The organism is Caulobacter sp. FV1ye6ST, assembly GCF_058681225.1.
In genome coordinates, this window is the sequence record NZ_CM178733.1 from 4889382 (window position 1) to 4944065 (window position 54684).

Consider the following 54684-nt stretch of genomic DNA (forward strand, 5'->3'; position numbering starts at 1 on the left):
ACCCGCGCCGGCCGCCTGGTGCTGGATCGGCTGACAGGCGCGCTCGCGACCTGATATGGGTTCATTCCGCCAACCGAAGGACACTGAGTGTTGAGCCGTCAGCTACCCCCGCCAGCCCTGTCCGACGCGCCCCTGGCGCCCGGCCTCTATCTGGTGGCGACGCCGATCGGCAACCTGCGCGACATCACCCTGCGTGCGCTGGACGTGCTGGCCGCCTGCGACGTGCTGCTGGCCGAGGACACCCGCGTCACCGGCAAGCTGCTGGCGGCCTATGCCATCAAGACCAAGCTGGAACGCCATGACGAGCACGTGGCCGAGCGGGCCATACCGCGCATCCTGGAACGACTCGAGGCCGGCGAGCGCGTGGCCCTGGTCTCGGACGCCGGCACGCCGATGGTCTCCGACCCCGGCTATCGCCTGGCCAAGGAAGCGATCGCCGCCGGCCATCCAGTGATCCCGATTCCCGGCGCTTCCGCCGCCCTGGCGGCGCTCACCTTGGCCGGCCTGCCCACCGACCGCTTCCTGTTCGCCGGCTTCCCGCCGCCCAAGAGCGCCGCGCGGCGGACCTTCTTCGAGGAATTCGCCAATACCCGCGCCACCCTGATCTTCTACGAAGGCGCCTCGCGGGTGGACGACTGCCTGGCCGACATGGCCGCCGTGTTCGGCGCGACGCGCCCAGCGGCCGTGTGCCGCGAACTGACCAAGCTCTACGAGACCTGCATTCGCGGGCCGCTCGCCGAACTGGCCGCCGACCCGCGCTTCACCGCGCCCAAGGGCGAGATCGTCATCCTGGTCGGTCCCGGCGCCGAGGAACTGGCCACCGCCGACGACGCCGAGGCCGCCCTGCGCGAGGCCATGGCCCGCCTGCCCCTGGGCGAGGCCGCCTCGGAAGTCGCCAAGGCGCTTGGCCTCTCCCGCAAAGATCTCTACCGCCAGGCGCTGGCCCTAAAAGACCAAGATTTGAAGGAGCAGGCCTGATGGTCGCCGGCGTCCGCCAGGCCAAGGCGCGCCAAGAGAGGGGCGCGGCGGCGCGCAAGCTGGGCCGTCGGGCCGAGGTGGTCGCGGCCCTGTGGCTGATGGCCAAGGGCTACCGCATCCTGGGCTTCCGCCTGGCCACGCCGCTGGGCGAAATCGACCTGCTGGCGCAACGCGGCAAGGTGCTGGCCGTTGTGGAGGTCAAGCAGAGGAAGACCATCGAGGACGCCCTGGACGCCGTGACGCCGACCCAGCGCGACCGCCTGCGCCGCGCCGCCGCCCATCTCAGCGCGCACCGTATGGCGCTGAGCGATCTGTCCGTGCGCCTCGACCTGATCGCTTTGGCGCCGGGCCGGCCGCCGCGCCACCTGCCCAATGCCTGGCCCGATGGCTTTGGGGCGGGGGCGTGACATGACCCGCGACGAGGCCGAAGAGATCCTGACCAAGGCCGGCGAAGGACCCGACGCGGGCTTCCCGCTGTTCGAGGCGGCCCTGGCCTGCGCGGTTCACGACGACCCCAGCCGCGACACAGGCCCGGCCCTCGACCTGGCCCGGAACGCCGCCGAACGCCTGCGCCGCCGGGCCGAGGCCGAGTCGCCCGAAGAGGCCGTGGCCGAGACCCTGGCCGGCGACCTGCGCCTGACCGGCGACGTCCTGACCTACGACCACCCCGACAACGCCGACGTCATCGCCATCGCCGAGCGCCGCAAGGGCCTGCCGGTGGCGCTGGGCGTCTTCTACCTGCACGCCGCCCGCCAGGTCGGGTTGGAGCTTCACGGCGTCGACTTCCCCGGCCACTTCCTGCTGCGCATCGAGACCGAGGAAGGGCCGCTGGCGCTGGACCCGTTCAGCGAAGGCCGGGTGGTGCTGCCGTCGGAGCTGTCGCGCCGGGCCCTGCGCACGGGCCTGATGCCCGACGTGGCCTCGCGGCTGGAACTGCTGATGGCGCCGATCTCGGACCGCGCCGTGCTGATCCGCCTGCAGAACAACATCTTCGCCCGCGCCCAGCAGGCCCGCGACTGGCCCCGCGCCGAACGCTCGGCCCTTCGCCGCGCCCTTTTGAACCCGAACGACCACCGCCCCTGGCTGGACGTCGCCGCCGCCCGCGAGGGCCAGGGCGCGCTGGCCGGGGCGCTGCAAGCCCTCTCCCGCGCCCAGACTTTGGACGGCGGCGCGGCCATCGCCGCCCGGGCAGCGCGAGAGCGGGTGAGGTTAAGGTTGAATTAGAGGGGCCTGAATTGACGACGAAACACTGGCGCGCGGGCTGCGCCCTCGTGAGCACCTTGCTGCTGCTTGCGGCCTGCAAGGACCCGGCTTCGAAGCCGGCCACACCTCCACCCGCGCCCGCAGCGCCGACGGCGCCGGAAGCGGCCAATCGCGCCATCATTGAAGCGCTCCGCCAACGGGACGGCGTCCCCGGCGAAATCATCGAGGTCACCCACGAGCAGCGTGATGGGCACGCGGTGAGCTGCGGCCTCTACCGCGCCGCCCCACCCGCCACCGACAAGATGGGCTTCGCCTTCGGATACGTGGACGGACATCTGGTCACCGCAGAGGGGCCGGAGACACAGGCCGCGGTGGCCTGTCTCACCGAGCACGACCACATGCCGGCGCAGTAAGCGACCGCGACAAGCCCTCGCAATCCCGCGAAATCGGCTTAACTACACAGCCACGCCATTTCGCCCGCCTGATATTCCGGAGCCCCCATGTCGCTGCGAGTCGCCGTCCAGATGGATCCCGTCCTGGGGATCAATATCGACACCGACACGACCTTCCTGATGATGATGGAAGCCCAGGAACGCGGTCACAGGCTGTGGGTCTACACGCCCGACAAGCTGTCACAGGAAGACGGCCGGGTGTTCGCCCGCGCCCAGTCCCTGGAGCTGTCGGCCGTCCACGGCGCGCACGCCAAGCTGGGCGAGAGCGTGATCCTCGACATGAAGGACGACATCGACGTCGTGCTGATGCGCCAGGATCCGCCGTTCGACATGGCCTACATCACGGCCACCCACTTCCTGGACAAGATCCACCCCCACACCCTGGTGGTGAACAACCCGACCGAGGTGCGCAACGCGCCCGAGAAGCTGTTCGTCACCGACTTCCCGGGCGTGCAGCCGCCGACCCTGATCACCAGCGACCACGAGGCGATCTACGACTTCCGCGCCCGCCACGGCGACATCGTCCTGAAGCCCCTCTACGGCGGCGGCGGCTCGGGCGTGGCTCGTCTGCTGGCGGACGATCCCAATCTCGACGCCCTGCTGGAACTGCACGCCATGATCGGCCGCGAGCAGGTCATCGCCCAGAAGTTCGTGCCCGCCGTCAGCAAGGGCGACAAGCGCGTCCTGCTGGTCGACGGCGAGCCGGTCGGCGCGATCAATCGCGTGCCCGCGAAGGGCCAGGTCCGTTCCAATCTCCGCGTCGGCGGCCGCGCCGAGGCGGTGGAGCTGACAGCCCGCGACCTGGAGCTCTGCAAGATCATCGGCCCGGAGCTGAAGCGCCGTGGACTGATCTTTGTCGGCATCGACGTCATCGGCGAGTACCTGACGGAAATCAACGTCACGTCACCCACCGGCGCCCAACAACTCAAGCGGTTTACCGGCATCAACGCCGCCGCCCTACTCTGGGACCGCATTGAGGACATTCGCCGCGTCGGTGGGTAACTCTACGGAAGCGCGTTCTTTTCCCGAAACGTTCGTTTTTCGTTCTTGCTCCATTTCAGCGGCTATGCTGTGACTTGTGGATAAATCGAATATCCGCAAGGGGTTAGGATGGCGGCCAGGGTGGTCACCGTCGCGTTCGAGGGCGTGGAGGCCCGGCGCGTCGATGTCGAGGTGCAGCTGACGACAGGACAGCAGGTCTTCGTCATTGTCGGCCTGGCCGACAAGGCCGTCGCCGAGAGCCGCGAGCGGGTGCGCGGGGCCTTCGCGGGCCTTGGCCTTTCGTTGCCGGGCAAGCGCATCGTCGCCAACCTGGCGCCGGCCGACATGCCCAAGGAAGGCACGCACTTCGACCTGCCGATCGCCCTGGCGGTCATGTCCGCCATCGGCGTGATCCCGATGGACGCCCTCGACGGCTGGGCGGCGATGGGCGAGCTCTCGCTGGATGGCCGCATCGTGCCGGCGGCGGGCGCTCTGCCGGCGGCGATGGCGGCGGGCGCCATGGGCCTGGGCCTGATCTGTCCGGAAGCCTCCGGCCCCGAGGCCGCCTGGGCGGGCGAGACGCGGATCCTGGCCCCGCGCTCTCTGGTGTCGCTGATCAACCACTTCCGGGGCAGCCAGATCCTGTCCGCCCCGGCGCCGGGTCCGATCGTCGAGGGCGAACGCCCCAAGGACCTGCGCGACGTCAAGGGTCAGGAACAGGCCAAGCGGGCCCTGGAAATCGCCGCGGCTGGCGGTCACAACCTGCTGTTCGTCGGCCCGCCCGGCTCGGGCAAGTCGATGCTGGCCCAGCGCCTGCCGGGCCTGCTGCCGCCGCTGAGTTCCAAGGAGCTGCTGGAGACCTCGATGGTCCATTCCGTGGCGGGCCTGATCGCGCGCGGCGCCCTGACCCGCGATCGGCCGTTCCGAAGCCCGCATCACAGCGCCAGCATGGCCGCCCTGACCGGCGGCGGGCTGAAGGCCAAGCCGGGCGAGGTGTCGCTGGCCCACAACGGCGTGCTGTTCCTCGATGAACTGCCCGAGTTCGGCGTCCAGGCCCTGGACAGCCTGCGCGCGCCTCTGGAGACCGGCGAGGTGATGGTGGCTCGCGCCAACGCCCACATCCGCTATCCGGCCCGGGTGCAGCTGGTGGCGGCCATGAACCCCTGCCGCTGCGGTCACGGCGGGGCCGGGCGTGGCGCTTGCGGCAAGGCGCCCCGGTGCCAGCGCGACTATCAGGGCCGGGTTTCGGGTCCGCTGATGGATCGCATCGACCTGGCCGTCGACATGCCCGCCGTCACCGCCGCCGACCTGTCCCTGCCGCCGCCCGCCGAAGGCTCGGCCGAAGCCGCCGCGCGGGTGGCGCGGGCGCGGGCGCTGCAGCAGGACCGCGCCGACGCGCTCGAGGTCGCCGACGGCCTGAACGGCCGGGCCGAAGGCGCCTTCCTGGAGAAGATCACCGCCCTCGACACGCCCGGTCGCGCCCTGCTGGCCCAGGCCGCCGAAGCCGGCCGGATCAGCGCCCGTGGCTGGACCCGGACCCTGCGCCTGGCCCGCACCATCGCCGACCTGGAAGGCGCCGACACTGTCCGCCGCGTCCATGTCGCCGAGGCCCTGGCCTATCGGCGGACCACGACACCCGGGGAGGAAAGCTTCACGCCGATGACGCGCGTTTGACTGCCCGTTAAGCCGCGCCGGGTAACCTTGATGCCCATGAGCGATCCCAAACCTGGCGTCACGCCCGAGCAGCTGGCCACCCTGAGCCACGAGTTCCGCACCCCGCTGAACGGCGTGCTGGGCATGGCGCGCCTGCTGGAAAACACCAAGCTGACGGCCGAGCAGCGGTCCTATGTCACCGCCCTGCGCGAGAGCGGCGACCATCTGCTGTCGCTGGTCAATGACGTGCTGCACTTCGCCCGCCTGGGCGCGGCCTCGATCGAGCTCAGCCTGACCCCGGTCGATATCGAGGGCCTGCTGCGCCAGGTCGCCGAGTTGATGAGCCCGCGCGCCCACGAGAAGGGCATCGAGATCGCCTGGGCCGTGCCGACGCCCCTGCCGACGATCCAGGCCGACGAAGGCCGGCTGCGCCAGATCCTGCTGAACTTCGCCGGCAACGCCGTGAAGTTCACCGAGGCCGGCGGCGTGCTGCTGACGGCGGCGGCCACGGCGGAGGGTAACATCCGCTTCTCGGTCGCCGACACCGGCCCCGGGGTCGCGCCCGAGGCCCGCCGGCGGATCTTCGACGCCTTCGTCCAGACCGACATCACCCACGCCACCCAGCTGGGCGGCGCGGGCCTGGGCCTGGCCATCGTGGCGACGCTGACCAAGGCCATGAACGGCGAGGTCGGGGTCGGCGGCGAACTGGGCCAGGGCGCGGAATTCTGGTTCGAGGCGCCCTTTGAGCTGGCCGCTCCCGCCCTCCGGTCGGCGCCGCTGGACGGCCGCGCCGTCGCCATCGCCTCGCCCAACGCCATCGTCCGCGCCGCCACCGCCCGCCAGATCGAAGCCGCAGGCGGCCGCGCCTTCGCCGCCGTCGACATCGCCTCGGCCCTGTCGGGCGCGCCGGCCGACGCCGTGCTGCTGATCGACGCGGCGCTGTCGGGGCCGCGCGGCGCCCTGAAGCCGCCAGCCGGCCGCAAGGCCGTGGTGCTGCTGACGCCCGAGCAGCGCGGCCGCATCGAGCCCCTCAAGACCGCCGGCTTCTCCGGCTATCTGATCAAGCCGCTGCGCGCCGCCTCGCTGGTCGCCCAGGTGCTGCAGGCGGGAACCACCGAAACGGCCGCGACCGAAGAGCCCGCCCACGACGACCGCATCGCCGGGGCCGTGGCTCACGGCGTGCGCGTGCTGTTGGCCGAGGACAATCCTATCAACGCCCTGCTGGCCCGCACCCTGCTGGAGCGCGAAGGCTGCAAGGTCGACCGAGTCGCCGACGGCGAGCAGGCCGTGGCCGCCGCCTCGGCCGGGGCCTATGACCTGATCCTGATGGACCTGCGGATGCCCGGCCTGTCCGGCGTCGAGGCCGCCAAGGCCCTGCGCGCCAAGGGCGTGGCCTCGCCGATCGCCGCCCTGACCGCCGACGCCTTCGACGAGGACAAGCGCGCCTGCCTGGCCGCCGGCATGGACGACTTCCTGGTCAAGCCCCTGACGCAAGAGGCCCTGCGCGATGCGCTCAAGCGCTGGACGACTTCGGGCGTCGCCTCTGGCTGGACGAAAACCGCGACGCGGGCCAAGGTCGCCCTCTGATTTCGGAGGGGGACCGCGCCTTGGCGCGGTGAAGGCGTATGGCCGGAGCGGCTGGAACGGCCACGGCGCGCAAGAAGCGCGGCTTCATGGAAGTGCTGCGCGCGCTTGGCAAACCGCGCGTCGGCGTCATGCTCGCCCTGGGCTTCTCGTCCGGTCTGCCGTTCATGCTCATCGGCAACACGCTGGGCTTCTGGCTCAGCGAGAATGACATCAAGCTGAAGGCCATCGGCTATCTGTCCTGGGCGGGCCTTGCCTATCTCTGGAAGTTCATCTGGGGCGCGATGGTCGACCATCTGCCCGCGCCTTTCATGGCTTCGATCCTTGGACGCCGGCGCGGCTGGATGATCGTGACCCAGGTCGGCATCGGAGTCGGGCTGATCGGGATGGCCGTGGCTGGGCCGCACAACCTGCCCTTGCTGGGCGCCTTCGCGGTTCTGACCGGGATCATGGCCGCCATGCAGGACACGGTGATCGACGCTTGGCGCATCGAGATCGCCGAGGATCCGGACGAACTGGGCCTGCTGACCGCCGCCTACAGCCTGGGCTTTCGCGTCGCCATGTTCGCCACCGAAGCCCTTATCCTGCTGGTGGCCACCGCCATCGGCTGGAGCCTGTCCTACGGGATCTTCGGCGCGCTGGTCGTTGTAGGCATCGGCGCCTCGATCCTCGCCAAAGAGCCGGCTCTCGCCGACCGGCGCATGGAGAACCTGGCCGAAAAGAAGCCGCCGTTCTCGTTCAAGGGCGCCTGGGACGCGGTCGCCGGACCGTTCGTCGCCTTCTTCCAGGCCCACGGCATCGGCATCGCGGTGCTGATGCTGCTGATGATCACGACCTACCATCTGTGCGACTACATGCGCGGGCCGATGAGCAATCCTTACTACCTGGCGTTGGGCCTGGATAAGCCGACCATCGCTGTTGTGCGCGGCGCGATCGGCGTACCCGCCACCATCGCTGGCATCGCCGTGGGCGGCCTGCTGTCTGTGCGCCTCGGCGTGATCCGCACGCTGCTGTTGGGCGCGGTGCTACAGCCAATCGCGGTGGCGGCCTTCGCCCTGCTGGGGATGCACGGCGGCGACTATCCGTTAATCAGCCTGGGCAGCCTGCACTGGACCGCTTTCGAGACGATCATGGCCTTCGACAGCTTTGCCATGTCGATCTCGGGCATCGCTCTAATCGGCTACATGTCCAGCCTGACAAGCCTCGGCTACACCGCCACCCAATACGCCCTGATGACGTCGGCCATGGCCTGGAGTGGCAAGATCCTAAAGGGCTTCTCGGGAGAGATCGTCGAGAACCTGCAGGCCGGCGGACGCACCCTGCTGGGAGCCTATTCGACCTTCTACCTGGGCTCGGCGGCGATCGGCATACCGGCGATCATCCTGTGCCTGATTCTGGCCCAGCGGCAGGCCAAGGCAATCGAGGCCGTCAACGCTCAGGGCGTGGCGACGACGGCGGAAGGCTAGATGACAGAATGTGATCCTTCGACAAGCTCAGGAAGAGGATCATGGCCGGCTTCTGTCCCGCCTAAACCTTCAGGCACACCACCTGGGCCACCCTCAGATCGCGGCGCAGACCGTCGGCGACACGGCCGTAGTTTTCGGTGGTGATCGGCTCGCTCGGCGCGAATTCGGACGGGCTGGGCCGGCGATGCGGGCCCAGCAGGGTCTTCAAGGTCTCGGGCGCGGTCGTGTAGATGCGGCCGCGACGCGGAGCCTCGGCCACCGTCACGCCCAGCACCCGCCCGGCGCTGTCGAGGGCCGGCGAGCCCGAGAGGCCGGCCAGGGTGCCCTTCAGCGTGTCGGTGCGACCGACCTCGGCCCAGACCAGCACGGGCTCGGTGCGGGCCCCCCGACCGTGGACGACCAGATTCTCACGGCCCAGCAGGCGCGAGGCGGCCTCTCCCGGATGGCCCTGCGGGAAGCCCGGATGATAGGCCCGCGCGCCCCGGCGCAGCGGGACGTCCAGGCCCAGCGGCACGGACGGCGCCCCGCCCTCGGTGGTCAGGATGGCGGCGTCGGCCTTGGGGTCGACATGGATCTTGGCCGCCACGCCGCGACCGTCGGCCACGACAATGGCCGCCTGCTTGCAGCCGTCGACCACGTGGCGGGCGGTCAGCCACGTGCCGTCGTCGCCGACCGAGAAGGCCGTGCCCGAGCCCGGCTCGGGCTTTTCGGGCACCTGGACCACGATCGACGGATCGAACGGCGAGGACGGTCCCAGGGGCAGGCCCTCCTCGCCCGGCACGGGCGGCGGGGGCGGCGGCGCGTCCGAGCGCTCCTGCCGGCCGACGGCGACGATCAGCAGGGCGCTGACCGCCGCGGCATAGACCAGCCAATCGGGAAGCTTCGGGAAATGCACTGGGAGGTCCCCCGACCGCGCCGGCTCAGCCGGCCACGGCGGCGGCCAGGATCAGGGCGGTGGCCAGCTTGGCGCCGACCAGCAGGGCGGCGGCGGCGACCTCGCCCTCGTGGATCCGCTCCGGCAGACCCTGCAGCACCATGTCGGTGACGCGGAACACCAGCAGCTGCACGGCGATCGTCGCCGCGCCCCAGATAAGGATCTCGATCACCGAGGTCGAGGCGGTCAGCGAGATGGCCAGCGGAATGGCCAGGCCGACCATCACCCCGCCCAGCGACAGGGCGGCGGCCGAATTGCCTTCGCGGATCAGGGTGATTTCCTTGTGCGGGGTCAGCATGGCGTAGAGCGCCGTCCCCAGGATCAGCATGACCAGGGTCACGCTGGCATGCAGCAGGGTGACCGGAAAGCCGGTGGCGAAGGCCTGGACCTCGGGCGACTGGAGCTGGGACGGCATGGACGCGAACTACCCCGATGAACTTGCGGCCCACTGACTAACACGGGTCGACAAGTTTTGCGTAGGGGGCGCCCGCGTCGGGGGAGTCCCAGAGGAAGGCGAGCCTACTTGTAGAACCCCCGCCGCAAGTTGAGGCCGTGCTCGACGAAGGCCTTCATCGCGCACAGCATGCCCGTCCAGCCCTCGCAATTGCCGAAGGCGGCCTTCTCGCCCGCCGGAGTGTCGCTCCAGCCGGCCTCGTGGATCTTGACGTGCGTACGGCCGTCGCCGGTGTCGGCGAAGGTCATGGTGACCGTGGTCTGGTAGGTCGCGCCCGGCTCGGCCGAGCCCCATCGCAGGACGATCTTCTCGTTTTTGACAACCTCGACCACCTCGACCGGGAAGGCGCCCGGGAAATCGTGGAAGTCCCAGGTCACGGTCGCGCCAGTCTCAAGCCGGCCTTGCGCCCCGCCGGTGGTGAAATAGCCGGAGAGATTCGCCGGATCGACGACGGCCTCGAAGACTTCGGCCACGGGCTTGGCGATGCGGCCGCCGACGGTGAATTCGTGGGACATGGATCATCTCCCTGATTGGGTTTTGGCCTTGATCGTCGCGACGATAGGTTATAGTTTTATAACATGTCAAACGAAGACGAGGCCGACCTGATCTTCAAGGCGCTGGGCCACCGGGTCCGGCGGCGGATCCTGGACCTGCTGAAGGAAGAACCCCGCACCACGGGGACGCTGTGCGCCCTGTTTCCGGAGCTGGATCGCTGCACGGTGATGCAGCACCTGGGCGTGCTGGAAGAGGCCGGCCTGCTGGCGGCCGAACGGCGCGGCCGAGAACGCTGGAATCACCTGGACGCCCTGCCGGTGCACGCGATCCACGAACGCTGGATCGGACCGTACGCGGCCTATGCGGCCGGAATGCTCAGCCGGCTGAAGAAGGCGGTGGAGGAAGAGGCTTAGCGAAACCCCGCCCTTCGACAGGCTCAGGGTGAGGTTTTCCACTGAACGGCCTCAGACGTAGTCCTCATCCTGAGCTTGTCGAAGGACGTGGACGAACCCGCAGGCCTAAGCCGCCTCGTCCTCATCATCATCCGACAGCATGCCGGCCATGGCCGCCATCGACAGCTTGCGCATCGCCGAGGCACGGACCTTCTCGCTCTCGCTTTTCAGCTGGCCGCAGGCGGCGAGGATGTCGCGGCCGCGCGGGGTGCGGATCGGCGAGGAGTAGCCGGCCTTGTTGAGGATCGCGGCGAAGGCCTCGATCGTCGACCAGTCCGAGCACAGATAGTCGCTGCCCGGCCAGGGATTGAACGGGATCAGGTTGATCTTGGCCGGGATGCCCTTGATCAGCTTGACCAGGGCGCGAGCCTCGTCGGGGCTGTCGTTGACGCCCTTCAGCATCACATATTCGAACGTGACGCGGCGGGCGTTGGACAGGCCCGGATAGGCCCGGATGCCGGCCATCAGCTCGGCGATCGGATACTTCTTGTTCAGCGGCACCAGCACATCGCGCAGGGCGTCGTTGGTGGCGTGCAGGCTGATCGCCAGCATGGCCTGGGTCGTATTGCCCAGCTTTTCCAGCATCGGCACGACGCCCGAGGTCGAGACCGTGATCCGGCGACGCGAGATGCCGATGCCCTCGTTGTCGCTGATGATCTCGATGGCGTCGGCCACCTGGCCCAGATTGTACAGCGGCTCGCCCATGCCCATGAACACGATGTTCGAGAGCACGCGGTCTTCCTTGTCCGACGGCCATTCGGCCAGGTCGTCCTTGGCCACCTGCACCTGGGCGACGATCTCGGCGGCGGTCAGGTTGCGGACCAGCGGCTGGGTGCCGGTGTGGCAGAAGCTGCAATTGAGCGTGCAGCCGACCTGGCTGGACACGCACAGGGCGCCGGCGCGGCCCACGCCGGGGATGTAGACGCTCTCGACCTCGATGCCCGGAGCCATGCGGATCAGCCACTTGCGGGTGCCGTCCTTGCTGACCTGGCGCTCGACGATCTCCGGGCGGTTCAGCGTGAAGGCCTCGGCCAGGCGGGCGCGGGTCTCCTTGGCGACGTCGCTCATCAGGGCGAAGTCGGTGACGCCGCGATGGTGCATCCAGCGGAAGATCTGGGTGGCGCGCATCTTGGCCTTGCCGTGCTCGACCACGCCGCTCTCGACCAGGGCGGCGACCAGCTGAGGGCGCGTGAGGCCCGAGAGGTTGACCGGCGGCTTAGTGACGGCGGGGGCGGGCGCGGCGTCGGTGGAGACGCGCGACAGGTCTAGGGTGACGCTCAAGGGGGTGTCCGGATGCTCGGGGGTCGAGGCGGACATATAGCAGGTCCGGAGCTGTTTTCCAAAAACGGCCCTCGGGAGTCTTTTGTAGGCGCGCGACGGGCGCCGAAACCGGCATCCACTTTCGGCTGTCGCGCTTGTCGTCACACCTTCCGGAAGCGGTTTCCCTGGCTGGCCATCAGGGCCAGGGCCCAGTCGTCCGGCACGATCTTGGCGATCGCCGCGATGGCCTTGTTCGGCGCGCCGGGGACGCAGATCGAGCGATTGGCCTCGGCCGCCTCGTAGCCGGCGGCGGCGACCTCGTCGGCGCCCAGCCACATCCATTCGGGCACGCCCTGGCTGACCTGGCCGCGCGTGCCATTGACGTCGTGGAATTCCGAATAGGTGAAGCCTGGACACAGCGCCGAGACATGGACCCCGGTCGCCAGGTTCTCCAGGTGCAGGCTCTGGGAGAACTTGACGAGGAAGCCCTTGGTCGCCGCGTACAGCGTGTGGCCGGCCGCGCCGGGGACAAGGCCCGCCAGCGAGGCGACATTGACGATGCGGCCGAACTTCCGCTCGACCATGCCAGGCAGCACCTTGTGGGTCATGCCGCAGACGCTGGTCAACATCAGCTGCAGGAAGGCCGCCTGGTCGGCCCAGGTGGTGGAGTCGTAGGTCCCCGGCAGGCCGTAGCCGGCGTTGTTGACCAGGGCGTCGACCACCCGGCCCTGCTCGGCGATGGCGGCCAGCACCGTGTCGACGCCGGTCGGCTCGGCCAGGTCGGCGGGGATGGCGTAGGCCTCGACGCCCGAACGCAGCTTGATGTCGGCGGCCAGGCTCTCGAGGCGGTCGGCCCGGCGCGCGGTCAGGGCCACGTCATAGCCGTGGCTGGCGTAGATGCGGGCGGAGGCGGCCCCGATGCCGGCGGAAGCACCGGTGATCAGGGCGAGGCGACGGGCCATGCTGGGGCGATCCGGTAGAAGACAAAACGTCGCCGGAGACGAGCACGGCCCGTGATTTGGTTCAAGCAGCCCCAGAATTTAGGGGGTGGAAGAGGCGCGCCAGCTCGGCTGGGCGGCGCGCCTCTTCCGGGCCGCGGTCGGGGAGGGAGACCACCGCGGCCGGGGGGGGGCCTTTAGGCGGCCCGTTCGAGCTCCGCGGCCTGGGCGCCAACGGTCCAGCGGACGGCGGCCTTGGCCACGCGCTCGCCCAGCAGGCGGGCGGTCTCGCGGTCGCCGGCCGGCGGGGTCACTTCGGTCGAGGCGTTGTCCGACTGAGCGGCCAGGCCGATGAACGAGCCGACGCGGTTCAGGGTGTCCGGGCCACGCTCGGCGGCGGTCACGTTCGGCGGGGCGATGCCCAGGTTGATCCAGTTCATGCCGTGCTGGGCCGCCAGGATGGTCAGGCTGGCCAGGGCATGGGCCTTGTCGCCGGCGAAGCTGTGCGAGTTGGTGAAGCCGGCGGCCAGCTTGTCCTTCCAGGCGCCGGTGAAAAAGGCGCTGGCGGTGGCGTCGGCGAACACTTTGAACACGCCCGAGACGTCGCCCATGTAGGTCGGGGCGCCGAACACGACGGCGTCGGCCTTGGTGATCTCCTCGATCAGCGGGGCGAAGTCCTGGGCGGCGCTTTCGATCTTCAGCAGCACCGGGGTCTGGCCGGCGTCGCGGACGCCCTCGGCGACCTTGTCGGCGAGAACGGCGGTGTGGCCGTAACCGGAATGATAGACGATGGCGACGGTGGTCATGGGAAATCCCCGGATCTGAGGCTGGGCTTGAATGGCGGCCGTTTCGAAACTGAAACGGTAGCGATTACGTAATGCCGCTCAGCGGACTCGCTAGAGGATCAGCAACAACATCGGATGCAATTTTTCACGGGTCGAATTTAGCGCGGCTGATAGCCTGGGCCGGCGACGCTCAGCAGGGCTCGATGGCCGCGTGGGCGCCGTGCAGCAGGTCGGCGACGGTGATCTGGCCCAGGCGGTCGTGCGCCGCGCGGTCGGCGGCGGTGATGGCGGCGCGGACCGCGTCGGGGATCTTCTCGCCGACCGGGCAACCCTTGACGCCCTTGGGCGCCACGCCGAGGTGGGCGCAGCCGTTGACGGCTTTGAGGACGACGTCGAGCGTGATCGTATCCGCCGGCTTCAGCAGCCAGGCGCCGCCATTGGCCCCGGCCCGCGCGCCGATCAGCCCGGCCTTGCCCAGCATGGCCGTCACCCGGCGCACCACGACCGGATTGGTCGGGACCGAGGCGGCCAGTTCGGCGCTGGCCACGGCGCGGTCAGCCGAAAACGCCTGCTTGTGGGCCAAGTAGGCGAGGGCATGCGCCGCGACGGGAAATTTCTGGCTGTCGGACATCTCTACCGGGGAACGTAAGGTGGCCGCCCGCGCGTTCAACTGCAAATCGTTGCGCGCCCGAAGCAAATCTCGCCCAAGGCAGGAACCCGGGGCGACGTCGGGTGATGATTGTACCCGTCGCGGTTTGGGTGTATCGCGCCGCGCTTGATCGCGATATGGGTCGGCTCCAGGCGTTGTGCGTGGGCGCCCGGAGGGATTGAATGGCTTCCGAAGCCCCCGGCGCTTCCACTTCCGCCAACGCATCCGGTTCGGATTGCGCGCCAGCGTCCAACGACATCCCTCATCAGGACGGCGGTCCGCCCGGTCTTGGTTCCGGCCATGACGTGAAGGGGCATGGCTTCTACGCCATGGCGCTGGGCTCGATCGGCGTCGTCTTCGGCGATATCGGCACCAGTCCGCTGTACGCCCTGCGCGAGGCCCTGGCCCATTCGCGCAGCACGACGGCGACCGAGCACGCGGTGCTGGGCGTGGTGTCGCTGGTCCTGTGGACCATGACGCTGTTCGTGACGATCAAGTACGTCATCTTCTTCATGCGCGCCGACAACAAGGGCGAAGGCGGCACCCTGGCCCTGATGGCGCTGGCTCAAAAGGCGCTCGGCAAGACCGGTCGCAAGCGCTCGATGGTGGTCTTCTTCCTCGGCGTGGTCGGGGCGGCGCTGTTCTATGGCGACGGCATCATCACCCCGGCCATTTCGGTTCTGTCGGCGGTGGAAGGCCTCAAGGACGCGCCCGGCGTCGGCCACGCCCTGACGCCCTACATCCTGCCAATCTCGGCTGGGATCCTCATCCTGCTGTTCGCCGTCCAGGCCAAGGGCACCCACCGGATGGCCTCGCTGTTCGGACCGTTCACGGCCGTTTGGTTCCTGATCCTGGGGGCGCTGGGCGCCTATCACCTGGCCGACGACCTTTCGATCCTGCGCGCCTTCAATCCCTGGTACGGCCTGCGCTTCCTGCTGGAGAACGGCTTCCTGGGCTTCGTCATCCTGGGCAGCGTGTTCCTGGTCGTGACCGGAGCCGAGGCGCTCTATGCCGACATGGGCCACTTCGGGAAGAAGCCGATCCAGGCCGCCTGGCTGTGCCTGGTGTTCCCGTGCCTGGCGCTGAACTATCTGGGCCAGGGCTCGCTGGTCCTCGACCACCCCGCCGCTCGCCACAACCCGTTCTGGGAGATGGTGCCCAGCTTCGCCTACTGGCCCGTGCTGCTGATGGCCACCGTCGCCACCGTCATCGCCAGCCAGGCGGTGATCACCGGCGCCTTCTCGATGACCCAGCAGGCCGTGCAGCTGGGCCTGCTGCCGCGCATCGAGATCAAGCGCACGTCCGAGACCCAGGCCGGCCAGATCTTCGTGCCAGCGGTCAATCAGTTCCTGCTGATCGGCGTCCTGGTGCTGCTGTTCGCCTTCCGCAGTTCGCACAAGCTGGCCAGCGCCTACGGCATCGCCGTGACCGGCGCGATGTTCGTCGACACCCTGCTGGCCTATGTCGTCATCCGCCGCGTGTGGAAGTGGCCGCTGTGGCAGACCGGCCTGCTGCTGATCCCGCTGGCGGCGCTGGACTCGGTGTTCATCGCCTCGAACATGCTGAAGATCCCCGACGGCGCCTGGCTGCCGCTGGTGTTCGGCGGAGCGCTGGTGCTGATCATGGCCACCTGGACGCGCGGGGCCAATATTCTCACCGCCAAGACCCGCCGCGACAGCGTTCCCCTGGTCGACCTCATGGAGATTCTGCGCGCCCGCGCCCCGCACCGCGCGCCCGGCACGGCGATCTTCCTGACGTCGGACCCCGACATGACCCCGGTCGCGCTGATGCATAACCTCAAGCACAACAAGGTGCTTCACGAGCGCAACGTCATCCTGACCGTCCGCACCACCGAGACGCCGCGCGTCCGCGAGGAGGACCGGGTGACGATCGAGAAGGTCAACGACGACTTCAAGAAGGTCATCGTCAACTACGGCTTCATGGAAAGCCCCAACATCCCCAAGGCGCTGGCGGTCTGCCGCAAGCAGGGGCTGAAGTTCGACATCATGGCCACCAGCTTCTTCCTCGGGAGACGCTCGATCGTGCCGTCGGCCAACAGCGGCATGCCGCTGTGGCAGGACCGCCTGTTCATCTACCTGATGAAGAACGCCGCCAACCCGACGGACTTCTTCAAAATCCCGCCCGGCCGCGTCGTCGAGCTTGGCGCCCAGGTCACCGTTTAAGAGATACGATCCCGACATGGAAACGACCCTGCGCGTGCTGGGCGACGGTCTGTCGATCGCTGCCCTCGCCATCATCGCCGCCACCGCCCAGGGCGCGTGGAAAAGGATTCCCAAGGACGTCCGCGTTCCCATGCAGTGGGGCTTCGATGGCAAGCCGACCTGGCGCGCGCCCAAGGCCCTGGCCCTGCTGGTCATCCCGATCGCCTCGATCGTCGTCCTGCTGTCGTTCACCCTGACCCAGGCCACCTTCACCGACGATCCGATGCGGGCGACGATCATCTTCCTGGTCCGCGCCACGCTCGCCGCCAGCCTGGCGCTGAGCCAGTTGTTCCACCTGCGCTTCGTCATCAAGACGTTGCAGGACGAAGGTCAGCTGTAGAACCACCCCATTTGGCTCTTGACCGGCTCGCCCTGATCCCGTTGAAGGCGCGCGACTTTGTGTTTCTCCGAAAGGACCCGCCCATGGCCGACAAGTCCGTGAAAAAGGTCGTGCTCGCCTATTCGGGCGGTCTCGACACCTCGATCATCCTGAAGTGGCTGCAGACCGAGTACGGCGCTGAAGTCATCACCTTCACGGCCGACCTGGGCCAGGGCGAAGAGATCGAACCGGCGCGCGCCAAGGCGCTGGCCGCCGGCGTCAAGCCCGAGAACATCTTCATCGAGGACGTGCGCGAAGAGTTCGTCCGCGACTTCGTGTTCCCGATGTTCCGCGCCAACACGGTCTATGAGGGCCAGTACCTGCTGGGCACCTCGATCGCGCGTCCGCTGATCGCCAAGAAGCAGATCGAGATCGCCCGCAAGATGGGCGCCGACGCCGTCAGCCACGGCGCGACCGGCAAGGGCAACGACCAGGTCCGTTTCGAGCTCGGCTATTACGGCCTCGAGCCCGACATCACCGTGATCGCCCCCTGGCGCGAGTGGGACTTCAAGTCCCGCGAAGCCCTGCTGGACTTCGCCGAGAAGCACCAGATCCAGATCACCAAGGACAAGCGCGGCGAAGCCCCGTTCAGCGTCGACGCCAACCTGCTGCACAGCAGCTCGGAAGGTAAGGTCCTGGAAGACCCGGCGGTCGAGGCCCCCGAGTTCGTCCACATGCGCACGATCGCGCCGGAAGACGCGCCGGATAAGGCCACCGTCATCACCATCGACTTCGAGAAGGGCGACCCGGTCGCCATCGACGGCGTCGCCCTAAGCCCGGCTGCGCTGCTCACCAAGCTGAACGAACTGGGCCGCGACAACGGCATCGGTCGCCTGGACCTGGTCGAGAACCGCTTCGTCGGCATGAAGTCGCGCGGCGTCTATGAAACCCCGGGCGGCACCATCCTGCTGGCCGCTCACCGCGGCATCGAGAGCATCACGCTGGACCGCGGCGCCATGCACCTGAAGGACGAACTGATGCCGAAGTACGCCGAGCTGGTGTACAACGGCTTCTGGTTCACGCCGGAGCGCGAGATGCTGCAGGCAGCCATCGACTACAGCCAGCAGAAGGTCGCCGGTCAGGTCCGCGTGAAGCTCTACAAGGGCAATGTCACCGTCATCGGCCGCGGCAGCCCCTACTCGCTGTACGACCAGGACCTGGTCACCTTCGAAGAAGGCAAGGTCGCCTACGACCACCGCGACGCCGGCGGCTTCATCAAGCTGAACGCCCTGCGCCTGCGCGTCCTGGCCAAGCGCGACAAGCGCGGCTAGCGACATGGCGGCGAACCGTTTCGCCGCTGTTCTACCGGCCGCCGCGATCGCCCCTATTTCGATAGGCGTGATCGCGGTGTGCCTGTCGATCGTCGGACACGAGACGATCGGCCATGGCGGCGCCTGCCTCGCGGCGGGCGGTCACGTCACTCTGCTCAATATCGTCGACTTCCGCTGCAGCCTGGCGCGGCCGGGGATCGATCTGGCGGGTACGGTCGGCAACCTCGTGCTAGTTCTCGCCGGCCTGATCCTGGCGCGGCCCCGGTCCGCGAGCGGCGCGCGCCTGCTGGGTCTGGCGCTGTTCGCCTTCAACGCCTTCTGGATCGCCGGCTACCTGATCTATGCTGGCGTGCTGAACGTCGGCGACTGGGTCTATCCGGCCGAAACCTTCGTGCCGGGCCTGCCCTGGCGGCCGATCGCGGTCGTGATCGGGGTCGGACTCTACGCCCTGACCATGAACCGTATCGCGGTCCTCACGCCGCCCTCGGCCGCGCGTCCGCTGAGAACCGCCTATGTCGCTGGAGCGATGGCCACGGTGCTGGCCGCCGCGCTCTACGCCCCGGCGCGCGGTCACGTCATCCAGGCGGCGGCGATCGAGATTGGCCTGGCGTCGCTGGGGCTGTGGTTCGCCGTCGGCCGAGCGCGGGGCGCGGGCGACTGGACGTCGCCGACCTCACGGGTCTGGACCGGGGTCGCGCTGATCCTGTTCATCGCCGTCGCGGCGATCCAGGGACCTGGCCTGCCACGCTAAGCGCGCCGCTTCACACCCGGTTGTACGGATAGCGATCCCGGATGATCCGCTGGAAGAACCGCCCCTTCGACGGCGCCCGCAGGAAGGCCTGGCTGATCCGCTCGGGGACGCCGACATAGACGTATTCGTCGCCGTCGTGGAACGTGACGAACAGCTTGCCGTGTTCGGGGGTGTAGTCGATTTCGGCGATCGCCGTGGAGTCCACACGCATGGCTTCAAGCCTCCGCGAATGAGGATCGTCAGCCTTAGGAGCGAATGAGCGCCGGGAGGGTTCCTAGGGCCGCTCGCCGCGAAGGCCACGACCTGTGCTCTAGCCGTTTGCGGGAAGCGTGCAAACTCAGGACGAATACGGCTAGGGTTTACCCCGAAGCGGCAGGAGTCCGCGGGAGGAACACAAGAGATGCATCAGTCCCACGCGCTCGTGGCCATCGTCACCCTGGTCTCGCTGCTGGTCTATGTCTGGATGATCTTCCGGATCGGCGGGGCGCGTCGCCGCTCGGGCATCGACGCGCCGGCCATGACCGGCCATCCCGAGCTGGAGCGCCATCTGCGCATCCAGGCCAACACCGTCGAATGGCTGGTCATCTACCTGCCCGCGCTGTGGCTGTTCGCGATCTACTGGAACGACCTGATCGCCGCCGCGCTGGGCGTCGTCTGGATCATCGGCCGGATCGTCTACGCCCTCGGCTACGCCGCCGATCCGAAGAAGCGCGAGGTCGGCTTCATGATCCAGGCCCTGGCCACCGGCGTCCTGCTGTTCGGCGCTCTTGGCCGGGCGATCTACGTGCTGGTGGTCATCGGCGCCTAGCTTGAGCTTGGAAGGCCATGGCGCGGCGGACTATACCCGCGCCATGGACCAGCTGCCCGTCGATCCCGCCCGCTACGGCGCCTTCCTGGTCGCCATGTTCGTCATGGCCATCACGCCGGGGCCGGCCAACCTGTTCGCCATAGCCACCGGTATGGAGCGCGGCAAGGGCGCGGCGCTCGTCTCGGTCGTCGGCATGAACACCGCCACCCTGGTCTGGTTCACCGGCTCGGCCCTGGGCCTGGGCGCGCTGATCCTGGCCTTCCCCAAGGCGTTTCACATCCTGGCCTGGGCCGGCGCGGCCTATCTGGTCTGGCTGGGCCTGAAGTCGCTGTGGGCGGGGATCAAGAACCTCGAGAGCCACGCCACGGCCACGGTGCGGGCGGGACGCTCGGCCTTCCTCGACGGATTCATGGTCCAGATCGCCAATCCGAAGATCCTGCTGTTCTTTTCGGGCGTCCTGCCGCCGTTCCTGGACATCAAGCGGCCGCTGGCCCCCCAGCTGATCATGTTCGCCTGCGCCACGATTGGCATGGACCTGATCAGCATGTCGTCCTACGGCTTGGGCGGGGCCGCCTTGTCGACCCGGATGAACGAGCCGGGGTTTCGCCGCGGCTTCGCGATCCTGGTCGGCATCCTTCTGATCACGGCGGCCGTACTTATCTTGTCCAGAGGCTGAAGAGTTTCACCGCCGCATCAAACCGCGCCTTGGCGAAACCACAAAGCCCCGCCAGAGTTGTCCTAAGTACCAAGGACTCCGCTTGAAGGAGCAGCTCATGTCCATGAAGAAGGTCGCTATCGCCGCGGCGCTGGTCATCGCGGCCGGCCTGTCGGCCTGCGCCACGCCGACGCCGTACCAACCCAAGATGTCCGCCAGTTCTTCCGCCGGCGGCTTCTCCGAGCAGAAGCTGGAAGGCGACCGCTACCGCGTGTCGTTCGCCGGCAACAGCCTGACCTCGCGCGACACGGTCGAGCGCTATCTGCTCTATCGGTCGGCCGAGCTGACCGTGCAGCAGGGCTACGACTGGTTCGAGACCGCCGACCACCGCACCGACAAGACCTCGCGCTCATATGTCGAGCCCGATCCGTTCATGCGTCCGGGCTTCGGCTACGGCTATCCGTACGGCTATTGGCGCCCGGCCTGGCGCTACTACGGCGGCGCGTACGGCTGGCGCAGCTGGGACCCCTTCTGGGGTGACCCCTTCTTCGCCGACCGCGCCCAGATCCGCACCGTCGAGCGGTTCGAGGCCGGGGCCGAGATCGTGATGCACAAGGGCAGGAAGCCGGAAGGCGACCCACGCGCCTACGACGCCCGCGAGATCATGAGCAACCTGGCCAACAGCATCCAGCGGCCGGTTCCGGGCAAGTAAGAGAAGCGCCCTTCCCCTTGATGGGGGAAGGGTCGGGGATGGGGGCGATGCGGCGGTTCCGCTTCATCGTCCCTATCCCCCCCACCCAAACCCTCCCCCATCAAGGGGGAGGGCTTTTTGTTGCGCCTACCGCGGCGCCATGCGGATGCCGCCGTCCAGGCGCACGTCCTCGCCGTTGAAGTAGTCGTTGGTGATCATCGTCAGGGCCAGATGGGCGTACTCGGCGGGGTTTCCCAAGCGCTTGGGGAACGGCACCGAGGCGGCGAGACCCGCCTTCACGGCCTCCGGCGCGCCGTTCATCAGCGGGGTGTTGAAGATGCCCGGCAGGATGCAGTTGACGCGGATGCCTTCGCTCATCAGGTCGCGGGCGATCGGCAGGGTCATGCCGACGACGCCGCCCTTGGACGCGGAGTAGGCCGCCTGGCCCATCTGACCGTCCTCGGCCGCGACCGAGGCCGTATTGACGATCGCGCCGCGCAGGCCGTCTTCCAGCGGCTCCAGGTCCAGCATGCCCTTGGCCGACTTGGCAATGCAGCGGAACGTGCCGACCAGGTTGATCTGGATGATGCGGTCGAAGGCGTCGAGCGGGAAGTGCTTGGTCTCGCCGGTGGCCTTGTCGCGGCCGGCGGTCTTGGCCGCGTTGCCGGTGCCGGCGCAGTTGACCAGGATCCGCTCCTGGCCGTGGGCGGCGCGGGCCTTCTCGAAGCCGGCGTCGACATCGGCGTCGGAGGTGACATTGACCTTGCAGAAGACGCCGCCGATGTCCTTGGCGACGGCCTCGCCGGTGGCTTCGTTCATGTCGAAGATGGCGACCTTGACGCCTTGGGCGGCCAGGGCGCGGGCGGTGGCCTCGCCGAGGCCCGAAGCGCCCCCGGTGACGACGGCGGCGACGGTGTTGTCGAGTTTCATGGACGTTTCCTGGAGGTTTGCGTTTAAGCTCGCTGTTGAGCAAGGGTTTAAACCGATGAGCCGCGACGCCAAACCGTCCCCCGACGTAAACGTCAACGAAGTCCTGGATCCGGCCAAGGCGCTGGTTCCCGCCACGGTCCAGTTGAACGAGGAGCGGGTCGAGAAGGGCTTCCTGCCCAAGATCCGCAGGATGGCGACGAAGGTGCCCTTCGCCGCCGACGCCCTGTCGGTCTGGTGGGCGGTCCGCGATCCGGAAACGCCGACGGCGGCCAAGGGCATGATGCTGGCGGCGCTGGCCTATTTTGTGCTGCCGACCGACGCCATTCCCGACATCCTGCCCGTCATCGGCTTCACCGACGACGCGGCCGTGATCGCGGGCGTGATCGCCATCCTCGGCAAGACGCTGAAGCCGCGCCACAAGGAGGCCGCCCAGGCCTTCCTGCACCGCCTGTCCGACGACGCCTGAGCTTAGAGCCGCCATGCCCATGCCGCCCGCCCTGATGCTCGCCGCCGCCCTGGCCCCTATCTTGGCGCAAAGCGCCGCCCCGCCCTCGGCAGACGCCGAGGACAAGGCCGTGCTGGCCACGGCCCAGGCCTTCTTCGACGGCATGGAAGCGGCGAACCCCGACACCCTTCGCCCGCTGGTGCTTCCCAACGCGCAGTTCATCAGCGTGCGCGAGCAGGCCGACGGGACCGTCAAGCTGAGCCGCGTCACCTTCGAGGACAGCTTCGGCAAGTCCATGACCCCCGGCGTCAAGGAATGGATGTGGTCGCCGGTGATCATCCGCCGCGGGGCCTTGGCCACCGTCACCGCCCCCTACGAGGTCAGCAAGGACGGCAAGACCCTGCACTGCGGGATCGACATCTTCACGCTGGTCAAACAGACAGATGGGGCCAAGGCCGACGGCGCCTGGAAGATCGCCAGCATCAGCTGGACGGCCGAACCCAACGCCTGCCCAGAGCTGCGGAAGCTGTAGGCTCCTACCCCACCCGGAAGCGCAGGATCGCGCCGTTCCATAGCGCGTCGTCGTGGTCCTCCTCGGCCACGTCGCGGACGCCGGGATAACTGCTGGCCGCTCGTCGCCAGAAAGCGAGCGCCCCGACATTCCCGCGGACCACCGCAGCCTCCCAGACCCCCCAGGCCGTGCCGAACAGAGCGTGGGCGGCGGCCAGGCCCACCCCGCGCCGGCGGTGCTTGCGGACGACGAAGAACTCGGCCACCGCGCGGTCGACCGGAGTCGCTGAATGGGCGACGTCGTTGACCAGGGCGAAGCCGACCGGCCGGTCCTTGATCCGGAACAGCCAGGCCTGGCGCGTCGGGTCGGTCCAGTAGGTTTCCAAACCGGGATAGTCGGAATAGCGACCGTCCGGCTCCAGTTCGCCCTCGACCTCGCGGTCGAACCACAACTCCGAAAAGTCGTGGATGTAGAACTGCATCAGGTTGGCGACGATCGGCGCTTCCTCGGCGCTGGCGCGCGAGACGACGAGATCGGAGCGGCTCACCAGTATTTCTCCATGATCTCCCGCGCCCAGCCGGGCTCGCGGTGCGCGCCACGCGGCGCGAAGCCGCTCATCACCGGCTTGATGTCCAGCACCGGCGTGCCGTCGACGGCGTCCAGGCCCTTGACCTCCAGCACCCGGCCCTCGACCGCGACGATCTCGCAGACCGTGACGCCGATGCGATTGGGCCGGTTCTTGCCGCGCTGGGCGAAGATGCCGATTCTTGGCCAGTCCTTATTGCCGCGTGGGTGGCGGGCGCCGGTGACGATCTGGTCGTCGGCGACCTTGTCGAACAGATAGATCACCTCGGCATGGCTGAAGGTCTCGAGGCCCATCAACGCCTCGTCGTCGAAGCGCTGGGGGTCGAGCACGATGCAGGCGCGGCTCTCGCCCCAGTCGTCATCCTCCGGCTCGGTCCGGCCGCCCCAGACCTGCCCGATCGGCGTCATCACGATCGACATGGCGTTTCCTCCGTGTGCGACAGGTTGTCGCGGCCGAACTTCAGCTTAAGTTGGGGGGATGATCGAAGCCCTGCTCTCCAGAATGATCAAGACCGGCGATTTCACGGCGCACCTGCCGGGAGGTCGCGTCATCAAGGCCGGAGACGGCACGGGCCCGCCGGTGGCCATCCGGATCAACAGCCGGGGGCTTCGCCGACTGGCCAATCCCAGCCTGGGCCTGGGCGAAGGGTACATGGAAGGCGACATCGTCTTCGAACAGGGCTCGATCTCGGACCTCCTGACCATCGTCGGCGAAAGCGGCGGCCGCAAGCCCAAGCGCGGCTCGGCCTTCACCCGCTTCCGCAAGGCGCTGAAGCGGCGGGTGCAGCAGGTCAACGATCGGGTGGCCTCCCGCAGGAACGTCTCGCACCACTACGACCTGTCGAACGACCTCTATCGCCGGTTCCTCGACGCCGACATGCAGTACAGCTGCGCCTATTTCGAGCGTCCGGACATGACGCTGGAAGAGGCCCAGGCCGCCAAGAAGGCGCTGATCGGCCGCAAGCTGCTGATCAAGCCGGGCATGAGGACGCTCGACATCGGCTCGGGCTGGGGCGGGCTTTCGATGACGCTCGCCAAGGACTTCGGGGCCCAGATGACGGGCGTGACCCTGTCGACCGAACAACTGGCCCTGGCCAAGGAACGGGCCGAGAAGGCGGGCCTGGCCGACAAGACCGACTTCCGCCTGACCGATTATCGCGACCTGGACGAGACATTCGACCGCATCGTCTCGGTCGGCATGCTGGAACACGTCGGCGCGCCGAACTTCCGCACCTATTTCGAGACCATCGCCAAGCTGCTGGACGAGGACGGCGTGGCCCTGGTCCACTCGATCGGCAAGATGCACGGGCCGGGCGCGACCAACGCCTTCACCCAGAAATACATCTTCCCGGGCGGCTACATCCCCGGCCTGTCCGAGATCGTCACGGCCATCGAGCAGGCCGGTCTGTGGATCACCGACGTCGAGATCCTGCGGCTGCACTATGCCGAGACCTGCCGCATCTGGCGCGAGCGGTTCATGGCCGATCCCGACATCCCGACGATGTTCGACGCGCGGTTCCGGCGGATGTGGGAGTTCTATCTGGCGGGCGCCGAGCTGGGCTTCCGGCACGGCGGCCACATGGTCTTCCAGATCCAGCTGGCCAAGAAGCGCGACGCGACGCCCCTGACGCGGGATTACCTGCTGAAGGCCTAACCTCTTCTTGTCATCCCGGAAGCCTCACAGAGGCTGTCCGGGACCCAGGGGCCGGCGCACTGCGGTTGCCCCTGGGTCCCGGCTCTCCGCTTCGCTACGGCCGGGATGACAAGGTTGGGTCGATGAAGCTATAGCGCCGCCTTGTTTTGCAAGGAGCCGCCATGGCCCCGTTCCGCGCGGCCGACCTTCTCCGCCGCAAGCCCGTCGCCCAGGTCCAGGGCGAGCATCCGCCCGAGCACTTGCCGCGCACGATCGGCCTGTTCCAGCTGACCATGCTGGGCGTGGGCGCCACGATCGGCACCGGCATCTTCGTGGCCTTGACCACCGCCGTGCCGGCGGCGGGTCCGGCCGTGATCTTGTCGTTCGTGCTGGCCGGGATCACCGCGGCCCTGACGGCCCTGTGCTATGCCGAGCTGGCCTCGACCATTCCCGTGTCGGGCTCCTCCTACTCCTACGCCTACGCGACCCTGGGCGAGTTCGTGGCCTTCATCGTCGGCGCGTGCCTCTTGCTGGAATACGCCGTCTCGGCCTCGGCCATCGCCGTGGGCTGGGGCCAGTATCTGAACGAGATGCTGGTCGACCTGATCGGCGTGAAGATGCCCGACGCCATCGCCAAGGCGCCGGGCGCGGGCGGGGTGTTCAACCTCCCGGCCGTGGTGCTGGTCGGGGCCTGCATGGTGCTGCTGCTGCGCGGGGTGAAGGAGTCGACCACCATCAACGCCGTGCTGGTGGTGCTGAAGCTGCTCGTCCTGCTGTTCTTCGTGGTCATCGCCTTCAGCGGCTTCCACGCCGGCAACCTGACGCCGTTCATGCCGATGGGCGTGGCCGGCGTGGGCGCGGCGGCCTCGTCGATCTTCTTCTCCTATATCGGCATCGACGCGGTCTCGACGGCGGGGGAAGAGGTCAAGGATCCGCGCAAGACCCTGCCGCTGGGTATCGTGCTGAGCCTGCTGATCGTCACGGCGGTCTACATCCTGGTCGCCCTGGCCGCCGTCGGGGCCCAGCCCTGGACCGAGTTCAAGGGCCAGGAGGCGGGGCTGGCGGTGATCCTGCGCGACCTGACGGGCCAGGCCTGGACCTCGCTGATCCTGTGCGTCGGCGCCATCGTGTCGATCTTCTCGATCACCCTGGTGGTCATGTACGGCCAGACGCGGATTCTCTACGCCATGAGCCGCGATGGTTTGCTGCCCAAGGCGTTTCAGCGCCTGCATCCCAAGACCCGCGCCCCGGACCTCAACACCTATATCGTGGCCATGTTCATCGCCGTGCTGGCGGCGTTCGTGCCGCTGGACGTGCTGGTCAACCTGACCAGCATGGGCACCCTGATCGCCTTCGCCATCGTCTCGCTGGGGGTGATCATCCTGCGGCGGACGCAGCCGGATCTGCCGCGCGGCTACCGCGTACCGCTCTATCCGGTCGTGCCGGTGCTGAGCGTGGCGTTCTGCGGCTATCTGATCATCGGGCTGCCGCTGGATACCTGGGCGCTGTTCGCGGTCTGGGTCGCGGCGGCGTGCGCGGTGTACTTCGGGTATTCGCGGAAGAATTCAGCGCTGAACGGCTAGGGCGCCATAGATCCTCCCCCGCGATGCGGGGGAGGTGGCCCGGAGGGCCGGAGGGGGCCAACTCGGCCCCGACCCAGCTAGCCCCCTCAGCCGCTTCGCGACAGCTCCCCCGCATCGCGGGGGAGCATCTAAGCCGCCCTACTCCACCGTCACCGACTTGGCCAGGTTCCGGGGCTGGTCGACGTCCGCGCCTTTCACCACCGCCACGTGGTAGGCCAAGAGCTGGATCGGGGCCGACATCACCAGGGTCGAGACCAGCGGGTCGCTGGCCGGCGCGGTGACCACCACCTTGGCCCCCGCCGGCGCGTGCTTCACGCCCTCGGTGTCGGTGATGAAGATCACCTGGCCGCCCCGGGCCATGACCTCGCTCATGTTCGAGGCCGACTTCTCGAAATAGCTGTCATGGGGCGCCAGGATGACGATCGGGGTCTGGTCGTCGACCAGGGCGATCGGGCCGTGCTTGAGCTCGCCGGCCGCATAGCCCTCGGCGTGGATATAGCTGATTTCCTTCAGCTTCAGCGCGCCTTCCAGGGCCAGGGCCGACATCGGGCCGCGGCCCAGATAGAGCACGTCGCGGGCCTTGGCGACGTCGACGGCGATCTCCTTGATGGCGTCTTCCAGGCCTATGGCCTCGGCGATCAGGCGGGGGGCCTCCAGCAGCACCCTGACCAGGCGCTGCTCCTCGGCCTCGTCGATCGTCCCGCGCTGCTTGGCGGCGGCGACGGCCAGGGCGATCATCACGCTGACCTGGGCGGTGAAGGCCTTGGTCGAGGCGACGCCGATCTCGGGACCGCAGTGGATGGGCCACACGACGTCGACCTCGCGGGCCATGGTCGATTCCTGGGCGTTGACCACCACCGCGCTCTTCATGCCCTTGGCCTTGCAGTAGCGCAGGGCCGCCAGGGTGTCGGCGGTCTCGCCCGACTGCGACATGGCGATGACCAGCGAACCCGGCCGCAGGGCCGGCTGGCGGTAGCGGAACTCCGAGGCGATCTCGACATCGACCGGCAGATCGGCCAGCTGCTCGATCAGGTACTTGCCGACCATGCCGGCGATGAACGAGGTGCCGCAGGCGACGATCTGGATGCGTTCCAGCTTGGCGAAGTCGATGTCGCCGGGCACGGCGGCCCTGGCGGTGAGGGTGTCGACATAGGCCGCGATCGTGCGTTGGCAGCCCTCCGGCTGGTCATGGATCTCCTTTTCCATGAAGTGCCGGTAGTTGCCCTTCTCCAGCATCACCGACGAGGTCGGCACAACGCGCACGGCGCGGGTCACGGCCGCCCCCGTGGCGTCGAAGATCCGGTAGCTGTCGTGGTCGAGCGCCACATAGTCGCCCTCGTCCAGATAGACGACGCGGTTGGTGAACGGACCGACGGCCAGGGCGTCCGAGCCCAGGAACATCTCGCCCTGACCCTCGCCCACGACCAGCGGGCTGCCGCGACGCGCGCCCAGGATCAGGTCGTTCTCGCCCTCGATCAACACGGCCAGGGCATAGGCGCCGGTCAGGCGGTCCAGGGCGGTCTTGAAGGCCTCCAGCGGGCCCAGGCCCGTGGCCAGTTCGGCGTCGATCAGGTGGGCGATCACCTCGGTGTCGGTGTCGCTGGAGAAGGTGCGGCCGGCGGCGGCCAGCTCGGCCTTCAGCTCGGCGAAGTTCTCGATGATGCCATTGTGGACCAGGGTGACGCGGCCCGCCGTGTGCGGGTGGGCGTTCTGGACGTTGGGCGCGCCGTGGGTCGCCCAGCGGGTGTGGCCGATGCCGGTGGTGGCGACCAGCGGGTCCTCGGCCAGAACGGCTTCCAGCGCCTTGATCTTGCCCTTGGCCCGGCGGCGCTCGACCCTCGTTTCGCCATTGGAGCCGACGACGACGCCCGCGACGCCCGCGGAGTCATAGCCCCGATATTCGAGCCGCTTGAGGCTCTCGATCAGACGCTCGGCGACGGGTTGTTTTCCGACGATGCCGATAATGCCGCACATGGGCCATGATCCCTTGTAGAACGCGACGACAGGATTATCCCTAGCCACGCGAGGATTTCGAAGCCGGCCTTTAGCACTCGCTCAAGGCGGTCTCCCGTAAATCTGCATTTCGGATCGTTTCGCGGTCCGACGATGGCTTCAAAGAGACCAGAAGACGACCATGAGCAAGCGCGCCTATTTCGGCACCGACGGCATCCGGGGCCAGGCCAACAAGCATCCGATGACCGCCGAGGTGGCCCTGCGCGTCGGACTCGCGGCCGGCAAGCTGTTCCGCTCGCAGGACGAGCGGCGGCACCTGGTGGTGATCGGCAAGGACACCCGCCTGTCGGGCTACATGATCGAGCCCGCCCTGGTCGCCGGCCTGGCCAGCGTCGGCATGGACGTGCGGCTGTTTGGCCCCCTGCCGACTCCGGCCGTGGCCATGATGACCCGCTCGATGCGCGCCGACCTCGGGATCATGATCTCGGCCAGCCACAACGACTTCGCCGACAACGGCATCAAGCTGTTCGGTCCCGACGGCTACAAGCTGTCCGACGCCCAGGAGCTGAAGATCGAGGCCCTGATGGACGAGGGTCTGCAGGAAGGCCTGGCCGCCCCGCGCGACCTGGGCCGCGTCAAGCGCATCGACGACGCCCAGGCCCGCTATATCGAGATCGTCAAGGCGACCTTCCCCCGCCACATGAACCTGTCGGGCCTGCGCGTCGTCATCGATTGCGCCAACGGCGCGGCCTACAAGGTCGCGCCCGAGGCCCTGTACGAGCTGGGCGCCGAGGTGTTCCCGGTCGGCGTGACCCCGAACGGCACGAACATCAACGCCGAGTGCGGCTCGACCCATCCGGAGGCCATGGCCAGGATGGTCCGCGAATACCGCGCCGACATCGGCATCGCCCTGGACGGCGACGCCGACCGGCTGGTGATCTGCGACGAGAAGGGCGTGGTCGTCGACGGCGACCAGATCATGGCCATCATCGCCACGGCCCTGGCCAGCGCCGGAAGCCTGAAGGGCGGCGGTGTCGTGGCCACCGTGATGTCGAACCTGGGCCTCGAGCGCCAGCTGAACGGCCTGGGCCTGAGCCTGGAACGCACCGCCGTCGGCGACCGCTACGTCATGCAGCGTATGCGCGAGGGCGGTTTCAACCTCGGCGGCGAGCAGTCGGGCCACGTGATCCTGTCGGACCTGTCGACAACGGGCGACGGCCTGATCGCCGCCCTGCAGGTGCTGGCCGTGATGGTCCAGACCGGCAAGCCGATGAGCGCGCTGGGCCGCCAGTTCGAGCCCGTGCCGCAGTTGCTTGAAAACGTCCGCTTCGCCGGCGGCAAGCCGCTGGAAGCCAAGGCCGTGAAGGAGGCCATCGCCGACGGCGAGAGCCAGCTGAACGGCGCCGGCCGCATCGTCGTGCGCGCCTCCGGCACCGAACCGCTGATCCGCATCATGGCCGAGGGGGACGATCCCGCCCTGGTGAAGAAGGTCGTGAAGTCGATCGTGTCGGCCGTGAAGGCGGCTTAGGCCCCCACCTTCGGGGCCTTCATCCGCCGCTTGTTGACGTGGTGGCTGGGGGCCTCGGCCTGGATCTCTTCCGGGTACTCGCCCTTGAAGTAAAAGCGCTGCCAGGCCTCCTTGGTCGCCTCCGGGTCGCGCTTGAAGATCAGCTTGTTGAACTCGCTGCGCTTCTCGGCCCAGACGTCGTACTGGCGACGCAGGTCGGCGTTGGAGTTCATCGAGCGGATCACCGGCTGGAAGGCCTCCATCGGCTTGTCCTGGATCGGCATGATGAAGCAGAAGGTCTCGCCCTTCTCGAACCGCACCGTGCCCGGCCGCGTGAACATCCAGTTCATCGTGAAGGGAAACGGCAGCCAGTCGGTCTCGATCACGCCGGCCAGCGGCTGGATGCCGTCCTTGATGTGATTGGGCGGTCCCATGGCCATCAGCGACCAGCCCGGCGGCGTGCGGAACAGATAGCCGGTGTGGAAGGTCACAACGCCACGCGTGAAGTGCGACTTCACGAAGTCGGTGAAGCCCGGATACGGATGGTCGGGCTGGAACTTGATGCACTCCTGGTGCGCCCCGCCGTCCCAGCTCATCGAGAAGCCGACCGGACAGAGGATGTCCCAGCCGGTGGTGTTGGCCATGGTCAGCGGCAGGCAGCGATAGGGGTGGCGATCGGCGAAATGATCCATCCACGCCCGCTGCGGGCGGCCCGGAACGATATCCGGCGGACGGTTCTCGGTGGGATAGCACTCCAGTTCCATGCCGGTCCTTTGTCGGTTTTCCTGCCCAGACTCAGGTCTAGGCTGAGGGCTTCGGGCCGTCTAGTAGAGCCGCATGAAGACCCGAACCGACCTCTTCGCCTTCTTCGACGCGCACGGCGTGAAGCACTCGACCCTCGACCACCCGCCGGTGTTCCGCGTCGAGGAGGGGCTGGAGATCAAGAAGGCCCTGCCCGGCGGCCACACCAAGAACCTGTTCCTCAAGGACGCCAAGGGCCAGCTGTGGCTGATCTCGGCCCTGGGCGAGACCACGATCGACCTCAAGCGCCTGCACACGGTGATCGGCTCGGGCCGACTGTCGTTCGGCCCCGAGGCCATGATGGTCGAGACCCTGGGCGTGCGGCCTGGCTCGGTCACCGCCTTCGGCCTGATCAACGACGCCGACCGGCGAGTGCGCTTCGTGCTGGACAAGGCCCTGGCCGACAGCGACCCGGTCAACTTCCACCCCCTAGGCAACGACGCCACCACGGCGGTGTCGCAGGCCGACTTCCGCGAGTTCCTGGCGGCTTTGGGAATCGAGCCGATGATCGTCGATTTCGCGGCCATGCGGGTGGTGGACTAGCCCCATCCGCTCATCCCAGTCGGGGATGAGCGGATTATGGACCGTGCGACCAAGACATTGCGCCTCGCCCCTCGAAGGACCATCTTGCGGCTTCGAGCGTTCCCACCTTGAGTACACGAGAGACCCGATGCTGATCGGCGCAAAAACCGCGACCCCCACCTCCGGGAATGGGGCCAAGAGCGAGCACATCAAGGACGGTACGGACGCCAGCTTCATGGCCGACGTCATCGAGGCCTCCAAGACCCAGCCGGTCATCGTCGACTTCTGGGCCACCTGGTGCGGTCCGTGCCGCCAGCTGACGCCCGCGCTGGAAAAGGTCGTCAACGCCGCCAACGGCGCGGTGAAGCTGGTCAAGATAGACGTCGACGCCAATCCGGGCTTCGCCGGCCAGCTGCGCGTGCAGTCCATCCCCACCGTCTACGCTTTCGTCGATGGGCGTCCCGTGGACGCGTTCCAGGGCGCCCTGCCCGAGAGCCAGGTCAAGGCCTTCGTCGAGAAGCTGGGCGGCGCGGGCGGCCCCAGCGCCATCGACGACCTGATCGCGCTGGGCAAGGAATCGCTGGAGATCGGCGACATCGGCGGCGCGGCCCAGGCCTTCGCCCAGGCCTTGCAAACCGATCCCGAGAACATCAAGGCCCTGGGCGGCATGGCGCGCGCCTATCTGCTGGGCGGCGACATGGAAGGCGCGGCCGAGGTCGTGGCCATGGCCCCCGCCGACGCCAAGGACCCGGACCTGGACGCCGCCCGGGCCGCCCTGGCGCTGGCCCAGGACGCCCCGTCCGAGACCGCCGCCTTCGAAAGGCGGCTGGCCTCCGATCCCGACGATCACGAGGCCCGCCTGGAGCTGGCCAAGGCCCTGGCCGGAACCGGGCGACTGCAGGAGGCGGCGGACCACCTTCTAGCCATCATCGCCCGCGACCGCGCCTGGAACGACGATGCGGCCCGCAAGCAGCTGCTGACGGTGTTCGAGGCCGCCGGACCGACCTCCGAGGTCGCCAAGCAAGGACGGCGGAAGCTGTCCTCGATTCTGTTCAGCTAAAGGTCTGGCGGCCGAGAGTGGCCGCTGGTTTCGGCGTCCGTCAGGCCGAGAAGGAAAGAGGAGCAAAGGGATGCAGGGGAACTACCGAAAGCTCGGTGACCTTCCGCTGGTGATCCCGGTGTTCCCGCTGGACGGGGTCCTGTTGCTGCCCGGCGGCCATTTGCCGCTGAACATCTTCGAGCCGCGCTATCTGAACATGCTGGACGACGCCATGTCGGGCGAGCGGATCATCGGCATGGTCCAGACCCGTCCGCAGGCTCCCGGCAAGGAAGACGATCCGCATCGGCCCATGCTGGCCCCCGTCGGCTGCGCTGGCCGGGTGACCAGCTTCGCCGAGACCAGCGACGGTCGCTACCTGATCACCCTGACCGGCGTCTGCCGCTTCAGGACCGGCGACGAACTGCCGGTGCGCACGCCCTATCGCCAGATCCGCGCCGACTTCGCCCCTTACGAATCCGACCTGCGCGAGGAACAGAGCGGCGCCCGCACCGCCGCCGACATCGATCGACTGCTGGGCGCCCTGCGCCGCTATCTCGACCACCGGGGCCTGGCCATCGACTGGACCGACGCCGAGAGCGCGCCGTCCGACGCCCTGATCAACAGTCTGGCCATGGCCCTGCCCTTCGACCCGATGGAAAAGCAGGCCCTGCTGGAGGCCGAGACCATCTTCGAACGCAAGGCGACCCTGACGACGCTGCTGGAGATCGACGCGGCCTCGGGGGACGATGACGAACCCCATTCGATCCAGTAGACACGGCCCATGACTCAAGACGCCCCTGCTCCGACCATCGATGTCGACCCGCGCCTGCTGGAAGTGCTGGTGTGCCCCGTGACCCGCGGCACGCTGGAATATGACCGCGCCAAGGGCGAGCTGATCAGCCGCTCGGCCAAGCTGGCCTATCCGATCCGCGACGGCGTGCCGATCATGCTGCCGGAAGAGGCGCGCGAACTAGAAGCCTAGCGCCGAGTAGATGCTCCCCCGTAATACGGGGGAGCTGTCGCGAAGCGACTGAGGGGGCTAGTGCGGCATGAGTCCAGCTTGCCCCCTCCGGCCCTCTGGGCCACCTCCCCGCGACGCGGGGGAGGATCTTTAAAGACTCACGCCCCGCAGCAGCTTCGGCAGATCCCCCACCCCGCCGCCGGCCTCGTGCATGAAGAACCGACGCGCCGGCGCGATGCGGTTGACCACGGCCAGCCCCGCCCCGCGCGCGACGCGCAGCAGCGGATTGTCGTTCGAGAAGATCCGCACGAAGGCGTCGAAGGCCAGGGCGTTGGTGACCGTGTCGAACCGCCGCCAGCGGGCGTAGCGCTCCAGCACCGCCTCGGCGCCGATGTCCTCGCCGTTGCGCACGGCTTCGACCAGCACCTCCGCCAACGCCGCGGCGTCCTTCAGGCCCAGGTTCAGGCCCTGCCCCGCGATCGGGTGAACGCCATGGGCGGCGTCGCCGATCAGGGCCAGGCGCGGAGCGGTCACGCGCTCGGCCAGCAGCAGCGACAGCGGATAGACGAAGGTCGGCCCCTCGATCGTCACCGCGCCCAGGAACTCGCCGAACCGGCGCATCAGGTGGGCGTGGAACGCCTCGGGCGAGGCGTTGCGCAGGGCCTCGCCGCGCGCGGTGCTCTCGGTCCAGACCAGGCTGGCCCGGTTGTCGGTCAGCGGCAGGATGGCGAACGGGCCGCTGGGCAGGAAATATTCATGGGCCACGCCCTCGTGCGGACGCTCCATGCGCACGGTGCAGACGACGCCCGACTGGCCGTAGCCCCAGCCGATCTCGCCGATGCCGGCCGCCCGGCGCAGCACCGAGCCGCGCCCCTCGGCGCTGACCGCCAGCGGGGCCGACAGCACGCGGCCGTCCGACAGGGTCAGCTTCGCGCCCCCCGCCTCGACCGCCAGGGCCTTGGCCGCCATCGGGGCGATGACAGGGATGCCCTTGTCGATCACCGCCTGGGACAGGGCCGCGCGGATCTGGCGGTTCTCGATCAGATAGCCCAGCGGCTCGCCATCGATCCGGCCCGAGATCTCGCCGCTGTCGAACCGCAGGAAGGCCGGCGAGGGCTTGCGGGCGGCCGCTCCCGGGGTACGGCCGTCGGTGACCAGGATCTGCTCGATGCGCTGGGCGTGCGGGGCCAGGGCCTCGCCCGCCCCAATCGCGCGCCACTGGCGGAAGCTGGAATAGGCGATCGCCGAGCTGCGCCCGTCGAAGGTCGGGGCCAGCTGGGCCTCGAACGGCTGGGGGTCGACCAGGAGCGGCCGTAGGCCCCCTGACGCTAAAGCAAGCGCCAGGGTGGAGCCGGCCATGCCGGCGCCGGCGATGATGACGTCAGCGTCGTGCCGGGAAGCGTCGGGGACGGAAGCGCGCATGGCGGGGATATGGCCGCGCGCGACCGAGGCTGTCCAGACCGCGCGGCTACTTAGCGGTCGCGTAGGGGGCCTTGGCGTCCTGCCGGACCAGGCCGCGCGTGGCGTCGCCCACGCCGATCAGCACGAACTGCACCGCCAGGGCGCAGAGAATCAAGCCCAGGACCCGCACCACGATGCTCATGCCGATCCGGCCCAGGATCCGGCTGATCAGCGGCGCGGCCCAGAACACCGCCACCATAACCACCGACACCGCCGAGATCACCGCCACGCCCAGACCCAGGCCCGCCCAGCCGAACGGCTTGGCCTCGGCGGCGTAGATGATCACGGTCGAGATCGCGCCCGGACCGATCAGCAGCGGCATGGCGAACGGCACGATCAGCCGCTCGAAGCGCTTCTGGGCGTAAACCCGGGCCGACTGGCCCTCGATGCCCTCGGCCGCGTCGGCGAACATGGTGGTGAAGTCGTCGCGCAGCATGTCCAGGCCCAGAATGAACAGGATGACGCCGCCGGCGATGCGGAAGGCCGGCATCGAGATGCCGAAGAAGGCCAGCAGGCCCACGCCCGTGAAGAAGAAGAAGATCAGGAAGGCCGCGACGAACAGGCCGATATAGACGGCCACCATCCGCCGGCCCGCCGCGGCCGCGCCCAGGGTGGCGGCGGCGAACAGCGGCACGTTGCCGATCGGGTCGATCAGGGCGAACAGCGCGACGAAGAAGTTGACGGCGAGTTTGGCCTCGGTCATTCGACGTCCTTACCTTTCAACGCGCCGGATCCGCGCCCTTCCTAGGGCGGACGATCGCGCGCGCCAACCCCTGGGGGCAAAGACATGACCGCCGATCCGCGCCTGATCGTTCCGCTGGACCTGCCCACCGTCGACGACGCCCGCGACATGGTCCAGCGCCTGGGCGACGCGGTGTCGTTCTACAAGATCGGCCTGGAGCTGCTGGCCAGCGACGGCATGGCCCTGGCCCGCGAACTCAAGGCTTCGGGCAAGTCGATCTTCCTGGATTGGAAGCTGCACGACATCGGCGCGACCGTGGAGCGCTCGGCGCGCGTCCTGGCCCAAAGCGGCTGCGACCTGCTGACCGTCCACGCCGAGCCGCAGGTGATGACCGCCGCCGTCAAGGCGCGGGGCGACTCGAGCCTGAAGATCCTGGCGGTGACCGTGCTGACCAGCCTCAACGACGCCGACCTGATCGAGATGGGCTACGCCTTCGGGGCCCGCGATCTGGTCGAGCGCCGCGTGCGCCAAGCCCTTGAAGCTGGCGTCGATGGTGTCGTCTCCAGCCCGCACGAAGCCGCCCTGGCCCGCGAGATAGCCAACAAGGCCGGGCGCCCGGACTTCCTGATCGTCACCCCCGGCGTGCGCCCCTTCTGGTCGGCCAAGAACGACCAGGCCCGCGCGGCCACCCCCGAGGCCGCCATCCGCGCCGGCGCCAGCCACCTGGTCTGCGGCCGCCCGATCACCGCCGCCAACGACCCGCGCGAGGCGGCGCTGAAGGTGGTCGCGGAGATCAGCGGGCTGTAGGCTCAGCACAGGCCCCCACCTGACCTGCTCGCGCAGGTCTGTCCGCCCCCAAACGGGGCGGAGAAGAAAGCTCCGCCTCGCGGGGGTAATCTCCTCCCCCTCTTGGGGGAGGGGGACCGGCGAAGCCGGTGGAGGGGGCCAGCGCAGGCCTATTTCACCACCAGCGCCACGCCGCGCGCTCGCGGATCCGCCTCCGGCACGGGCGTCTTGCCGACGATCTGAATCGCCTCCATGTCGCCGCTGAAGTCCTCGACCCACTTGTAGCCGCGCGTCTCCAGCGCCCCCTTCAGAGCGGCGGAGGGTGGGGCGGACGGCTCGTAGAAGATCACGTTCTCCGGCAGCAGCTGGTGGTGGAAGCGCGGGGCCTTCTGGGCCGCCTTCAGGGTCAGGTCGTAGTCGTAGACATTGGCCAGCACCTGGAACACCCAGGTGAAGATCCGCGAGCCGCCCGGCGTGCCGATGACCATGGCCGGCTTGCCGTCCTTGACCAGGATGGTCGGGGTCATCGAGGACAAGGGCCGCTTGTGGGGCGCGATGGCGTTGGCGCTGCCGCCGACCACGCCGAACATGTTGGGCGCGCCCGGCTTGGCCGAGAAGTCGTCCATCTCGTCGTTCAGCAGGAAGCCCGCCCCCTCGACCACCACGCCCGAGCCGAACCAGCCGTTCAGCGTATAGGTGTTGGAGACGGCGTTGCCCCACCTATCGACGATCGAGAAGTGGGTGGTCTGCGGCTTCTCCAGGCCCGGAACCACCGCCTTGGTCGGCGACGGCCTGTCCGGATCGACCTCGCGGGCGCGCCGGGCGACATAGGCGGGGTCGATCAGGTTGGACACCGGAACCTTCACGAAGTCCGGATCGCCCAGATATTCCGCGCGGTCGGCGTAGACGCGCTTTTCGATCTCCGCCAGCAGGTGGATGTACTGTGGATCGTTGAGGCCGACGCCTTTGAACTTCGGCGCCAGGTCCTGCTTCATCAGCAGCATCTGCATCAGGGCGACGCCGCCCGAGCTGGGCGGCGGGGCGGTGATGACGTCATAGCCGCGCCACTTGGCGGTGACCGGCGCGCGCCAGACGGCCTTGTAGCCCGCGAGGTCTGCCTTGGTGATCAGCCCCTTCACCGACCCGCGCCCCATCTGGGCGACGATCAGGTCGGCGGTCTCGCCCTCGTAGAACGCCTTGTCGCCGCCCTTGGCGATCCGCTCCAGGGTGGCGGCGAGCTCGGGCTGCTTGAACAGCGTCCCAGCCCTATGGGGACCGAAATAGGCGCGGAAGTTGGTCTTGGCGAACGGCGGCGGGACCTCGCCGGTCAGCATGCCTGCGAACTGGTCGTTCACTTCGAAACCGTCGCGGGCGTGGCGGATGGCCGGGGCCAGGACCCGCGCCCAGGGCAGCTTGCCAAAGCGCTTGTGGGCCATGGCCAGGCCCCGCACCGTGCCCGGCGTGCCAGCCGCCAGATTGCCGAACAGGGACAGGCCCTCCACCGGCTCGCCGTCCTTACCCAGGTACATGTCGGCCGAGGCCGCCGCGGGGGCCGTCTCGCGGTAGTCGAGGAAGTAGGGCTTGCCGCCCACATACAGGGTCATGAATCCGCCGCCGCCCAGGTTGCCGGCCTCGGGATAGGTGACCGCCAGGGCGAAACCCGTCGCCACCGCCGCGTCGACCGCGTTGCCGCCCGCTTTCAGGATCTCCTCCGCCGCCAGCGCCCCGTAGCGGTCCGGCGAGGCCACGGCGCCGGCGGTGAGCACCGGGACGGCTTTGGCCGGCTTGGCGAAGGCGGCCGGGGCGAGGACGGCTGGCGCGAACAGCAGCAGGGCGGTCGCGAGGAACTTGGCGAGCAGGCGCAAGGGATGTCTCCGGCGATGAGGCGGCCACGCTAGCCGATACGGTTCGCGGAACAATGGTTCTTGACGCGCTCCACGCCCTGGTCTTGCTGATGGACGAACTTTCTGGAGGAACGCCGTGAAGAGCACTCGACCCGAGGACGTCGGCGTCCCCGCCTCCATCCTCATCGACCGCGCCATCGCCGCGATCCCCGACTGGCGCGGCCAGACCCTGGCCCGCCTGCGCGCCCTGATCCTCGAGGCCGATCCGGACGTGGTCGAGGACTGGAAGTGGGGCAAGCCGGTCTGGTCGCACGACGGCCTGATCTGCACGGGCGAGGTCTACAAGGCCGTGGTCAAGACGACCTTCGCCCATGGCGCGGCGCTGGAAGACCCGACCAAGCTGTTCAATTCCAGCCTGGAGGGCAATGTCCGCCGCGCCATCGACTTTCCGCAGGGCGTCGAGATCCCGGCCGAGGCCTTCAAGGCGCTGTTCCGTGAGGCGGTGTCGTTCAACATCGCCAAGGCCAAGCCTAAGAAGAAGGCCTGAGGCGCGTCTAGGCCTCGAGATCCTCCGCCGGACGACGCCGCGCGTTCAGGCGGCGGGCCAGCAGGGCGCCGCCGATGAACAGCGCGCCGACGGCCAAGAACGAGGCCGCGCGGGTGACGCCTTCCAGTCGCGCCAGATCGAACAACACCACCTTGGCCGCCGTGAACAGCAGCACCGCCAGGCCCGCCCAGCGCAGGACGCCATCCTTGCGCGCCGCGCCCAGTCCCAGCACCGCCAGGCCGAACACCGCCCAGAGCGCCGAAAAGGTCCAGGTCTCCAGGCCCGCGTTGCCGGTGGCCGCGCGCAGGTCGCCGCCGTGGAAGGCATAGCGGATCAGCAGGGTCAGCAGCACTAGCAGCGTGCCGACCGCCATCGCCAGGGCGGTCCTGTCAAACGGTCGGTCCGCGCGCCTAAGGCTCAGCATCGCCACCGCGCCCAGGCCGTAGAGGCCAAACAACAGCAACGCCGCGCTGGCCGGCGCCAGCGGCTGGCTCATCGGCCCCCACCAGGGACTGGCGCGGACGCCGAACACAAGACCGGCGACGATTAGCGCCAGCCAGCCGAAGACCGGCCCGATCCGGGCGAGCCAGGCGGCTCCGGCGCGTCCGGCCAGGCTGGGCGCGCTCAGTTGACGGGCGGCGAGCAGGGCGAGGATGGCATAGGCCGTCCCCTCGGCCCGACCGATCGGCGCGGGATCCATCGCCGCGCCGTGGAACAGGTGGCGCAGCGCCAGCACGGCCCACAGGAGGGCGAAGAGCGGAATGGCCAGGACCCAGCTCTTGGTCCAGCGATCCTCCGCCGGCTTGCGTCGCCAGGCGATGGCCGCCAGCAGGCCGGCCGGCGCCAGGTAGGACAGGATCAGGGTGTTCAGCACTGGCGGCCCGGCGGGGGGCTCGCCCTCGCCCCACCAGGGGTTCCAGACCAGGCCTTGCAGCAGGACCCCATGCGCGACGCCCAGGCTCACCACGATCACCGTGCGCCAGCGCGTGATCGGACCATCGTCAGGGCGCTGGCGCAGCGCCAGCAGCAGGCCCGTGCTCAACAGCATCAGGGTGCGCAACGAGGCTTCCAGCAGACCGTTGAGACCTTCGGCGCGCGGACCCGACAGAACCACATGCAAGGCCGCGAACAACGCCAACAGCAGCATCAGCAGACCGGTCGCGCGCTGGGCCTCGACCTCGTTGCGGACGGCCTCGCCGCCGCCCTTCCAGATCATGGCGGAAGAGACCGCCAGCAAGCCGGCGGCCACGACGCTGACGGTCAGCAGCGTCGCCGGCGGCAGGCGCCCGTCCAGGGCAGGGCCGATGAAGTTCGGTTGCAGCATGGCGATGAGCGCGATCAGGCCGCCCACCACGCTGGCGGGGGCCAGGCCTCGCCAGGGCAGACGCCAGGCGGCGACGGCGAGGGCGAGAGCGGCCAGGCCGAAGGCGGCGGGCTCCACCCGCAGCGCGACGGCGGCGTGCACGGCAAGGAAGGCCATCTCGGCGGCCGCCGCCAGCCACAGCGCCAGGCCTCGATCCGTCGAGGCCTGTTCCACCCGGCGCGCGATCAGAACCGCGGCGCCGAACAGGGCCACCGCCAGGATCGCGGCCGGAGCCCAGCCGAAGTCGATCTTCGCCGCGTGCAGGATCGGCCAGGTCAGGCTGGCCAGGATCGCCACGCCGATCCCGCCGATGGCCAGGACGCGGGTGCGCTCGATGGCGGGGCGGCTTAGCGCCAGCCAGAGCGCGACCGCCGGGATCAGGGCGGTCAGGGCGTGCTGCCACGGCAGCTGCGCGGCAAAGGCGGGCGCGCGCACGGCGATGGCCATGGCCAGAAGCTGACAGAGGATCGCCATGGCGACGGGCAACGCGAACAGGCCCGGGCGGATCATGTTGCGGATCGCCAGAGCCGCCGCCAGGACGATCAGAAACCCCGACATCAGGATGGCGATCGGCAGGTGTCCCGTCCCGATGGGAGCCGAGAACCAGAGGCCGAACGACGCCAGGCTGGCCAGCACCAGCGCCAGGGCGGGCAGACCTTGGAAGTCGCTTCCGGCGGGATCCCCCGCGTCGTCGCGACGGAAGCGGCGTCGCCACAGCGTCGCGACGAAGGGCCCGCCGGCGGCCAGGATCTGGATGATCACCGCCGCGACGGTGCGATGTTGGTCGATCGGAACGCCGCTCAGCAGCAGCAGGCCGACGATCGTCGCGCCGCCCGCCTTGCCCCAGCGCCGCAGGGCCGAGATCGAGAACCCCGTCGCGCCGATCAGCACCGCATAGGCCGTCAGGGCCAGCGGCGACCAGTGCGGCAGACCGGTGAAGGCGGGCGTCGCCACGGCGCCGACAAGGGCCACCAGGGCCAGGGGCTCGCCGTGTCGCAACGACAAACTCAACAGGCCCAGGGAGACGCCGGCGGCCAGGATCGCGGCCACGCTCAGCGGGATCAGGTGGTAGAGCCCATGGGCCGCGCAGACCGCGCCATACAGGGTGACCGCCCCGGCCCCGGCCGAGACGGCGGCGGCCAGCAGGTGGCGACCGCCGGCGATCGACGGCGTCTGGCGCAGGATCCATTCGCTGGCGCCCAGCATCGCCGCGCCCAGGATCACGGCCAGGGCGATACGGAATTCGGGAATGAACAGCCCGCGCTGGGCGGCGTAGGCCACCAGCAGCAGGCCGCCCAGCGCCAGACCGCCACCGCCGATCCAGGCCAGGCCGTTCTCGGACAGCCACGTCGAGACCGACTCGCGGTTGAACCGGGGCGGCGGTGGAGCCAGCGGAGACGGAACGCGGTAGGTCGCCTCGGGCTCGGGCGCGGGAGCGCTGGGCTGGACAGGCTCTGGGACGACTTCCGGCTCAAGCGAAGGCGGACGCGCCGCCATCAGCTCGGCGATCACCGAGGTGTCCGGGGGTGGCGGGGCAGGCTCGCGGGCCATGCGCCGCGCCGAGTCGGCGGCGTCCAGCCGTCGCTCGAGCGCCCGGAGCTTCTGGCCCTGTCGATAGATCCAGGCGCCCAGGGCCAGGATCACCAGCCATTCCATGTCGTGCGTCCCGTCCGACGAATTGAGCGACCTTGTCTTGGTATGCGAGGACGGCGCTCAATGAAACCTTAAGTCGCAGCTCCCCCCCCCGCCCTCACCCCAGCTCCAGCGCCCGCAGCACCGCGAACTGGTCGTAGTAGGGCCGCTCGCAGATGATCTTGTCGGCGCCGGGCGCGAACTCGAAACTGGCGGCCATGCGGATGCGGAAGGCCTTGCCGGTCGGCTCCACCGTGCGGCCGGGGATCTTCAGCGGCCCCAGATGCGTGCCGGTCAGCCAGAACTCGACCAGCACCGTGTCGCCGGCGTGGGCGATGGCGATGACCTCGTTGCCCTGGTCCGGGAACGGCGTGCGCGAGGCGGCGAAATAGCCGCGCACGGCGGCCTCGCCATCGAACACCGCGCCGCCGCCATACATTTCGTAGCGGGGATGCTCGAAGGTGGCGATCACCGCGTCCCAGTCGTGGACACACTCCAACGCCATGTGGTCGCGCACCACCTGGATGCGGCGTTCAGCAAGGTCTTCCAAGACTTTCGCTCCCTTTGTTTCGGAGGAGCCTGACAGTCTCAGAAGTCGACCGCCACGCCCTTCTTCTCCCAGTCGCCGAAGCGGGTCGGCTCGGGGCCTTCGCGGCCGCCCTTTTCCAGCGGCAGGGCGGCGGCCTCTTCAGCGGCGCGGCGGGCGGCGGCCTCTTCCAGCGCGCGGCGGGCGGCGGGGCTCAGAGCCTTGCCCGGCGCGGCGCCGGGGACTTCGCCAGGGAGGTCGGAAGCGGCGATTTCAGGCGATGGGGACGCGTCGGAGGGCTCGGACATGAGCGGATTCTAGCATTTTTCGTCCGTCTCGCCGCGCGATTTTTCCGCAAGACGCTTGCGCTCGCCCTCGCCTTTGGGGCACGGCGGGGCGGTGACTCAAGAACTGAACGACGGCCTCCCCGCCCGGGAAGCCGCCCTGACCCTGATCGACGCGGCCCTCTCGCGCCGCGGCGGCATCGATGAAGCCGCCTCCGCCAACGGTTTCCGCTTCCTGGAGCCGCGTGAGCGGGCCTTCGCGCGCGCCCTGGCCATGGCCGTGCTGCGCCACCTGGGCCCCATCGACCGCGCCCTGGCCGCCAAGCTGCAGAAGGCCCCGCCGGATCGGGTCATGCACCTGCTTCGCCTCGGCGCCGCCCAGGCCTTCTATCTGGAGGTTCCGGCCTTCGCCGCCGTCGCCACCTCGGTGGAACTGGCGGGCGCCAACAAGGCCAGCCGCCCGTTCAAGGGCCTGGTCAACGCCGTGCTGCGCGGCCTGCTGCGCGATCCGCCGCCGACCAACGATCCGACGCTGCTGGCCCCGCCCTGGCTCTATTCGCGCTGGGTCGCCGCGTTCGGCGAGGCCACGGCCCGCGAGATCGCCGGCCAGATCGCCCTTGAGCCGGCCACCGACCTCTCCCTGAAGCCATCCGCCGACGCGGCCGTCCTGGCCGAGGCCCTGGAGGCCGAGATCCTCGACGGCGGCACCCTGCGCGTGCGCCGCAAGGGCGATGTCGCCGCCTGGCCGAACTTCGAGGACGGGACCTGGTGGGTGCAGGACGCCGCCGCCGCCGTTCCCGCGCGCCTGCTGGACGTCAAGGCCGGCGAGCAGGTGCTCGACCTCTGCGCCGCGCCCGGCGGCAAGACCCTGCAGCTGGCCGCGGCCGGCGCCAGCGTCGTGGCCCTGGACCGTTCGGCCGCGAGGCTCAAGCGTGTTGCCGAGAACCTCGAGCGCATGGGCCTGACCGCCGAGATCGTCGCCGCCGACGCGGCCGTCTGGGAGGACGCGCGCACCTTCGACGCCATCCTGCTGGACGCTCCGTGCAGCGCCACCGGCACGTTCCGCCGCCATCCGGACGTGCTGTGGGCCGCCCGCCCCAGCGACGTCGCCAGCCTGGCCGGCGTGCAGGCCAGGATCCTCGACAGCGCCGCCGATCGCCTCAAGCCCGGCGGGCGCCTGGTCTACACCGTCTGCTCGCTGGAGCCCGAAGAGGGCGAGGCCCAGGTCGAGGCCTTCCTGGCGCGCCGCGAGGACATGGCGCTGGAGCCGATCACCGCCGGCGAAGGCGGGTCTCCCGAGGCCAGCCTGACCGCGCGCGGGACCCTTCGCCTGCTGCCGCATCACCGCGACGGCGGCCAGGACGGCTTCTTCGCGGCACGCTTTCGCAAAGCGAAATAGCTGACAGAAGCGGCGGACGCGGTTATCCCAGGACCATGACCGCGCCGCTTATCGCCCCCTCCATCCTCGCCTCCGACTTCGCCAAGCTGGGCGAGGAAGTCGCCGCCATCGAGGCGGCCGGCGCCGACTGGGTCCATGTCGACGTGATGGACGGCCATTTCGTGCCCAACATCACGCTCGGCCCCGACATCGTCAAAGCCATCCGGCCGCACGCCAAGATCCCGTTCGACGCGCACCTGATGATCAGCCCGGCGGATCCTTACCTGGAGGCGTTTCGCGCCGCGGGCGCGGACCTGATCAGCATCCACCCGGAAGCCGGGCCGCACCTGCACCGCTCGCTCAAGCGCATCCGCGAGCTGGGGGCCAAGGCCGGGGTGGTGTTCAACCCGTCGACCGGCCTGGACCACGTCGAGTGGATCCTGGAGGACGTCGACCTGCTGCTGGTCATGTCGGTCAATCCCGGCTTCGGCGGCCAGAGCTTCATCCCCGGCCAGCTGCGCAAGGTCGAGGCCCTGCGCAAGCTCGTGGACAAGGCCGGCCTGGACATCATCATTGAGGTCGACGGCGGCGTGACCCCGGCGACCGCCCCGCAATGCGTCGCGGCCGGCGCTACAGCCCTTGTCGCCGGCTCGGCGGTGTTCAAGGGCGGTCCCGCCGCCTATGCCGACAACATCCGCGCGCTGAAGGGCGGCTGACCCCACACGATGGCCGTCAAGCGTTCCGCCAGCGGCTCGAAATCACCCGCGCTTCCGCGCGGCGGCGGCGTCCTGTGGAAGGCCATCGGCGCCGAGCTGGCCGGCCATGTCGCCCGCGAGTGGTACGGCTCGGGCCCGCACCGCCTGCTGATCGCCTTCCCCCGCCCTGAAGGCCTGGCCGCCCGTCCGCACGAGCCGCGTCCGGTCGATCCCGAGCATGGCAAGAAGATCCTGGCCGGAACCCTGACCCTGGACGGCGGATCGCTGCGCCTGGGTCCGGACGGCGACCCGTTCGACACCGCCAGCCCCTCGCGCCGCTTCGCCATCAGCCTGCACCGGTTCGACTGGCTGCCGGACCTGGCCGCCGCCGGCTCGGACGGCGCCCGCCGATCCCTGCGGCTGATCGACGACTGGCGGCGGGTGTTCGGCAAGTGGAACGCCTTCTCGTGGAGCCCTGAGTGCCTGGAGCGCCGGGTCTTCCACCTGGCCTGCGCCGCCAAGACCCTGGCCACCGAGGGCAGCGACGCCGAGATCGCCGACCTGACCCGCGACCTCGCCCGCCAGGCCCGCCACCTGGTCGAGATCACCGCCGCCCCCGCCCGCATCCTGGAGCGCGCCGCCGTCGCCACCCTGGCCGGCTGCGTCCTGGCCGGCAAGCCGGGCGAGCGGCTGATCGACAAGGGCCTGAAGGCCCTGCTGCGCCACCTCGACCGAATGGTGCTGGCCGACGGCGGCCACGCCACGCGCTCGCCCGAGGCCGGCGTCGAGCTCCTCTTCGACCTCTTGACCCTGGACGACGCCCTGGGCCAACGCGGCCGGCCCAGCCCCGAGGCCCTGTCGCGAGCCATCGACCGCCTGTCCAGCGCCGCGCGGTTCTTCACCCTGGGCGACGGCCACCTGGCGGCCTTCCATGGCGGCGAGGCGATCGCCCAGCCGCGCATCGCCGCCGCCCTGGCCCATGACGACGCCGGCCCGCGCCCGCTGAACGCCGCGCCGCACAGCGGCTATCACAAGATGATCGGCGGCGGCATCGAGCTGATCGCCGACTGCGGCCCGCCCCCGGCCGGACCCCTGAGCGTCGCGGCCTGCGCCCAGCCGGCCGCCGTCGAGATCGTCTGCGCCAAGGACCGCCTGATCACCAGCTGCGGCTGGAGCCCCGAGGCCACCGGCGCCAACGCCTTCCGCCTGTCCGACGCGGCCTCCACCGTCTCGGTCGGCGACGGCTCGGCCGGCCGGCCGCTGTCGGGCTTCCGCGCCAAGGCCCTGGGGCCCTGGCTGGTCGACGGCGCCCTGCAGGTCGAGGCCAAGCGCCACGACGACGTCGGCGGGGTGTGGCTGGACATCGTCCACGACGGCTGGCGCCATGTGGGCCTGCAGCACGCCCGTCGCCTGTTCCTCGACGCGGTCAATGACGAGCTGCGCGGCGAGGACAGCCTGACCCCCTTCGCCGGCCCCGCCGACCCCAATGGCCCGCGCCGCTACCTGCCGTTCGCGGTGCGCTTCCACCTGCACCCGGAGGCCCGCGCCTCGATCGCCCGCGACGGCAAGAGCGTGCTGATCCGGGGGCCCAGCAACATCGGCTGGTGGCTGCGCAACGACGCCGTCGACGTCGAGATCGCCCCCACCGCCCACTTCGACCACGGCCTGGCCCGCAAGGCCGGCCAGATCGTGCTGAAGAGCCAGGTGCGCCCGGAAGTCGGGGCCAAGATCCGCTGGAAACTGACCCGGGCGGAGGGGTAGGGCCGATGGGCTTCGATCGCAGGCCGCCGCTGGACCCTGGCCGGGCGCGGCACGTGCCAGACTATACGGCCGACGAGGTGTCCGAGGTTTTTGACGCCCTGACGGCGGACGCGCCGGAGATCCTGGCGGTGCTGGAGCGGGAGGCGCGGGAGCCCGGGAGCGTGGCGTCGGGGGACTATGACGACGCCTACGACCGGATGCTGACGTACCTGTTCGAGCGGGGGTACGTGCACACGCATATCGAGATGGCGATGGTGTTTCGGGCGGTGCGGGAGCGGGTTGGGGGTTAGCGAACGAGAGAGTCAGCCCGAGGCGGCTATTCGCGAAGACATTTTCCCTGACCGTTAGGTCACTGCCCTTTTAAAGCGGATGCTATGGTGCAAGGTCATGTTTGATCGTGTTTCAATCAGTAGAGACGTCTTAGACGTTGGCGAAATTGCGGACGCCATGGCCTACTATGGCACGACCCACATTCAGTTGAAATCCGATAGTTTACGCCAATTTATTTCTGACTTTGGCCTAGACAATTTATTCCGTGCGCTTGAATCTAATAGATTGGTTGCAAACTATTCGCGAGGAATGTTCGGAGTTACTGAACACCGCGAGGGGAAAAATTCGTTCTTCGAAGTAAAAATCATTAGCCGCGCTGGAACTCGCCCGTATGCGGCGGAATATGCTCGATACACGACTCCTCAAGAGGAGATCACTTTAAATTTTTTAAAATGGTTCGGAATAACCAGAAATAATAGACATATCGCTAATCGTCTAATCGATTTAATGAATTTCGACAACGCAATTTCATTAGCTCACAAATATACAATGAAAGAAATTTCCGGAGATAGAGCACTAGATGCGGTAAACGCATCTTTGCAGGAATACGACAACAAAACGTCTTGCACAAAATTTGACGTAAAATTCGGAAAAAATGATGAAATATATATCGATACTGATTTGAATATTGAAGAACTTTCTGAGTTTGGCATCCCTAGAAATATGTCCAACATTATTGCAAACATACATTCAAATAACATTGATCTAGTTCGATCGTCCGACGGCCTGACAGATCTATGGATAGAGCCGAGATATTCCAGGGCCCTGTCTTATAAAATAGATTCCATAATAAGGAGAACAGATCATCCAAAAAGATCGATAGAGGCCTTTCAGACCTCCGTTCTTAAATATGGAAGCTTTGGAGATGTTATCCGGAGCGGGCAACGCGACATGGGGCAACTTCTTGATATACTTGAAAATTATGACAGCATAAAATTTCAGTCATTTCTAAGATCAAAACCACCGTCATCAGATCTTTGTACTGAATATTATAAATCTACAATGTCTGCGGAGGAAAAACCTCTTCACCAGTGTATAAGTTTGCAAAATTTATATTTTCAACAGCGGCCGATATGGTCGTCGGTGGAGCCCTCGCATCGGTAGGGGCGGGAGCGCTAGAGCAAACAGCGATTAACGCCGCAAAGGAAGTCGTCGTTGACTCGTTGGAAGGACACATAGATCGCAACCTTAAGATAGGCTGGCACCCCAACCGTTGGGTTGCGAACGTCGCCATGCCGTTTGTTCACGGCGACTAAGCTTCGACCGCCCCACGGGCGGAGCCCGCCTTAAATCTCTTGGAGGCTGCAGCGTGCAGGGCTGTCCAGGTCAGTCAAGGACGGCTTCGCCGCCGCGCGCGGCCGCTCGGAGAGCGGTCCTTGAGTGACCTGGACAGCCCTGCGATCGTCTCGCCGTGAGATGTAAGGGGGGCGCTCTTCCGGGGCGGAAGGGCTTTTCACTGAGCCTAAAAACATCCCGTCATTCCCGCCCTTGTGGCGGGAACCCCTCTGTCCGCCGCAGGTGCGGAGGTGTGGCGGGCCGGCCCGCCAAGGCGTCTCACGTGTCAGCTGAACCAGGGGTTCCCGCCACAAGGGCGGGAATGACGGTGGAAGGGGCGGTGAGCCTATGGGGATTGAGCGCCCTCTATCCCCGGCGTTCGCGCGACAGAACCCCACGAAATCAATCCCTTCCAACTTTTTCGCGCCCCTGCATCATCGGCGTTGAATCCGCCGCGATACTCAGAGCTATCCCCGTCGCGGGGGAGGGCGTTTGGATCCGGCCCAAAACGGCGGCGGGGGTAGGTTGAGCGGGGCCGCTGGCGGTTCCCGGCGGTGTCGTCACGCCACGTCGCTTACTCTTTAGGAGCGCACGCGGGTGACGGCGCCGTCCGGGATCAAGGCCATCAGCGGAGCGACAGGGCGGTGATCGTACAAGCCGCCTATCGTGGATCGTCGGGGTCGAGACGGATGTAGCCGATCGACTTGGTCCGCGCCCGTCCGGGGGCTAGTGGGGTCCCGAGCTGAAAGACGCTCACGCCCCCCATCCTCACGGGCAAGAACAGCCTGGCGGAGCGGTCTGCGAGCCGAAACACAAACAAACCAAACGGTCCCCGGGTTCGCCCGGCCGCTCCGTCGCCTCCCCATGTGTCTTCAGCGGCCTGCGCCGCGTGAAGTCGCCAAGCCGTGCCGGCTCAGCACAGGCCCCCACCTGACCTGCTCACGCAGGTCTGTCCGCCCCCAAGCGGGGCGGAGAAGAGAGCTGCGTCCTCTTCTCTCCTCCCCCTGTTGGGGGAGGGGGACCGGCGAAGCCGGTGGAGGGGGTCAGCGCCACGCATTGACTCCCCCGCCCGCCCCCGTATTTTCCGCGCGTTCGCGTGACTGGCGTTGAAGGTGGGAAACCACCGGGGAGCTCGAACCTCATAAGCCGCGCGCCTGGGCTCCAATTTCTGAACCCCACCAGAGGAGTCCGCCGTGCCCGCAGCGCCCGATTATCCGTCCGCCCCCGATCTCGTCGCCCCCAAGCGCGCCCTGCTGTCGGTCTCCGACAAGACCGGCCTGGTCGAGGCCGCCCAGGTGCTGCACGCCGCCGGCGTCGAGCTGGTCTCGACCGGCGGCACCAAGGCCGCGATCGCCGCGGCCGGGATCCCGGTCAAGGACGTCTCGGACCTGACGGGCTTCCCCGAAATGATGGACGGCCGGGTCAAGACCCTGCACCCGGTGGTGCATGGCGGGCTTCTCGGCGTTCGGGATGCGCCCGAACATGCGCAAGCCATGGCCGACCACGGCATCGGCGGCATCGATATCCTGTATGTGAACCTCTATCCGTTCGAGGCGACCGTCGCCAAGGGCGGCAGCTATGCCGAGTGCGTCGAGAACATCGACATCGGTGGTCCGGCCATGATCCGCTCGGCGGCCAAGAACCACGGCTATGTCGCCGTCTGCACCGACCCGGCGGACCTGGCCGAAGTGCTGGAGGCCCTGAAGGCCGGCGGGACGACGCTGGCGCTGCGCCAGCGGCTGGCGGCCCGCGCCTATGCCCGCACGGCGGCCTATGACGCGGCGATCTCGGCCTGGTTCGCGGCCGCCCTGGGCCAGGACTTCCCGGCCCGCAAGGCGATCGCCGGCGAGCTGCGCCAGACCATGCGCTATGGCGAGAACCCGCACCAGAAGGCGGCCTTCTACGCCTTCCCGAACCCGCGCGTCGGGGTGGCCACGGCGACCCAGCTGCAGGGCAAGGAACTTTCCTACAACAACATCAACGACACCGACGCGGCCTTCGAGCTGATCGCCGAGTTCGACCCGGCCCAGGGTCCGGCCGTGGCGATCATCAAGCACGCCAACCCGTGCGGCGTGGCGGTCGGCGGCAGCCAACGCGAGGCCTATGAGCGGGCCCTGGCCTGCGACCCGACCTCGGCCTTCGGCGGCATCGTGGCGGTGAACTCGCGCCTGACCCGCGAGGCGGCCGAGGCCATGGTCGAGATCTTCACCGAGGTGGTGATCGCCCCGGAAGCCGACGACGACGCCATCGCGGTGTTCGCGGCCAAGAAGAACCTGCGCCTGCTGGTCACCGGCGGCCTGCCCGACCCGCTGTCGACCGGCGACACCTTCAAGAGCGTGGCCGGCGGCTTCCTGGTGCAGTCGCGGGATGACGCGCGGATCAAGGCCTCGGATCTGAAGATCGTCACGAAGCGTCAGCCCACCGAGGACGAGATCCGCGACATGCTGTTCGCCTTCACGGTCGGCAAGCACGTCAAGTCCAACGCCATCGTCTATGCCCGCGCCGGCCAGACCCTGGGCGTCGGCGCCGGCCAGATGAACCGCAAGGACTCGGCCCGCATCGCGGCGCTGCGGGCGGCCGACTTCGGCCTGGACCTCTCGGGCTGCGCCTGCGCCTCGGAAGCCTTCTTCCCGTTCGCCGACGGCCTGATCCAGGCGGCCGAGGCCGGGGCGACGGCGATCATCCAGCCGGGCGGCTCGATGCGCGATCCGGAGGTCATCGAGGCGGCCGACAAGCTTGGCCTCACCATGGCCTTCACGGGTGTGCGAGTGTTCCGCCACTGATTCCCTTCTGAGGTGAACATGGACAGCGCCGCCTGGGGCGAGAAGGTCGCCAAGCACTCGCGGGTGTTCAAGCCCGCGGGTCCGGGACCGTTTCCGGTGGCGCTGATCCTGCACGGCTGCGGCGGCAAGACGCCGTTCCTCGAGGCCTATGCCCGGGCCGCCGTGGCGGCGGGCTGGGCGGCCGTGGTGGTCGACAGCTTGAAGCCGCGCGGCATGTCCTCGCTGGACGCCAAGCTGTTCGTCTGCACCGGCGTGGCGCTGCGCGGCATCACCCGCGCGGCCGACGTCTTCGCCATGCTGGCCTGGCTGGAGACCCAAGCCTGGGCCGAACCGGAGCACGTCTTCCTGGCCGGCTGGAGCCATGGCGGCTGGACGATCATGGACAGCTACGCGATCGGCGACAACGCGGCGCGGGCGACGAAGCTGGCCGACGCCGATCCGCTGCGGCTGCGCCAGCGGGTGCGGGGTGCGCTGCTGGTCTATCCCTACGCCGGCTACCCCTCCCTGACCTCACGGCGCGGCTGGGGAGACTCTTGGGCTCCTTGGGGCGCGCCGCCGGTCTGGTCGGTGCTGGCCGGCAAGGACGCCGTGGTCGGCTGGAAGCTGCCGGCCCGGGCGCTGGATCGCCTGGCTCAGGACGGCCTCAGCGTGGATCGCGTCATGTTCGACGACGCCACCCACGCTTTCGACGACGACAAGGCCAATGATCCCCGGGCCCGCTACCGGCCCGACCTCTTCCAGGAGACGCAGACCTATTTCACCAGGGCGCTGACGGCCTGCGGCTAGACCGGCTGGGCCGCCAGCTTGGGCCGACGCAGGCGGGTCGGACCGCGATAGAGACGCCGCCAGACCCACTCCAGCGGCCCCATCTCGAACCGGTCCATCCACCAGCGCGACCACAGGATCTGGAAGATCCAGGTCAGGATGGTCAGGGCCGCCAGCACAGGCCGGTCGACCTTGCCGTGCAGGGCCAGGCCCCGGCCCCCGTAGAAGATGGAGGTCATGATCAAGGACTGGGTCAGATAGTTGGTGAACGCCATCTGGCCGACCGGCGCCAGGGCCTTGGGGATCGCGCTCCACGCGCCCTTCGACCGCGCGGCGAAGACCATCAGGCCGACATAGGCCAGGGTCGTCAGCGGCGCGGTCATCCACTGCACGGCCTGGAAGATCATCGACAGCGGCCTGGGCAGGCCCAGCAGAAGCTGGGCGACCACCATGGCGCCGACCACCGCCGAGGCGGTCAGGCCCACGGCGACCAGGGTCACATAGGTCCGCTTGCTCGCCTCGCCGGTCAGCACGCCCAGCTTGAAGCAGCCCAGGCCGATCATCATCAGGGCCGAGGTCATGACGAACACGAACGGTTCGCCGGCCAGATAGCCCAACCGGTCCTTGGCGTTCTGGATCAACGACTGCGCGAAGGTCCCGCCATATTGGAGCTCGGCGGCCCTGGACTTGGCGACGGCCTTGGCGGTCTCCAGCGTGGCCTGGGCCGCATCGTGCTGGAACACGATGGCGGCGGTCATGCCGGCGACCATCAGCAGCGAGAACACCACCCAGATGGTCACCCCGACGCGGATCAGCTTCCTCGGCGCCCAGGATCGCGTCAGCAGCACCGCGAAACCGGCCAGGGCATAGCTCAACAGCACATCGCCGAACCAGATGGCGAAGCCGTGCAGCAGGCCGAAGACGACCATCCAGGCCAGGCGCTTCCTCAGGATCGCGCCACGCTCGGCGTCCGACCGCTCGCCGCCGACGAGGAAGATCGAGACGCCGAACAGCATGGCGAACAGGGTGACGAACTTGCGCTGGAACAGCCACTGGGTGACGGCCCAGACGCCCAGCGTGGCCGGTCCTGTCCCGTGCGGCCAGTTCACCACCGACTCCGACAGCGGCGGGGCCACCGCGAAGTCCGGCATGTTGCACAGCAGGATGCCCAGCACGCCGAGACCTCTCAGCGAGTCGAGCAGAACGATGCGATCCTTGGTCATGAGCTCCCCCTCGAAAAGGAGCCTGCCGTGTTCCGCGTCAGTCGACAACTGGGGCGCGTCTCGGAGCGCATCTGGGGGCGCTCGCCAGAACGAGCGCGCCCAGCGCCATGAAGCTCGCCGAGACCACGACGGCGATCCGCTGATCGCCGGCCAGGCGGGTGCCGACGGCGATGACCAGCGGGGCCAGAAACGCCGTGGCCTTGCCCGACAGCGCATAGAGGCCGAACCACCGCCCGGTCTCGCCCGCCGGCGCCAACTCGGCCATCCAGGCGCGGAGGCTGGACTGCGCCGGCCCGAAGGTCAGGCCGACGAACAGGCTGAAGACCAGGAACATCCGCTCGGGCAGGCTGGCGAACAAGGCGCCGGCCTTGGCGGGGGCGACCGAGATGAAAAAGAAAAGCGTGTCCCTGCCGACCATCCCGACGCCCGTGGCGCCGAACAGGATCACCCCGGTGGCGATCAGCACGGTGGCCTTCGAGCCGATCTTCTGGTCGACCCGCCCGCCGATGAAGGTGCCGATCCCGGCGGCGACCGACAGCATGATCGCGTAGAGCCCTAGCTGCGTCGTCGTCCAGCCGAACAGCCCCGCCGCCAGCACGCCGCCAAAGGCGATGAAGCTGGAAATGCCGTCGCCCAGCAGCATGCGGCCGATCAGGAACCTCAGCATGTGCGGCCTGCTGGGCAGGCCTCGGAGCGTCGCCCATAGCTCCGCCAACGGCTTGTCGCCCGCGCCTTCGGACGGCTTGGGCGCGATCAGCATCAGCGGCCAGGCGAAGGCCAGGAACCACATGGCCACAAGAGGCCCGACGATGCGATCCGGCTCGTGCAAGGCCTTCGACAGACCCAGCATCGGGACCTTGGGCAGCGAGAAGCAGAAGAGCACGATGAACAGGGTGACCAGCGCCCCGACATAGGCCAGGGCCCAGGCGGTGCCGGACAGCCGTCCGACCTGGCCGGGCTTGGCCACCACCGGCAGCAGGGCGTTCATCACCGTCACGCCCAGTTCGGCCGCCACGCTGCCCAGGACCAGACAAGCCAGGATCAGCGGGATGCGCGAGGTCTCGCCCGGAACCGCCAGCCAGAGGCCCAAGCTGGCCACTACGAACGGAAAGGCAAGGCCCACGAGCCAAGCGCGCGGATTGCGCCGCGCGTCAAGCGTCGCGCCCAGCAAGGGACTGAGGAGCGCGATGGCGAGGCCCGAGACGACGCCGGCATAGCCCAGCAGGCTCTGCCCAAGCACCGCGTCGCCGACGAAACCGGAAGCGAAATAGGGCGTGAAGATGAAGGTCGCGATCAGCGCCCAATAGGGCTGCTGCGCCCATTCGTAGAGCGTCCACGCGACGCGCCGGCGATCGCCCTGGTCCATGCTCTACGCTCCCTCACCCATCCCTCCCTCGTAAGGGAGGGATGGGTGAGGGGCTAGTACCTAAGCGGCGGTCGAGAGCTCGCGCAGGGCGGCGTTGGCGATGGTCAGCTTGGCGAAGGTCCAACCGCCGCCGGCCTGTTCGATGTCCTCGATCGTGCGCTTGACCGCCCCAGGACGATCGCCGCGCAGCGCGGCCCAGGATGCGATGGCCGACTTGGCCGCGGCCTCGTCCTCGCCCGCCTGGGCGTTGGCCGCGAACTTCAGCACCGATTGGGTGATCGAGGTCTGCTCGATTAACATGTCCTCGATCAGGCGACGAACCGCCAGGCGCTCGAACGCATCGCCGCCGACGAACGCCCCGGCCGCGCCGCGCAGGCGGTCGAAGCCGAAGGCCGCGCCGACCTGATGGTACAGGCGGGCCACGTTCTCGACGCTCCAGCTCGAAGCGTTGG

General features: G+C 68.5%; 58 protein-coding genes and 1 riboswitch (2 of these 59 running past the window's edge). Of the genes, 35 read left to right on the plus strand and 23 right to left on the minus strand.

The genetic code is table 11. The features are described from left to right. The 9 genes from hemW to ACW175_RS23255 all read left to right on the plus strand — a co-directional run. Positions 1-54, plus strand: partial view of a radical SAM family heme chaperone HemW gene (gene hemW / locus ACW175_RS23215; RefSeq protein WP_492102270.1) — the 3' portion only. The gene continues 1101 nt to the left of window position 1, outside the view; only the last 54 of its 1155 coding nucleotides appear in the window; the start codon falls outside the window, past its left edge; its stop codon occupies positions 52-54. Positions 55-90: 36 nt separating this feature from the next. Further along, the gene (rsmI, locus tag ACW175_RS23220; protein ID WP_492102271.1) at positions 91-978 is read left to right on the plus strand and encodes a 16S rRNA (cytidine(1402)-2'-O)-methyltransferase; all 888 of its coding nucleotides are present in this window, start codon (positions 91-93) and stop codon (positions 976-978) included. Further along, positions 978-1385 (plus strand): YraN family protein, encoded by a 408-nt coding sequence (locus tag ACW175_RS23225; RefSeq protein ID WP_492102272.1) that lies wholly within the window; start codon positions 978-980, stop codon positions 1383-1385. The genes rsmI and ACW175_RS23225 overlap by 1 nt, the downstream gene beginning before the upstream one ends. Before the next feature lies 1 nt (position 1386). After that, a complete protein-coding gene (locus tag ACW175_RS23230; protein WP_492102273.1) occupies positions 1387-2202 on the plus strand; it encodes a SirB1 family protein in 816 nt (271 codons plus the stop codon). Positions 2203-2213: 11 nt separating this feature from the next. Further along, positions 2214-2594 (plus strand): hypothetical protein, encoded by a 381-nt coding sequence (locus ACW175_RS23235; protein ID WP_492102274.1) that lies wholly within the window; start codon positions 2214-2216, stop codon positions 2592-2594. Between the two features lie 87 nt (positions 2595-2681). Then, positions 2682-3635, plus strand: a complete 954-nt coding sequence (gene gshB / locus ACW175_RS23240) for a glutathione synthase (protein WP_492102275.1) — start codon at positions 2682-2684, stop codon at positions 3633-3635. Between the two features lie 108 nt (positions 3636-3743). Continuing rightward, entirely contained in the window at positions 3744-5288 is a 1545-nt protein-coding gene (locus ACW175_RS23245) for a YifB family Mg chelatase-like AAA ATPase (RefSeq protein WP_492102276.1), read from the plus strand. 36 nt (positions 5289-5324) lie between these two features. Beyond that, entirely contained in the window at positions 5325-6854 is a 1530-nt protein-coding gene (locus ACW175_RS23250) for a response regulator (RefSeq protein WP_492102277.1), read from the plus strand. 38 nt (positions 6855-6892) lie between these two features. After that, a complete protein-coding gene (locus ACW175_RS23255; protein WP_492102278.1) occupies positions 6893-8317 on the plus strand; it encodes an AmpG family muropeptide MFS transporter in 1425 nt (474 codons plus the stop codon). Between the two features lie 61 nt (positions 8318-8378). On the opposite strand, the gene ACW175_RS23260 is transcribed toward ACW175_RS23255, so the two are convergent. The 3 genes from ACW175_RS23260 to ACW175_RS23270 form a co-directional block, all read right to left on the minus strand. Next, entirely contained in the window at positions 8379-9212 is an 834-nt protein-coding gene (locus ACW175_RS23260; protein ID WP_492102279.1) for a S1 family peptidase, read from the minus strand. Positions 9213-9237: 25 nt separating this feature from the next. Further along, positions 9238-9666: a DUF350 domain-containing protein gene (locus ACW175_RS23265; protein ID WP_492102280.1), complete on the minus strand. Its 429-nt coding sequence runs from the start codon at positions 9664-9666 to the stop codon at positions 9238-9240. Positions 9667-9770: 104 nt separating this feature from the next. After that, a complete protein-coding gene (locus tag ACW175_RS23270; protein ID WP_492102281.1) occupies positions 9771-10220 on the minus strand; it encodes an SRPBCC domain-containing protein in 450 nt (149 codons plus the stop codon). Between the two features lie 63 nt (positions 10221-10283). Between ACW175_RS23270 and ACW175_RS23275 the strand changes: the two genes are divergently transcribed. Then, a complete protein-coding gene (locus ACW175_RS23275) occupies positions 10284-10613 on the plus strand; it encodes an ArsR/SmtB family transcription factor (protein ID WP_492102282.1) in 330 nt (109 codons plus the stop codon). Between the two features lie 105 nt (positions 10614-10718). On the opposite strand, the gene rlmN is transcribed toward ACW175_RS23275, so the two are convergent. From rlmN to ACW175_RS23295, 4 genes are all read right to left on the minus strand, one after another. Then, positions 10719-11933, minus strand: a complete 1215-nt coding sequence (gene rlmN, locus ACW175_RS23280; protein ID WP_492105035.1) for a dual-specificity RNA methyltransferase RlmN — start codon at positions 11931-11933, stop codon at positions 10719-10721. Between the two features lie 140 nt (positions 11934-12073). Continuing rightward, positions 12074-12874, minus strand: coding sequence for an SDR family NAD(P)-dependent oxidoreductase (locus ACW175_RS23285; protein ID WP_492102283.1), 801 nt, complete (start codon positions 12872-12874; stop codon positions 12074-12076). Positions 12875-13047: 173 nt separating this feature from the next. Continuing rightward, on the minus strand, positions 13048-13656 hold the full coding sequence (locus ACW175_RS23290) for a flavodoxin family protein (protein ID WP_492102284.1): 609 nt from the start codon (positions 13654-13656) through the stop codon (positions 13048-13050). 169 nt (positions 13657-13825) lie between these two features. Continuing rightward, complete coding sequence (locus ACW175_RS23295; protein WP_099581896.1) at positions 13826-14266, minus strand: Rrf2 family transcriptional regulator; 441 nt, start codon at positions 14264-14266, stop codon at positions 13826-13828. Positions 14267-14466: 200 nt separating this feature from the next. Here ACW175_RS23295 and ACW175_RS23300 point away from each other — a divergent pair, with 200 nt between their 5' ends. From ACW175_RS23300 to ACW175_RS23315, 4 genes are all read left to right on the plus strand, one after another. After that, complete coding sequence (locus ACW175_RS23300) at positions 14467-16467, plus strand: potassium transporter Kup (protein ID WP_492102285.1); 2001 nt, start codon at positions 14467-14469, stop codon at positions 16465-16467. A 16-nt stretch (positions 16468-16483) separates the two neighbouring features. Then, a complete protein-coding gene (locus ACW175_RS23305) occupies positions 16484-16846 on the plus strand; it encodes a hypothetical protein (protein WP_492102286.1) in 363 nt (120 codons plus the stop codon). Between the two features lie 83 nt (positions 16847-16929). Further along, positions 16930-18156 (plus strand): argininosuccinate synthase, encoded by a 1227-nt coding sequence (locus ACW175_RS23310; RefSeq protein WP_492102287.1) that lies wholly within the window; start codon positions 16930-16932, stop codon positions 18154-18156. 4 nt (positions 18157-18160) lie between these two features. After that, positions 18161-18907, plus strand: a complete 747-nt coding sequence (locus ACW175_RS23315) for a hypothetical protein (RefSeq protein WP_492102288.1) — start codon at positions 18161-18163, stop codon at positions 18905-18907. Positions 18908-18917: 10 nt separating this feature from the next. Here the strand turns inward: ACW175_RS23315 and ACW175_RS23320 are convergent, their stop codons facing one another. After that, positions 18918-19118, minus strand: coding sequence for a KTSC domain-containing protein (locus tag ACW175_RS23320; protein WP_099581901.1), 201 nt, complete (start codon positions 19116-19118; stop codon positions 18918-18920). 189 nt (positions 19119-19307) lie between these two features. Between ACW175_RS23320 and ACW175_RS23325 the strand changes: the two genes are divergently transcribed. From ACW175_RS23325 to ACW175_RS23335, 3 genes are all read left to right on the plus strand, one after another. Continuing rightward, a complete protein-coding gene (locus tag ACW175_RS23325) occupies positions 19308-19715 on the plus strand; it encodes an MAPEG family protein (RefSeq protein ID WP_492102289.1) in 408 nt (135 codons plus the stop codon). A gap of 43 nt (positions 19716-19758) precedes the next feature. Beyond that, entirely contained in the window at positions 19759-20391 is a 633-nt protein-coding gene (locus ACW175_RS23330; protein WP_492105036.1) for a LysE family translocator, read from the plus strand. A gap of 97 nt (positions 20392-20488) precedes the next feature. Continuing rightward, entirely contained in the window at positions 20489-21082 is a 594-nt protein-coding gene (locus tag ACW175_RS23335; RefSeq protein ID WP_492102290.1) for a CC0125/CC1285 family lipoprotein, read from the plus strand. Between the two features lie 126 nt (positions 21083-21208). On the opposite strand, the gene ACW175_RS23340 is transcribed toward ACW175_RS23335, so the two are convergent. Further along, a complete protein-coding gene (locus ACW175_RS23340) occupies positions 21209-21991 on the minus strand; it encodes an SDR family NAD(P)-dependent oxidoreductase (RefSeq protein WP_099581904.1) in 783 nt (260 codons plus the stop codon). 55 nt (positions 21992-22046) lie between these two features. Here ACW175_RS23340 and ACW175_RS23345 point away from each other — a divergent pair, with 55 nt between their 5' ends. Next, complete coding sequence (locus tag ACW175_RS23345; protein ID WP_492102291.1) at positions 22047-22457, plus strand: YkvA family protein; 411 nt, start codon at positions 22047-22049, stop codon at positions 22455-22457. A gap of 13 nt (positions 22458-22470) precedes the next feature. After that, complete coding sequence (locus ACW175_RS23350) at positions 22471-22968, plus strand: nuclear transport factor 2 family protein (RefSeq protein WP_492102292.1); 498 nt, start codon at positions 22471-22473, stop codon at positions 22966-22968. Between the two features lie 4 nt (positions 22969-22972). Here the strand turns inward: ACW175_RS23350 and ACW175_RS23355 are convergent, their stop codons facing one another. Next, the gene (locus ACW175_RS23355; protein ID WP_492102293.1) at positions 22973-23494 is read right to left on the minus strand and encodes a GNAT family N-acetyltransferase; all 522 of its coding nucleotides are present in this window, start codon (positions 23492-23494) and stop codon (positions 22973-22975) included. Further along, entirely contained in the window at positions 23491-23952 is a 462-nt protein-coding gene (locus ACW175_RS23360) for an SAM-dependent methyltransferase (RefSeq protein ID WP_492102294.1), read from the minus strand. Before ACW175_RS23360 ends, ACW175_RS23355 begins: the two co-directional genes overlap by 4 nt. A 58-nt stretch (positions 23953-24010) precedes the next feature. Between ACW175_RS23360 and ACW175_RS23365 the strand changes: the two genes are divergently transcribed. After that, positions 24011-25186 (plus strand): class I SAM-dependent methyltransferase, encoded by a 1176-nt coding sequence (locus ACW175_RS23365; RefSeq protein ID WP_492102295.1) that lies wholly within the window; start codon positions 24011-24013, stop codon positions 25184-25186. Positions 25187-25210: 24 nt separating this feature from the next. Here ACW175_RS23365 and ACW175_RS23370 read toward each other — a convergent pair whose 3' ends face one another. Further along, positions 25211-25318, minus strand: a complete 108-nt coding sequence (locus tag ACW175_RS23370; RefSeq protein ID WP_492105037.1) for a hypothetical protein — start codon at positions 25316-25318, stop codon at positions 25211-25213. A gap of 29 nt (positions 25319-25347) precedes the next feature. Between ACW175_RS23370 and ACW175_RS23375 the strand changes: the two genes are divergently transcribed. Then, the gene (locus ACW175_RS23375; RefSeq protein ID WP_492102296.1) at positions 25348-26748 is read left to right on the plus strand and encodes an amino acid permease; all 1401 of its coding nucleotides are present in this window, start codon (positions 25348-25350) and stop codon (positions 26746-26748) included. Positions 26749-26886: 138 nt separating this feature from the next. Here ACW175_RS23375 and glmS read toward each other — a convergent pair whose 3' ends face one another. Then, positions 26887-28722: a glutamine--fructose-6-phosphate transaminase (isomerizing) gene (gene glmS, locus ACW175_RS23380; RefSeq protein WP_492102297.1), complete on the minus strand. Its 1836-nt coding sequence runs from the start codon at positions 28720-28722 to the stop codon at positions 26887-26889. A 160-nt stretch (positions 28723-28882) separates the two neighbouring features. On the opposite strand from glmS, the gene glmM reads away from it, so the two are divergent. Then, positions 28883-30229 carry a phosphoglucosamine mutase gene (gene glmM, locus ACW175_RS23385; protein WP_492102298.1) on the plus strand — a complete coding sequence of 449 codons (1347 nt, stop codon included), beginning with the start codon at positions 28883-28885 and terminating at the stop codon, positions 30227-30229. Here glmM and ACW175_RS23390 read toward each other — a convergent pair. Further along, entirely contained in the window at positions 30226-30972 is a 747-nt protein-coding gene (locus ACW175_RS23390; RefSeq protein ID WP_492102299.1) for a DUF6065 family protein, read from the minus strand. The two genes, glmM and ACW175_RS23390, sit on opposite strands and share 4 nt — an antisense overlap. A gap of 73 nt (positions 30973-31045) precedes the next feature. Here ACW175_RS23390 and ACW175_RS23395 point away from each other — a divergent pair, with 73 nt between their 5' ends. From ACW175_RS23395 to ACW175_RS23410, 4 genes are all read left to right on the plus strand, one after another. Continuing rightward, positions 31046-31552: a prolyl-tRNA synthetase associated domain-containing protein gene (locus tag ACW175_RS23395; RefSeq protein WP_492102300.1), complete on the plus strand. Its 507-nt coding sequence runs from the start codon at positions 31046-31048 to the stop codon at positions 31550-31552. A 127-nt stretch (positions 31553-31679) separates the two neighbouring features. Beyond that, a complete protein-coding gene (locus ACW175_RS23400) occupies positions 31680-32591 on the plus strand; it encodes a tetratricopeptide repeat protein (protein ID WP_492102301.1) in 912 nt (303 codons plus the stop codon). A gap of 70 nt (positions 32592-32661) precedes the next feature. Continuing rightward, positions 32662-33342, plus strand: a complete 681-nt coding sequence (locus tag ACW175_RS23405; protein ID WP_492102302.1) for an LON peptidase substrate-binding domain-containing protein — start codon at positions 32662-32664, stop codon at positions 33340-33342. Between the two features lie 9 nt (positions 33343-33351). Continuing rightward, positions 33352-33552 (plus strand): Trm112 family protein, encoded by a 201-nt coding sequence (locus tag ACW175_RS23410; protein WP_492102303.1) that lies wholly within the window; start codon positions 33352-33354, stop codon positions 33550-33552. 129 nt (positions 33553-33681) lie between these two features. Here ACW175_RS23410 and ACW175_RS23415 read toward each other — a convergent pair whose 3' ends face one another. Together ACW175_RS23415 and ACW175_RS23420 are read right to left on the minus strand one after the other, a co-directional pair. Further along, positions 33682-34953 carry a UbiH/UbiF/VisC/COQ6 family ubiquinone biosynthesis hydroxylase gene (locus ACW175_RS23415; protein ID WP_492102304.1) on the minus strand — a complete coding sequence of 424 codons (1272 nt, stop codon included), beginning with the start codon at positions 34951-34953 and terminating at the stop codon, positions 33682-33684. Positions 34954-34999: 46 nt separating this feature from the next. Further along, positions 35000-35695 carry a MarC family protein gene (locus ACW175_RS23420; protein ID WP_492102305.1) on the minus strand — a complete coding sequence of 232 codons (696 nt, stop codon included), beginning with the start codon at positions 35693-35695 and terminating at the stop codon, positions 35000-35002. Positions 35696-35779: 84 nt separating this feature from the next. Here ACW175_RS23420 and pyrF point away from each other — a divergent pair, with 84 nt between their 5' ends. After that, a complete protein-coding gene (gene pyrF, locus ACW175_RS23425) occupies positions 35780-36481 on the plus strand; it encodes an orotidine-5'-phosphate decarboxylase (RefSeq protein ID WP_492102306.1) in 702 nt (233 codons plus the stop codon). A gap of 149 nt (positions 36482-36630) precedes the next feature. On the opposite strand, the gene ggt is transcribed toward pyrF, so the two are convergent. Continuing rightward, positions 36631-38325, minus strand: a complete 1695-nt coding sequence (ggt, locus tag ACW175_RS23430; protein ID WP_492102307.1) for a gamma-glutamyltransferase — start codon at positions 38323-38325, stop codon at positions 36631-36633. Between the two features lie 115 nt (positions 38326-38440). Here ggt and ACW175_RS23435 point away from each other — a divergent pair, with 115 nt between their 5' ends. Further along, complete coding sequence (locus ACW175_RS23435) at positions 38441-38851, plus strand: DUF1801 domain-containing protein (protein WP_492102308.1); 411 nt, start codon at positions 38441-38443, stop codon at positions 38849-38851. Positions 38852-38858: 7 nt separating this feature from the next. On the opposite strand, the gene ACW175_RS23440 is transcribed toward ACW175_RS23435, so the two are convergent. The 3 genes from ACW175_RS23440 to ACW175_RS23450 all read right to left on the minus strand — a co-directional run bounded on the left by ACW175_RS23440 (position 38859) and on the right by ACW175_RS23450 (position 42680). Next, positions 38859-41870 carry a DUF2339 domain-containing protein gene (locus ACW175_RS23440; protein ID WP_492102309.1) on the minus strand — a complete coding sequence of 1004 codons (3012 nt, stop codon included), beginning with the start codon at positions 41868-41870 and terminating at the stop codon, positions 38859-38861. Positions 41871-41964: 94 nt separating this feature from the next. Continuing rightward, the gene (locus tag ACW175_RS23445) at positions 41965-42396 is read right to left on the minus strand and encodes an ester cyclase (protein WP_492102310.1); all 432 of its coding nucleotides are present in this window, start codon (positions 42394-42396) and stop codon (positions 41965-41967) included. A 38-nt stretch (positions 42397-42434) separates the two neighbouring features. Then, positions 42435-42680 carry a DUF1674 domain-containing protein gene (locus tag ACW175_RS23450; protein WP_492102311.1) on the minus strand — a complete coding sequence of 82 codons (246 nt, stop codon included), beginning with the start codon at positions 42678-42680 and terminating at the stop codon, positions 42435-42437. Between the two features lie 91 nt (positions 42681-42771). On the opposite strand from ACW175_RS23450, the gene ACW175_RS23455 reads away from it, so the two are divergent. The 7 genes from ACW175_RS23455 (at position 42772) to ACW175_RS23485 (ending at position 51664) form a co-directional block, all read left to right on the plus strand. Beyond that, positions 42772-44055, plus strand: coding sequence for an RsmB/NOP family class I SAM-dependent RNA methyltransferase (locus ACW175_RS23455; RefSeq protein ID WP_492102312.1), 1284 nt, complete (start codon positions 42772-42774; stop codon positions 44053-44055). 35 nt (positions 44056-44090) lie between these two features. Beyond that, positions 44091-44750: a ribulose-phosphate 3-epimerase gene (gene rpe, locus ACW175_RS23460; protein ID WP_492102313.1), complete on the plus strand. Its 660-nt coding sequence runs from the start codon at positions 44091-44093 to the stop codon at positions 44748-44750. A gap of 9 nt (positions 44751-44759) precedes the next feature. After that, positions 44760-46490: a heparinase II/III family protein gene (locus tag ACW175_RS23465; RefSeq protein WP_492102314.1), complete on the plus strand. Its 1731-nt coding sequence runs from the start codon at positions 44760-44762 to the stop codon at positions 46488-46490. A gap of 5 nt (positions 46491-46495) precedes the next feature. Beyond that, positions 46496-46780 carry a hypothetical protein gene (locus ACW175_RS23470; RefSeq protein WP_492102315.1) on the plus strand — a complete coding sequence of 95 codons (285 nt, stop codon included), beginning with the start codon at positions 46496-46498 and terminating at the stop codon, positions 46778-46780. A 97-nt stretch (positions 46781-46877) separates the two neighbouring features. Then, positions 46878-47924: a hypothetical protein gene (locus tag ACW175_RS23475; protein ID WP_492102316.1), complete on the plus strand. Its 1047-nt coding sequence runs from the start codon at positions 46878-46880 to the stop codon at positions 47922-47924. A gap of 1257 nt (positions 47925-49181) precedes the next feature. Further along, positions 49182-49262, plus strand: a riboswitch (ZMP/ZTP riboswitch). A gap of 26 nt (positions 49263-49288) precedes the next feature. Beyond that, positions 49289-50878, plus strand: coding sequence for a bifunctional phosphoribosylaminoimidazolecarboxamide formyltransferase/IMP cyclohydrolase (gene purH, locus ACW175_RS23480; protein WP_492102317.1), 1590 nt, complete (start codon positions 49289-49291; stop codon positions 50876-50878). A gap of 12 nt (positions 50879-50890) precedes the next feature. Beyond that, positions 50891-51664 carry a dienelactone hydrolase family protein gene (locus tag ACW175_RS23485; protein WP_492102318.1) on the plus strand — a complete coding sequence of 258 codons (774 nt, stop codon included), beginning with the start codon at positions 50891-50893 and terminating at the stop codon, positions 51662-51664. On the opposite strand, the gene ACW175_RS23490 is transcribed toward ACW175_RS23485, so the two are convergent. The 3 genes in view from ACW175_RS23490 to ACW175_RS23500 are tightly spaced (at most 60 nt apart) and all read right to left on the minus strand, a layout consistent with a single transcriptional unit that may run on beyond the window. Continuing rightward, on the minus strand, positions 51661-52866 hold the full coding sequence (locus tag ACW175_RS23490; RefSeq protein ID WP_492102319.1) for a DUF418 domain-containing protein: 1206 nt from the start codon (positions 52864-52866) through the stop codon (positions 51661-51663). The two genes, ACW175_RS23485 and ACW175_RS23490, sit on opposite strands and share 4 nt — an antisense overlap. Positions 52867-52903: 37 nt before the next feature. Next, a complete protein-coding gene (locus ACW175_RS23495; protein ID WP_492102320.1) occupies positions 52904-54232 on the minus strand; it encodes an MFS transporter in 1329 nt (442 codons plus the stop codon). A 60-nt stretch (positions 54233-54292) separates the two neighbouring features. Further along, positions 54293-54684 carry the final stretch of an NAD-glutamate dehydrogenase gene (locus ACW175_RS23500; protein WP_492102321.1) on the minus strand. Its footprint extends 4411 nt past the window's final position, so the window shows 392 of its 4803 coding nt (coding positions 4412-4803); the start codon falls outside the window, past its right edge — the gene reads right to left on this strand; its stop codon occupies positions 54293-54295.

Excerpts from the sequence above, each read along its gene's own strand:
- ACW175_RS23325 (WP_492102289.1), top strand. The coding sequence starts at position 19,308 with ATGCATCAGTCCCACGCGCTCGTGGCCATCGTCACCCTGGTCTCGCTG.
- ACW175_RS23300 (WP_492102285.1), top strand. The coding sequence starts at position 14,467 with ATGGCTTCCGAAGCCCCCGGCGCTTCCACTTCCGCCAACGCATCCGGT.
- ACW175_RS23270 (WP_492102281.1), bottom strand. The coding sequence starts at position 10,220 with ATGTCCCACGAATTCACCGTCGGCGGCCGCATCGCCAAGCCCGTGGCC.
- ACW175_RS23255 (WP_492102278.1), top strand. The coding sequence starts at position 6,893 with ATGGCCGGAGCGGCTGGAACGGCCACGGCGCGCAAGAAGCGCGGCTTC.
- ACW175_RS23470 (WP_492102315.1), top strand. The coding sequence starts at position 46,496 with ATGGGCTTCGATCGCAGGCCGCCGCTGGACCCTGGCCGGGCGCGGCAC.
- ACW175_RS23405 (WP_492102302.1), top strand. The coding sequence starts at position 32,662 with ATGCAGGGGAACTACCGAAAGCTCGGTGACCTTCCGCTGGTGATCCCG.
- ACW175_RS23490 (WP_492102319.1), bottom strand. The coding sequence starts at position 52,866 with ATGACCAAGGATCGCATCGTTCTGCTCGACTCGCTGAGAGGTCTCGGC.
- rpe (WP_492102313.1), top strand. The coding sequence starts at position 44,091 with ATGACCGCGCCGCTTATCGCCCCCTCCATCCTCGCCTCCGACTTCGCC.
- glmM (WP_492102298.1), top strand. The coding sequence starts at position 28,883 with ATGAGCAAGCGCGCCTATTTCGGCACCGACGGCATCCGGGGCCAGGCC.
- gshB (WP_492102275.1), top strand. The coding sequence starts at position 2,682 with ATGTCGCTGCGAGTCGCCGTCCAGATGGATCCCGTCCTGGGGATCAAT.
- ACW175_RS23440 (WP_492102309.1), bottom strand. The coding sequence starts at position 41,870 with ATGGAATGGCTGGTGATCCTGGCCCTGGGCGCCTGGATCTATCGACAG.
- ACW175_RS23330 (WP_492105036.1), top strand. The coding sequence starts at position 19,759 with ATGGACCAGCTGCCCGTCGATCCCGCCCGCTACGGCGCCTTCCTGGTC.
- ACW175_RS23245 (WP_492102276.1), top strand. The coding sequence starts at position 3,744 with ATGGCGGCCAGGGTGGTCACCGTCGCGTTCGAGGGCGTGGAGGCCCGG.
- ACW175_RS23290 (WP_492102284.1), bottom strand. The coding sequence starts at position 13,656 with ATGACCACCGTCGCCATCGTCTATCATTCCGGTTACGGCCACACCGCC.
- ACW175_RS23360 (WP_492102294.1), bottom strand. The coding sequence starts at position 23,952 with ATGTCGATCGTGATGACGCCGATCGGGCAGGTCTGGGGCGGCCGGACC.
- ACW175_RS23420 (WP_492102305.1), bottom strand. The coding sequence starts at position 35,695 with ATGACCGAGGCCAAACTCGCCGTCAACTTCTTCGTCGCGCTGTTCGCC.
- ACW175_RS23395 (WP_492102300.1), top strand. The coding sequence starts at position 31,046 with ATGAAGACCCGAACCGACCTCTTCGCCTTCTTCGACGCGCACGGCGTG.
- ACW175_RS23450 (WP_492102311.1), bottom strand. The coding sequence starts at position 42,680 with ATGTCCGAGCCCTCCGACGCGTCCCCATCGCCTGAAATCGCCGCTTCC.
- ACW175_RS23305 (WP_492102286.1), top strand. The coding sequence starts at position 16,484 with ATGGAAACGACCCTGCGCGTGCTGGGCGACGGTCTGTCGATCGCTGCC.
- ACW175_RS23335 (WP_492102290.1), top strand. The coding sequence starts at position 20,489 with ATGTCCATGAAGAAGGTCGCTATCGCCGCGGCGCTGGTCATCGCGGCC.
- ACW175_RS23275 (WP_492102282.1), top strand. The coding sequence starts at position 10,284 with ATGTCAAACGAAGACGAGGCCGACCTGATCTTCAAGGCGCTGGGCCAC.
- pyrF (WP_492102306.1), top strand. The coding sequence starts at position 35,780 with ATGACCGCCGATCCGCGCCTGATCGTTCCGCTGGACCTGCCCACCGTC.
- ACW175_RS23375 (WP_492102296.1), top strand. The coding sequence starts at position 25,348 with ATGGCCCCGTTCCGCGCGGCCGACCTTCTCCGCCGCAAGCCCGTCGCC.
- ACW175_RS23230 (WP_492102273.1), top strand. The coding sequence starts at position 1,387 with ATGACCCGCGACGAGGCCGAAGAGATCCTGACCAAGGCCGGCGAAGGA.
- ACW175_RS23285 (WP_492102283.1), bottom strand. The coding sequence starts at position 12,874 with ATGGCCCGTCGCCTCGCCCTGATCACCGGTGCTTCCGCCGGCATCGGG.
- ACW175_RS23250 (WP_492102277.1), top strand. The coding sequence starts at position 5,325 with ATGAGCGATCCCAAACCTGGCGTCACGCCCGAGCAGCTGGCCACCCTG.
- ACW175_RS23345 (WP_492102291.1), top strand. The coding sequence starts at position 22,047 with ATGAGCCGCGACGCCAAACCGTCCCCCGACGTAAACGTCAACGAAGTC.
- ACW175_RS23475 (WP_492102316.1), top strand. The coding sequence starts at position 46,878 with ATGTTTGATCGTGTTTCAATCAGTAGAGACGTCTTAGACGTTGGCGAA.
- ACW175_RS23390 (WP_492102299.1), bottom strand. The coding sequence starts at position 30,972 with ATGGAACTGGAGTGCTATCCCACCGAGAACCGTCCGCCGGATATCGTT.
- ACW175_RS23225 (WP_492102272.1), top strand. The coding sequence starts at position 978 with ATGGTCGCCGGCGTCCGCCAGGCCAAGGCGCGCCAAGAGAGGGGCGCG.
- ACW175_RS23320 (WP_099581901.1), bottom strand. The coding sequence starts at position 19,118 with ATGCGTGTGGACTCCACGGCGATCGCCGAAATCGACTACACCCCCGAA.
- ACW175_RS23340 (WP_099581904.1), bottom strand. The coding sequence starts at position 21,991 with ATGAAACTCGACAACACCGTCGCCGCCGTCGTCACCGGGGGCGCTTCG.
- ACW175_RS23310 (WP_492102287.1), top strand. The coding sequence starts at position 16,930 with ATGGCCGACAAGTCCGTGAAAAAGGTCGTGCTCGCCTATTCGGGCGGT.
- ACW175_RS23350 (WP_492102292.1), top strand. The coding sequence starts at position 22,471 with ATGCCCATGCCGCCCGCCCTGATGCTCGCCGCCGCCCTGGCCCCTATC.
- ACW175_RS23295 (WP_099581896.1), bottom strand. The coding sequence starts at position 14,266 with ATGTCCGACAGCCAGAAATTTCCCGTCGCGGCGCATGCCCTCGCCTAC.
- ACW175_RS23410 (WP_492102303.1), top strand. The coding sequence starts at position 33,352 with ATGACTCAAGACGCCCCTGCTCCGACCATCGATGTCGACCCGCGCCTG.
- ACW175_RS23465 (WP_492102314.1), top strand. The coding sequence starts at position 44,760 with ATGGCCGTCAAGCGTTCCGCCAGCGGCTCGAAATCACCCGCGCTTCCG.
- ACW175_RS23265 (WP_492102280.1), bottom strand. The coding sequence starts at position 9,666 with ATGCCGTCCCAGCTCCAGTCGCCCGAGGTCCAGGCCTTCGCCACCGGC.
- ACW175_RS23315 (WP_492102288.1), top strand. The coding sequence starts at position 18,161 with ATGGCGGCGAACCGTTTCGCCGCTGTTCTACCGGCCGCCGCGATCGCC.
- ACW175_RS23415 (WP_492102304.1), bottom strand. The coding sequence starts at position 34,953 with ATGCGCGCTTCCGTCCCCGACGCTTCCCGGCACGACGCTGACGTCATC.
- glmS (WP_492102297.1), bottom strand. The coding sequence starts at position 28,722 with ATGTGCGGCATTATCGGCATCGTCGGAAAACAACCCGTCGCCGAGCGT.
- ACW175_RS23365 (WP_492102295.1), top strand. The coding sequence starts at position 24,011 with ATGATCGAAGCCCTGCTCTCCAGAATGATCAAGACCGGCGATTTCACG.
- ACW175_RS23400 (WP_492102301.1), top strand. The coding sequence starts at position 31,680 with ATGCTGATCGGCGCAAAAACCGCGACCCCCACCTCCGGGAATGGGGCC.
- ACW175_RS23495 (WP_492102320.1), bottom strand. The coding sequence starts at position 54,232 with ATGGACCAGGGCGATCGCCGGCGCGTCGCGTGGACGCTCTACGAATGG.